Source organism: Bradyrhizobium sp. Kon56 (genome assembly GCF_055807635.1).
In genome coordinates, this window is record NZ_JBVVOU010000011.1 from 167,958 (window position 1) to 224,738 (window position 56,781).

Here is a 56,781-nt window from a genome sequence, read left to right on the forward strand (position 1 = left end):
GGTAGCAGCCGAACATGGTCAGGCCGAGGTCGAGCCAGTAGCCGAAGCGACCGGGGACCACATGCGCGAACGAGGCCGCGACCAGGCCGGCAACAAGCACGGCGAGCCAGCGCGCGGTCACCTTCGAGGTGCCGTTGCCGCGCTGGACCACCGAGATCCAGCCCATGCAGAAGCCGAGCAGCAGCGAGCCGATCAGCCAGCCCAGATGGAACGAGACGAGATAGGGCATCGTCACCTCACCAGAAATTCGATGCGGCGGTTCTGCGCCTTGGCGTCTTCGCTGTCATTGCCGGCGACTGGCTGCGTGCTGCCGTAGCCGACCGCGGTGAACCGGTTGGCAGGCAGGCCGGCCTTGACCAGATAGTCGATCACCGCCTGCGCGCGCTTCTCCGAGAGTGCCTGGTTGAAGGAATCCTCGCCGTCGGCATCGGTATGCCCGGCGACCTCGATATTGGTGGTGGGGCATCGCAATGCCGTCTCGATCAGATGATCGAGAATGCCGGCGGAATCCGGATCGATCTCGGCGCGCTTCGCCCCGAAGCGAATCTTGGCCTTGGCCAAGAGCTCGGAGAACAATTGCTGGCACACGGTGCCGTCGACCGGCCCGGCCGCGGGCTTCACCGTGATCTCCGGCTTGTACTGCCAGTTTTTCGGAAAATCCTTGCCGAGGCCTGCGCGGATGTCGTTGGCGGCACCTTCATAGAGCGCATCGCCCGACAGCTTCACCTCGCGGTCGGACACGACGAGAGTGCCGGTCGACAGTCGCGACAGCGCGCCGAGCGCTGCGACCACGGCGGGGCTGAACGAGCCGGGCGCGCCGACGCTGGCCTTGAGATTGTCGACGACCTTTTCGTTGAAGAATTTCCGCGACGCACTGGTGGCGATGGCCGCGTGGACATTGTTGTCGGGAACATAGCCGGTCAGCGTCACCGTCGCGGCCACCGGATCCTTGTAAGCCTGGAACACGTAAGGCGGCGCCTTGACGTCGTTGGCGGCGATCGAAAAGCCCTCGGGCAGGTTTTTAAGTGCCGCTGCGACCGCTTCGCGGCCGCCGAGATCGCGCGCCATCCCCGACAGAGTGACTTTGGTGTCTGTGATCGTGATCTTGCCGTCCTTGAGCTTGCCGATCTGGTCGAGCAGCAGCATCGCAGCCGCCTCGAACCGCGGCGGTGCGCCGCGGGCCAAACCCATCTGATCGGCCACCTCGGTGCCGCCGACCTCCTTGCGGGCCGCCTCGGTCAGGCGGCCCTTCATCGACGGCAGGGGCGCAGAGCCTGACAGCGTCACCCGCACCACGTCGCGCTCGGCGTTCCAGACGAAGGGCTTTGCCTCGGGCACGAGGCGGGTCCGGTCGTCGACCAGGCGCACGCCGGGGACGGTCTCGACCGCCACAACGGCGTCGCGGCGCCCCTCCTCAGAAAACGCGTCCGCAGCCAGGCTGACGTCGCGGCCATCCACCGCGATCCGGGTCTTGTCCAGAACGGTATCCTTTAGCGCCGCCGAGCTGCGGGCGGAAAGGTCCGCCTCGACCGGCAAAGTGTTATTCCAGGCCGCAAATCCCCACATGACGGCCAGGGGGATCAGCCCCGGCCACCATTTGCTGGCCCACCTGAAAAGCTTGTGCATTCGACGACCCGAACTCTGGAACCGGAGACAAAACAAACCCTTGGCAGGCTGTCAAACCGGAAATGACGCCCTTCCGAAGGCCGGGCCTGGACAATTGGAATAACTTTTTCTTCAAGGGTTCTTCCGTAAGTTGAAAGCGGAATGCCAAAGTCCGCCAGCGGGTCATGAAACAACTCCGTAACAACGTCATCCGCGCCGGGCTGGAAGCACTCTATTTCAGCGGCGCCCACCACCTGTTGCGTCCGCTTTTGTCGGGCGTCGGCGCCATATTCATGCTGCATCACGTGCGGCCGGCCCGCGGCGCGGCGTTCCAGCCGAACCGGCATCTCGAAGTCACCCCCGAATTCCTGCGTGCCACACTGCGCCACCTGCGCGCGCGCGAGATCGACATCGTCAGCATGGACGAGCTGCATGAGCGGCTGGTGCGGCGCCGGTTCGACCGCCGCTTCGCCGCCTTCACGCTCGACGATGGCTATCGCGACAATCTCGATTTTGCGCTGCCAGTTCTGCGCGAATTTGACGCGCCCTTGGCGGTCTACGTCGCCAGCGATTTCGCGGAGGGGACGGGCCGGCTGTGGTGGGAGGCGCTGGAGGCCGTAATCGCCAAGACCGAGCAGATCGAGGTGACGATCGGCAATGCCGCGCTGCGGCTCGATGCGACGACGCCAGCCGCCAAGCAGGTGGCGTTCGATCGCCTGCACGACTGGTTGCGCGCACTGCCCGGCGAGCACGATCTCAAGCGCGAGATCGAGGCGCTCTGCACGAAGTACGGCGTCGACATGGCCGCGCTGTGCCGCAGCCTCTGCCTGTCCTGGGACGAGGTGAAGACATTTGCCGCCGATCCCCTGGTCACGATCGGCGCGCATTCCGTCAGCCATTGCAATCTCGCCAAGCAAAGCGAAGCGATCGCCACGCAGGAGATGGCCGTGAGCCGCGCGCGGATCGAGCAGGCGCTCGGCCGCAACGTTCAACATCTGGCCTATCCCTATGGCGATCGCGAGGCGGCGGGCGAGCGTGAATTCGTGCTCGCTGCATCCGCCGGCTTCAAGACCGCGGTGACGACGCGACCCGGCATGCTGTTCGCCGAAAACGCCGGCCGCATGACGGCGCTGCCACGGGTCTCGCTCAATGGCAATTACCAGGACACGCGGATTCTGCCGGTGCTGACCTCGGGCGCCGCGACCGCGATGTGGAACGGCTTCCGCAGGATCGCGGCGGCTTAAATCTCTCCGTCTTGGCTGCCCGAACTCAGACGTCGTCATGGCGAAAGCCAGGACGACGATGCGGCGCTGTCCTTGACTCCCCTCCCTACCCCGCTCAAAACGTCGCCAAACACCAGGGGAGGCACCATGTTCAACGATCTGTTCTCGCTCAAAGGCCGCGTCGCGCTGGTGACCGGTGGTTCGCGCGGCATCGGCAAGATGATCGCGGCGGGATTTCTCAGCGCGGGAGCCGCGAAGGTCTACATCACCGCGCGCAAGGCAGGACCTTGCGAGGCCACCGCGAGAGAGCTGTCAGGCCGATATGACGGTGAGTGCATCGCGCTGCCGATCGACATCTCGACCGTCGACGGCTGCGACAGGCTCGCTGGCGAAATCATCAAGCTGGAGCCGAAGCTCAACATCCTCGTCAACAATGCAGGGGCTGCCTGGGGCGCGGAGTTCGACGAATTCCCCGAAAGCGGCTGGGACAAGGTGATGGACCTCAACGTCAAGTCGCTGTTCTTCCTGACCAAGGCGCTGGCCAAGCCGCTGCGCGCGGCGGCTTCGCATGAGCGGCCCGCCAAGGTCATCAACATCGCCTCGGTTGACGGCATTTTCGTCAATCCCGGCGAGACCTACTCCTATGCCGCGAGCAAGGCCGCGGTGATCCATTTGACGCGGCGCATGGCGACGAAACTGATCAAGGACAACGTCAACGTCACCGCAATCGCGCCCGGCGCGTTCAAGTCCGACATGAACCGGGCTGCGCGCGACCATTCGGACGAGGTCGCCAAGCGCATTCCGGCGCGGCGGATCGGAACCGACGAGGACATGGCCGGCGTGGCGATCTATCTCGCCTCGCGCGCGGGTGACTACGTGGTCGGCAACACCATCGCGGTGGATGGCGGCGTGGTGTACGCGAACGCGGGGCTAGAGATCGCGGGGTAGGCGGGGGCGCGTCAGCACGACGCCCTCACCTCACACTCCGGTGTCGTCCCGGCCTTCGCCGGGACGACAGGTGAGTATGTAGCGCGGCCGTCGCGCCTCGCTGGCGGCCCTTACGACTCGATCCTCACATATTCGAAATCGCCGGGCTTGTTGTCGATGCCGACTTTCGGCGGTGAGATCCAGGAGGCGAACTGGCCGGTCTCGGTGACGGGCTGCATCAGCGAGGTGATGAAGTCGCCGTCCGCGGTCGAGGGCAGCCATTCGTCCTTGCGCTTCGCCCAGGTGGCATCGTCGATCAAAATGCCGTCGGGCGTCGCGTGGATGCCCTTGAACTCGCCGATATGGCGGTGGAAGGCGACGTTGGGCAGCTTGAGCTGAAACTGGTAGCCCGCGGTCGAGATCACCTTGTTCCAGCGCAGCATGCCCTTGACGCAATCCTGGCTGTAATCGTCGCGCAGGCGCATGTTGAGCGCGGTCAGCGCCGGCTCGTCGACGAGCTTGATCTCACCGTCGATGAACTTCAGCACCGGATAGGTGGCGTTCTTGAGCTGATGATCGTCGTCGATCTGGGTCTCGTGATAGCGACCCTTGATGCCGGTGTTGAAGGCGTTCGCCGCGTTGGTCGAGACTTCCGAGCCAAACAGATCGAGCGACAGCGTATAGTGCAGGTTCAGCTTCTTCTGAATGGTCGGCAGGTCGATCACGCCGAGCGCGCGGACCTTCGCGATGTCGGTGGGATCGGTGATGCCGGCTTCGCGCATCGCATCGCAGGTGCGCTGCACGACGCGGGTGATGCCGGTCTCGCCGACGAACATATGGTGCGCTTCTTCCGTCAGCATGAAGCGGCAGGTGCGCGACAGGGGATCGAAGCCTGATTGCGCCAGCGAGTGCAGCTGCATCTTGCCGTCGCGGTCGGTGAAATAGGTGAACATGAAGAAGGACAGCCAGTCCGGCGTCGCTTCGTTGAAGGCGCCCAGCATGCGCGGCGAGTCGGCGTCGCCCGAGCGGCGGCGCAACAAATCGTCGGCCTCTTCACGTCCGTCGCGACCAAAGTACTTTTGCAGCAGGTACACCATCGCCCAGAGGTGACGGCCTTCCTCGACATTGACCTGGAACAGATTGCGCATGTCGTACAGCGAGGGCGCGGTCTTGCCGAGATGGCGCTGCTGCTCGACGGAGGCGGGCTCGGTGTCGCCCTGGATCACGATCAGACGGCGCAGCATGGCGCGATACTCGCCCGGGACTTCCTGCCAGGCCGGCTCGCCAAAATGCTCGCCGAACGGCACGACGCGGTTCTCTTCCTGGGGAGCAAGGAGAATGCCCCAGCGATACTCGGGCATCCGCACATAGTCGAACTTGGCCCAGCCGCGCGGATCGACCGAATAGGCGGTGCGCAAGTACACCAGCGATTCCTGGAAGCCTTCCGGCCCCATGTCTTTCCACCAGTCCATGTAGCCGGGATGCCAGCCTTCCAGCGCCTTGAGCACCTGGCGGTCTTCGGCCAAATTGACGTTGTTCGGAATCTTGGTCGAGTAGTCGACGTTCATGATGTTCACGTTCATGGCCGTGCTCCTTGGATTTCTTTCGTCATGCCCGGCCTTGTGCCGGGCACCCACGTTCTTGCTTGCTCAGCCAAGGACGTGGATGGCCGGGACATTCTGTACGAAGACGCGCTTCGCGCTTTTGCCCGGCCATGACGCAGCAAATGTCGTCACACCCGCGTCATATCGAATTTCGGCTTCTGGCCGCTGCCGTAGCGGCGCAGCGCGCCTTCCTCGCCGACCGCGTTGGGGCGCTGGAAGATCCAGTTCTGCCACGCGGTGAGGCGCGAAAAGATTTTCGATTCCATCGTCTCGGGGCCGACGAAGCGCAGGTTGGCTTCCATGCCGGTGAGGCTGTCGGGCGAAAAGCTGGCGCGCTCCTCCAGGAACACGCGAACCTCGTCGTCCCAGTCGATGTCGTCGAGTGCGAAGGTGACGAGACCGAGCTCTTCGGCCTGCTCGGCGTCCAGCGTGGTGCCCATCGTGGCTTCCGCGCGTTCCACATCGGACGGATCGGCCTGGAAGCGCGACTGAAGCCGCGTCAGGCCATGGCTCATCGGATACGGGCCAAAATTCATCGCTGACAGTTCGATCGACGGCGGCGGGCGGTTGTCGCCCTGGCGCGTGCCGATCAGCATGTAGGAACGGTCGGCGGCGAAGACGAGCTCGGCGAGCGTGCCGGCGAAGCAGGAGCCGGGCTCGACCAGCGTCACCAGCGTGCGCGAGGTGACGTCGATGCGCTTCAAGACACGCTTCCAGTAGTGCCTGATTTCGTTGACCAGCCAGTGCGCCTTGTTGGCTTCGAGGAAGGCGTCGCAGGCGAGCACATGGGCGCGGTCGCCGTGGCTCTTGAACACCAGCATCGCGATCTCGAGCTCGTTGATACGCAGATGCAGGATGGCGTCGTCGAGTTCGCGCGCGACCTGGAGCGGCCAGAACGCGACACCCTGCGCCATCATCCCGTCGATATCGGCGGGCGGCGCGGCTTCAGGCGCCTTGATCGAGATCGTGGCGATGCGGGCGGCGCGGTCGATGTCGACGGTGACAAAGCCGTAGCGGATGCTCGTCTCATCGATGATGCGCTTGAGCGGCGTCAGCGCGATGCCCTTGCCGCTGCCCTTGCGCTTCGAGGCCTGGGCGAATTCCCTGGCGCGCTCGGCAACCTTGCCTTCGAGCTTGCTGTTCGGCGCGATCTCGTCGACCAGGCGCCATTGCACGGCGCGCTTGCCCTTCACGCCTTCTTCGATGGTGCAGAAGAAATCGGCGTGATCGCGGCGCACCTTGCGCTTGTCGACCACACGCGTGAGGCCGCCGGTGCCCGGCAGCACCGCGAGCAGCGGCACTTCGGGCAAGGCGACGGCGGACGCGCCGTCATCGGCAAGCATGATGTAGTCGGTGGCGAGCGCGAGCTCATAGCCGCCGCCGGCGGCCGAGCCGTTCACGACGGTGATAAAGCGCTGGCCGGAATTCTCCGACGAGTCTTCCATGCCGTTGCGGGTCTCGTTGGTGAACTTGCAGAAATTGACCTTGTGGGCATGCGTCGAGCCGGCGAGCATGCGGATGTTGGCGCCGGCGCAGAACACGCGGTTCTTGGCCGAGCGCATCACCACGACCTTCACCTCGGGGTGCTCGAAGCGCAGGCGCTGGACCGCGTCGGCAAGCTCGATGTCGACGCCGAGATCGTAGGAATTGAGCTTGAGCAGATAGCCCTCGAACAGGCCGCCATTCTCGTCGACGTCCATGGTCAGGGTGGCGACGTCACCGTCAACCGCGAGCTTCCAGTGCCGGTAGCGGGACGGCTCGGTCTGGAAATCGATGAATGTCGCGCCGCCTGCGAGGCGCCGATCTTCCTCGGCCATGGGCCACCCTTGAGTTCGTCTTGGTTTACCGTTAGATGCACAATAATGCATATTGCTGCGCGCGTCTAGACTTTAACGGCCCATACATGCATTTTGTTGCATGCCCTCTCCTAGGGCCGCTGCTGCAAATTGCTCAATCGCGTGAAGCGTCGATCCCGGAGCTTCGCGATGCGGAGAATGCGCCGCGCCTGACATGACTTTCAAATCGACCGGGCAATAGCATTCGTGCTGCGCGATCTCGGCCTGACGCAGCGTCCCGTATTGGTCGTCCACGCCTTGAAGGATCAGGACGGGAACGCGGATATAAGCGAGATATTCCGAGATATCCCAGTCGCGGAATTTGGGATCGAGCCAGGCGGCGTTCCAGCCGTAGAAGGCGTTGTCGACGTCCGTGTGCCAGCGCGCGAGCTTTGCCTTCAGGTCGGTGGTCTCAAATGCCGTCTTGATGTCCGCAATCGACTTCACCGAGATGTCCTCGACAATGAAATGCGGCGCGATCAGTACGAGGCCGTTCAGGCGATGATCCTGATGCGCGCCGGCATAGATCGTCGCGATCGACGCGCCGTCGGAATGGCCGAGCAGCAGGCCACGCCTGAAGCCGATCGCGTCGAGGATCTTCGGCAGCACGTCGAGTGCCTCGCGCTGCATGTAGTCGAGCGGCCGCGGCAGCGCGACCTTGCTCGACTGGCCGTAGCCCGCGCGCGAATAGACGAAGATGCCGGCGGAGGTCGCCTCTCGCAGCTTCTCGGGGAAGTCACCCCAGAGCCCGACCGAGCCGAGGCCTTCATGCAGCATGACGATGGTCGGTGCATCGGCGGATTGCGGCGCCAGCCATTTGTATTCGAGGCTGGCGTCGCCGATGCTGAGAAAGCCGGTGGGGGCGAGGTCGGTCATGCTCTGTCGCTCTTCTCTCTCCGTCGTCAAGCCCGGCCATGACGACCTGTTGTCAATTCGCCCCGTCCCGCAGCTTGAACCGCTGGATCTTCCCCGTCGCCGTCTTGGGCAAGGAATCAACCACGTCGATCCAGCGCGGATATTTCCACGGGCCGATCTTCTGCTTGACGTGATCCTTGAGCATCTCCTGCAGGCCCGCCGTCGTCGCGCCGGGGCGCAGCACGACGAAGGCCTTGGGCTTCAGCAGACCTTCCGGATCGGCTTCGGGCACGACGGCAGCTTCCAGCACGGCGGGATGCGTGATCAGCGCGCTCTCGACCTCGAAGGGCGAGACCCAGATGCCAGAGACCTTGAACATGTCGTCGGCGCGGCCGCAGAAGGTATAGCGGCCCTCGGAATCCCTGACATATTTGTCGCCGGTGCGGGTCCACGGCCCCTCGAACGTGCGGCGGCTCTTGTGGCGCTGGTTCCAGTACCCCTCGCCGGCGGAGGGCGCATCGACCAGGAGCTCGCCGACCTCGCCGTCGGCGACATCCTGTCCGGCCTCGTTGACAAGCCGCACCGCATAGCCGGGCACCGGTTTGCCGGAGGAGCCGTATTTGATGTCGCCGGGCGCGTTCGACAGGAAGATGTGCAACAGCTCGGTCGAGCCGACGCCGTCGAGAATATCGACGCCGAAGCGCGCCCTCCAGCTGTTGCCGACGGACTCCGGGAGCGCCTCGCCGGCCGAGGTGCAGATGCGAAGCGACTTGCCGCCGCGCTCGCTCTTCATCGCTTCGTCGTTGAGCATCGCCGCGAACAGGGTCGGCACGCCGTAGAAGATCGAGGGATTGTAGCGGTTCATCAGGTCGAACATGCGTGCGGGCGTCGGCCGTTCGCTGTTGAGCACCACGCTGGCGCCGACCGACATCGGAAAGGTCAACGCATTGCCGAGGCCATATGCGAAGAACAGCTTTGCCGCGGAAAGACAAACGTCGTTCTCGCGAATGCCGAGCACCTGCTTCGCATAAGTGTCCGCGGTCGCCTGCATGTTCGAATGGATGTGCCGCACGCCCTTGGGCATGCCGGTCGAACCTGAGGAATACAGCCAGAATGCCGGCTCGTCGGAATGGGTGGCGGCGGTGGTGAACTGATCGCTCTCGTCCGCAATCTCCTCGGCGAGCTGCTTGTGGCCGTTCTGTTTGGCGCCGGAGACCACGACATGCTCCAGATCCGGCATGCGGCCGACGACGTCCTTGATGACGGGATAGAGCGCTTCCGAGACGAACAGCACGCGCGCGCGGCAATCGGCGAGGATGTAGGCGTATTGATCTGATGTCAGCAGCGTGTTGAGCGGCACCGGCACGATGCCGGCGCGGATCGCGCCCAGAAACACGATCGGGAAGTCGACCGTATCCAGCATGATCATGGCCACGCGCTCTTCGCGGCGGACCCCGAGCCGGCGCAGCATGTTGGCGGCGCGCCGCGTTTCGCGCTGGAGCTCGCCATAGGTGAGCCGTGAGACGGTGTCATCGAAGGCGAGCTTGTTGCCGCGTCCCTCCTCGACGTTCCGGTCGAGCAGCCAGGTCACCGCGTTATAGGATCCCTCGCTCACGGACTTCTCCCCTGAATTTAGAATTATAATTCATAGAAAGACACCGCCTCGGCTTGCTGTCAATGCCAGCAGGCACTATGTTTCATTAATACGCGCCGCAGGACCTCTTTAAAAGAAGACATCCGCTCAAGCAGGCCCATGATCCGCAGTCCATGACCGACAGTCCCGACGCCGAATCCCGATTTCTCGAACAGCTCGGCCAGCGCGTGCGCACCATGCGCGCGCTGCGCGGCATGTCGCGCAAGGTGCTCGCTAAGGTATCAGGAATATCGGAGCGCTACATCGCGCAGCTCGAAAGCGGCAAGGGCAACGTCTCCATCGTGCTGCTGCGCCGCGTCTCCGACGCGATGGGCGCGCATCTCGAAGACCTGCTTCCCTCGGCCGATCCGACCCCGGACTGGCAGATGTTTCGCGATCTCCTGCGCAAGGCGACGCCGGCGCAGGTCGCACAAGCAAAAGATCTGCTCGCAGGCGGCAGCGCCTCCGCGCCGCGGCGCGCGCCGTTCTGCGGCATCGCGCTAATCGGCCTGCGCGGCGCCGGCAAATCGACGCTTGGGCGGATGCTGGCGAAGAAGGTCGGCTGGAGCTTTGTCGAGCTCAACAAGGAGATCGAGCAGCAGAACGGGCTGTCGGTCGCCGAGATCATCGCGCTCTACGGCCAGGAAGGCTTTCGCCGCATGGAGCAGGCGGCGCTGCAGCAGCTGCTCGCGCGCCACGAGCTGATGGTGCTGGCGACCGGCGGCGGCATCGTCTCCGAACCTCTGACCTTCGACCAGATCCTGTCGTCGTTCTACACGATCTGGCTGAAGGCCGAGCCCGAGGAGCACATGGCCCGCGTCCGCCGCCAGGGCGATTTGCGCCCGATGGCCGACGACCGCTCCGCGATGGCGGAGCTGCGCAACATCCTCTTGAGCCGCGAGCCGCTATATGCGCGCGCGACGGCGGTGGTGGACACGGCGGGACTGTCCGTCGATGCCGCCGCGGCGCGCCTGGTTGATGCGGTGCGGCCGGTGCTGCAGAACGAAGCGCGCAGCTTCGGGCTGCGCAGCGTGGCGCTGTAGGTCCGAACTCCCATGACCGAGAGCGACGTCGCAATCGCCATGTTCGAGCGGATCGGCGGCAGCGCCACGATCGATCGACTGGTCGATCGCTTCTACGACCGGATGGATACGCTGCCGGAGGCGAAGATCATCCGCGCGATGCATGCGGACGACCTCGGCCTGATCAGGGATGTGCTGAAGCGCTATCTCACCGAATGGACCGGCGGCCCGAAACTCTATTCGGTCGAGAAGGGCCACCCGCGGCTGCGCCAGCGCCACATCGGCTTTGCCATCGGCGATGCCGAGCGCGACGCGTGGATGCTCTGCATGCGCGGTGCGCTGGAGGAGACGGTTGTGGACGCCGCAGCGCGGCAGGACCTCGACAAGGCGTTGTCCGGCCTCGCCGACTGGATGCGCAACCGCTAGTGATTTTTGCACGGGCGCGTAGCCCGGATGAGCGAAGCGACATCCGGGTCTTCACGATGACTTTCCCGGGTATCGCTTCGCTCACCCGGGCTACAAGAGTTGCGACCGCACCGCCTCCGCGCCCTCACGCAACAGCGGCAAAAATCGCTCGATCAATTCCTGCGCCGGCACGCGATCGACGTGCGCGCCCATGTTAATGGCGGCGACGATCACGCCGTCGTAGCGGCGGACGGGGACCGAGATCGAGCGGAAATGCGGCTCGGCCTCGCGGTCCACCAGCGAATAGCCCTGCGCGCGATCGGCGACGGTGCGCGCGAGCAGCACCTTGGGATCGGTTACCGTCTGCGGCGTCAGCGCTTCGCGCTTCGTCGCCGTCAGGCGCGCAGCAAGCTCGGCATCGTCGAGTTGACCGAGCATGGCGCGGCCGACCGAAGTGCAGAAGGCCGGAAGCCGGTAGCCGATTTCCAATCCGCCCGAGAACATCCGCGCCGGACTGCTGCGCGCGATGAACACGACCTCATCGCCGTCGAGCACCGCGAGCGAGGAGATTTCGTTGGCCGCTGTCGCGACGCGGTCGAGCACCGGTTGCAGGACCGTGACGAGTTGGCTCGACCGCAGATACGACGCGGCGAGTGTCAGCACATGTGGCGTCAGCGAGAACAGCTTCCCGTCGCCACTGACGAAGCCGCCGCGCTGGAGCGTGAACAGCATGCGCCGCGCGGTGGCGCGGGGAAGCTCAGCGGCACGGGCGAGATCGCTCAGCGTCATCGGGCCGGCCGTGATGCCGAAGCATTGCAGCAGGCGCAGCCCGCGATCGAGGCTCTCGACGAAATCCGTCGCGCGTTCGTCGCTCTCGCTTCGCTTCAGCTTGGGCATGGTGTCGGGTCATTCCTGCAAAATAGTGCTTGCTGCCGCGTCAAGGCCTGTCATAATTCGCCCATTAGTTCAATAGGCGAACAATCGACTCCATAAAGGATGCACTCGCCATGATGAGCCAGGAGCAGAACGACCTGATCACCCGCACCGGTGCGAAGGACCCCTGCGGGAAGCTGATGCGAAGCTACTGGCAGCCGGCGGCGTTGGTGGACGAGCTCGACGGCGATCGACCGATCCGTCCCGTCAGATTGCTCGGCGAAAGCCTGGTGCTGTTCCGCGACGAGACGGGGCGTTACGGCCTGATCGATCGCCACTGTGCGCATCGCGGCGCCGATCTCGCCTTCGGACGGCTCGAGCATGGCGGCCTGCGCTGCGCCTTCCATGGCTGGCTGTTCGACGCCACCGGGCAATGCATCGAGACGCCGGCGGAGCCGAAGGACTCAAAGCTCTGCCAGAACATCCGTCAGCGCTCTTACCCTGTGGTGGAGAAGAGCGGCATCCTCTGGGCTTATCTCGGCGAGGGCGAGCCGCCGGCATTTCCCGAGCTCGACTGCTTCGTCGCGCCCGGCACGCACACCTTCGCGTTCAAAGGCCATATGGCCTGCAACTGGCTCCAGGCGCTCGAAGTCGGCATCGACCCCGCGCACGCCTCCTATCTGCATCGCTTCTTCGAGGACGAGGACACCTCGACGGCCTACGGCAAGCAGTTCCGCGGCACATCGGCAGGCAGCGACTTGCCGATGACGAAGATTTTGCGCGAATACGACCGCCCGATCATCAATGTCGAGCACACCGAATACGGCCTGCGGCTGATCGCACTGCGCGAGATCGACGAGGAGCGCACCCATGTGCGCGTCACCAACCAGCTCTTTCCGCACGGCTTCGTCATCCCCATGAGCACGGAGATGACGATCACACAGTGGCACGTGCCGGTCGACGACGAGAACTGCTACTGGTACGCGATCTTCACCAGTTATTCGAACCCCGTGGACAAGCAGAAGATGCGCGACCAGCGGCTCGAGCTCTATGAGCTGCCGGATTACAAATCGCGCAAGAACGGGACGAACGATTACGGCTTCGATCCGCACGAGCAGCAGACGGCGACCTATACCGGCATGGGCACCGACATCAACGTGCACGACCAGTGGGCGGTGGAATCGATGGGCGCGATCCAGGACCGCACCCGGGAGCACCTCGGCACGAGCGACAAGGCGATCGTGCAGTACCGGCGCCTGCTGCGGCAGGAGATCGAGAAGGTCGCAGGCGGCGAGAAGCCGATGCTGCATCTCGACGAGGCCACCGCACGTTCGATCCAGGGTCCGGCGACCATGGACGGCATCGGGCCGACCCGAGGCTGGGAGATCTACTGGATGGAGGTCGACGTCAAGCGCCGCCGCAGCGCGCCGTGGACGGCGCCGGTGCCGAAGGAGATCGCGGACAACGTGCATCGCCTGACGGCGGCGGAGTGATAATGCAGTTCGCCGCTAGCGAGGCGAGACGGCGGCTCCACATTCTCCGCTGTCATGCTCCGCGAAAGCGGGGCATCCAGTACGCCGCGGCCTCTCGTGGACACACGGACGTCTCTGGAATACTGGATCGTCCGCCTTCGCGGACGATGACAGTGTGCGCTATACTCTCGCCGAGCAAGAAGGAACTGCCAAAGTGACTTTCGTCGCGCGTCATGCGCTGTGGTCGGATGAGCAGAAGGACGCCGCATTGCGCGTGCGGCGCATCGTCGACGAGAAGAATCTCGAGGTCATCCGCCTCGCCTTCCCGGACCAGCACGGCATTTTGCGCGGCAAGACCATCGTCGCCTCCGAGGCGATCGCCTCGCTGGAGAGCGGCTGCTCCATCACCACCACTATGCTCGCCAAGGACACCTCGCACCGCACGGTGTTTCCGGTGTTCACGTCAGGCGGCGGCTTCGGCATGAAGGAGATGGAGGGCGCGGCCGACGTGCTGATGGTCGCCGATCCCACGACGTTTCGCGTTTTGCCATGGGCGCCAACCACGGGTTGGGTTCTCTGCGACCTCTATTTCAACGACGGCCGTCCCGTGCCGTTCGCGACGCGCGGGCTCTATCGCAAAGTGCTCGACGAGCTCGCAAGTCGCGGCCATGATTTCGTGGCGGGCCTCGAGGTCGAATTCCACATCTTCAAGCTCGACGATCCGCATATGCGCCCGGAGGATGCCGGCCAGCCCGGCACACCGCCTTCGGTGAGCCTGCTCAGCCACGGCTATCAATACCTCACCGAGCAGCGCTTCGACCAGATGGAGCCGGTGCTGGAGATCTTGCGGCGTGACATCGTCGCGCTCGGTCTGCCCTTGCGCTCGGTCGAGGTGGAGTTCGGGCCGAGCCAGTGCGAATTCACCTTCGCCCCGAAGAAGGGCATTGAGCCCGCGGACAACATGGTGCTGTTTCGCTCTGCCGTGAAGCAGATCGCACACCGCCACGGCTATCACGCCACGTTCATGTGCCGGCCGAAGCTGCCGAACCTGTTCGCGAGCGGCTGGCATCTGCACCAATCGGTGGTCTCGCGCGCGACCGGCGAGAACCAGTTCATGGCCAAAGACGGCGGCGAGCCGCTCAGCGCGTTCGCCCGCGCCTGGCTTGCGGGCCTGCTCGACCACGCCCGCGCGTCGACCGTGTTCACCACCCCGACCATCAATGGCTACAAGCGCTACCGCTCCTATTCGCTGGCGCCGGACCGCGCGATCTGGGGCCGCGACAATCGCGGCGTGATGATCCGCGTGCTCGGCGCCGCCGGCGACGCCGCCACGCGCCTGGAAAACCGCATCGGCGAGCCCGCCGCCAATCCTTATCTCTACATGGCCTCGCAGATCCTCTCCGGCCTCGACGGGGTCGACCGCAAGCTCGATCCCGGCCCGTCTGCCGACACGCCTTACGAAACCAAGGCGCCGCTGTTGCCGAAATCGCTGCGCGACGCGGTCAGCGCGCTGAAGGACTATCCGTTCTTCCGCGAAAAGCTCGGGCCTGAGTTCGTCGATTATTACACCCACATCAAGAATGCCGAGATCGACCGCTTTCTGTCCGAGGTGACCGACTGGGAGCACCGCGAATATTTCGAGGTGTTTTGAGCCAGACACGCCCTCACCTCCCCGTGAGGCGACTTCGTCCGCTCAGTTCCGACGACATTTCACCGCTCCCGATGAAGCTATTTTCCAAGGCCCGCGAAAACCGCCGGAAAAATGGGCGGTGTAGATTTGCTCCGTGATCAACAAAGGAGTTCGGTCATGTGGGGTCATCTGTTCAGTTTGATCTATCGCCTGTCCTGCCGCGCCACTCTGATTGAGATCGGGGCGGGTCGCTCGTCGCGATAGAGGCCCAGCGGATTTAGGTAAGAGCGATTGACTAGCGAACGGAGGGTGTCATGCGAAAGCTGATCCTGATCGCGGCAATGTCGCTGCTGGCAAGCCAAGCCTATGCCGGCGGACCACGGAGCTTTAGCCTTGCGGCGACAAATGCGAGCCAGCAGACCGCCGAGCCGGGAACGACAGCAGCCACGCCGCCACAAGCTCCGGCGGCAGCACCCACGAATGTCCAGACGGCGACCACGGCCCCAGCTTCAACGTCTCCGGCAGCGACTGCGACGACAACCGCGATCGCTCCGGCCGCAACTCAGTCCAGTGCCGCGCCGATTGCCAGCACAAGAGAAACGACCAAGCCGAAACGTCGCCAGCCATCCACCGAGGCCCGCGTGATTCGCGAACTGCATCGGCACGGGATTTACTGGTGATTGCCAATGTCGTCCTGGCGAAAGCCAGGACCCATTACCCCAGGGAAAAGTTGTCGCACGCGGCTGCTAACCGCCAATCTTCGCCAAACTGAATGCGGTGGCTATGGGTCCTGGCTTTCGCCAGGACGATAACGTATGAGCGGCGCCCAGCATCGCGCCCTCACCCTCAAATCCCTAGATATTTGTGCTGCAGATCCGGCTCGGCCAACAGCTCGTCCGAGGTGCCGCTCCATACCGTCTTGCCGCGCTCGATGATGGTGTGGCGGTCGCAGATGCGGGCGAGGTGGTCGACGTTCTTGTCGACGACCAGGATCGACTGTCCCCGGCTCTTGAGCAGCGACAGGCAGCTCCAGATCTCTTCGCGGATCAGAGGCGCCAGGCCTTCGGTCGCTTCATCCAGGATGAGCAGCTTCGGGTTGGTCATCAGCGCGCGGCCGATGGCGAGCATCTGCTGCTCGCCGCCGGAGAGCTGGTTGCCCATATTGGAAGCGCGCTCGGCCAGGCGAGGAAACATCACGTAGATCGCCGCCAGCGTCCAGGGATTGCTGCTGCCGAAACGATCGGCCGCTGCCGCGACAAGGTTTTCGCGCACGGTGAGGTTCGGGAAGATCTGCCGCCCCTCGGGGACGAGGCCGACACCGAGTTGCGCGATCCTGTAGGACGGCTGCGTCCGCACTTCCGAGCCCGCAAAGCGGATGCTGCCGGCGCGCGCCGGCGTCAGGCCCATGATGGATCGGATGGTCGTGGTTTTGCCCATGCCGTTGCGACCCATCAGCGAGACCATCTCGCCTGATTTGACCGACAGGGACAAGCCGAACAGCACCTGGGACAGGCCGTAGCAGGTCTCGATGCCGTCGACCTCGAGCAGCGTGTCATCCATGGTGCGTCACCACATGGGCCTCGCCGAGATAGGCGCGCTTGACGTCCTCGTTCGCCCGAATCGCGGCCGGATCGCCGGAGGCGATGACGCGGCCATAGACCAGCACGGAGATGCGGTCGGCGAGCGCAAACACCGCCGGCATGTCGTGTTCGACCAGGACGATCGAGACCTCCTTGCGCAGCTCCTGGAGCAGCTGCACCATGCGCTGGGATTCGGTGACGCCGAGTCCCGCCATCGGCTCGTCGAGCAGCAAAAGTTTCGGCTTGCTTGCCAGCGCAACCGCCAGCTCGATCTGGCGACGCTCGCCATGGCTGAGCCTGGACACCAGGACATCGGCACGATGGACGAGACCGACGCGATCGAGCGCGGCATGCGCGGCATCGCGCAGGCCCTTCTCCTTGCGTGCATCGGCGAAGAAGCGGAACGAGGTGCCGGCATGCGCTTGCGCCGCGAGCGCGACATTGTCGGCGGCGGTGAAATCGAGCAGCAGCGAGGTGATCTGGAAAGAACGTGCCAGGCCCAGCGCGCAGCGGCGATAGGCCGGCAGATAGGTGATGTCGCGCCCCGCCAGCGAGACGCTGCCGGAATGCGGCTCCAGATGCCCTGTGAGCTGGCTGATCAGCGTGGTCTTGCCGGCGCCGTTCGGGCCGATGATGGCGTGCAGCTCGCCTGCCGCAACGTCGAGCGAGACGTTGTCCGTCGCAATGATGCCGCCGAAGCGGCGCACCAGCCTGTCGACGCGGAGCAGCGGCTCAGCCACGATTGAGCCTCCCGAGCAGGCCCATGATGCCGCCGCGGCCGAACAGCACGATCAGCAGCAGCAGCGGACCCATGATCAGCGCCCAGTATTCGGTGAGCTGCGACAAGAACTCTTCCAGCAACAAATACACCACCGCGCCGATGACCGGACCGAACAGCGTGCCCATGCCCCCGAGGATCACCATCACCATGAGGTCGCCGGAACGGGTCCAGTACATCGCGGCCGGGCTGACGAAATCGGTGTTGTTGGCGAGCAGCGCGCCGGCGAGGCCGCACATCATGCCCGAGATGACGAAGCAGACCAGCTGGTAGCGTTTCGAGGGAAAGCCGATCGCCTGCATGCGCTGCTCGTTGGAGCGCAGGCCCTGCAGGACGAGGCCAAAGCGCGAATTGACGATGCGCCAGATCAGGAAGACCACGCCGAACAGGCAGGCGAGGCAGAGATAATAGAATTGCGTGCGGTTCGACAGATTAATCAGCCCGGAGAAGTCGCTGCGCTTGTAGACGGTGAGGCCGTCATCGCCGCCATAACGCGCCAGCCCCGAGGCGACGTAATAGGCCATCTGCGCGAACGCCAGCGTGATCATGATGAAATAGACGCCGCGGGTGCGCAAAGACAGCGCGCCGATCACCAACGCATAAAGCGCGGAGGCCGCAAGCGCGACCGGAAACTGGATGAAGCCCGAGCCCACGCCTTCCTGCGCCAGCATGCCGACCGCATAGCCGCCAATACCGAGATAGGCGGCGTGGCCAAAACTCATCATGCCGCCAAAACCCATGATGAGGTTGAGGCTCGCGGCCGCCAGGGCCAGGATGACGATGCGGGTGAGCAGCGTCAGGATGAAGATGTTGCCGGATGCTTGCGAATAGAGCGGCAGCAGCACGAGGCCCGCCAGCAGCAGGACCGTGACGACCTTGCTCACAGTGAAAGCCTTCATCGGCGGTTGGCCGGAAACAGCCCCTCCGGACGCACCACCAGCACGATCGCCATCAGCAGGTAGATCAGCATGGACGACAACGCGGGCGCGGCGGTGGAGGCCGCGGCGCCGCTCAGCACCTGCCTCAACAAATTGGGCAGGAAGGCGCGGCCGAGGGTGTCGATCATGCCGACGAAGATCGCGGCCAGGAACGCGCCCCGGATCGAGCCGATGCCGCCGATCACGATGATGACGAAGGCGAGGATCAGGATGTTCTCGCCCATGCCGATCTGCACGGTGAGGATCGGCGCCTGCATCAACCCGGCAAGACCGGCGAGCGCGGCACCGAGGCCGAACACCAGGGTGTAGAGCAGCTTGATGTTGATGCCGAGCGCACCGATCATCTCGCGATTGGAGGCGCCGGCCCGGATCAGCATGCCGATGCGGGTGCGCATCACGCCGAGATAGAGCAGCAGCGCAACCAGCAGCGCCACGACGATGATGGCGAGGCGATAAGCGGGATAGTGAATGCCCGGCAGGATCGGCACCGGCACGGTGAGCCAGGCCGGCAGCGGCAGCGCAAGGCCGGCCGGCCCCCAGATCAGCCGCACGGCCTCGTTGAAGAACAGGATCAGGCCGAAGGTCGCGAGCACGTGGTCAAGATGGTCTCGTCCGTAGAGATGCCGCAGCGCGGTCATCTCGAGCACGATGCCGAGCACGAGCGTCGCGCCGAGCGCCAATAGCGCACCGAGCAGGAAGCTGCCGGTCCAGGCTGCGAAGGTCGCGGCGAAATAGGCGCCCATCATGTACAGCGAGCCGTGCGCGAGGTTGACGAGATCCATGATCCCGAACACCAGCGTCAGGCCGGCGGCGAGCAGGAACAGCAGCAGGCCAAACTGCAATCCGTTCAAGAACTGTTCGACGACGAGCAGCATCAAAACTCTTTCAGGCGCACGCAGGTTCGCGCCGATGTTCGAACACGGTCGCCATCAGTGAAAGAGCTCCCCCTGCCTGGACAAGGCGGAAAAATGGGTAATGGCAGTATCGTTCCGAGGCAAGAGCGATTCGACACCCAACATGCACTTTGTTGCATGCCGATGCATCCGATCGGTCCTGGCCCTGCAATCGGTCTTGCAAGAAGACTGCCGCGCAGGATGGGTCAACCTGCCGCACCCAAACGGATCACCTCCCTCCGTTGCGGGAGAGAGGGTGTGAATTCGTCGCAACGTGTGGATGGAGACGCCTAGTGCGACGTCATCTGCCGGCGAAGGTCATCCGGCTCGGCAAGCACGCTGTTGGCCGTCGAGGCCTCCAGCGCCGCCATCCGGAACAGATAGGCGAGCGTCGCCAATCCGGTGTCTTCCGCCATCTGCGCGAGTTCGAGCGCCATGTCGGACATGTAGCCCAGATTTTCGTCCTTGATCTGCGCCATGATCTGGCTGTCCCGCATCATGTTCGACATCTCAGGCGCTCTTTCGTTGCGCGGCAGCGAGGCCGCAGAGGTTGGCAAGGGCGATGCAATTGATACGCGGACCGTCCTGTTGGACGATGGAAGGCACGCCGATGCGATCATGCAGGGCATCGAGCGTCTCGCGGAGAATGTCGATGGTCGCCGCCATGGTCCATGCGTTCTCCACCAGTGCCGGCAGACCGAGCGGGGTCACGACGAAGCCGGCCTCATGAAAGCGCGGCAACCACCAGGTTTCCATGATCGCGCTGACCTGCGCGATCCCCTGACCGAGGCAGAACTCCTGCACGGCCGCCATCAGTTGCAGGTTGAGCGCGCCGTCGCGGCGATCGCGCACGACGAAGTAGCGCGACCATTCCCAGACCAGAGGATCCACCGGGTAGCCGCGCACCGCTGCCAGATGGGGAAAGACCTCGCTCATCATCGAAGGCTTGGTGGTCGGGTAGAGCCGGTGACCGCCGATGACGCGGCGTCCCTCCAGCGCAAGCAGATAAACGGTGTCCTCGTCGTCATAGGAATCGATTTCGCGGCAATCCGGCCTGCGCAGCGTCTCCCAGCGCCGCTCTTCGACGAAGATGTCGTGCCGCAGCCGGAAATGCTGATCGAGCACATCTTCGTAAAGGTGGCGATTTACTGCAGAAATGGCGTGAATCATGAAAACCCCCATTCATCCTCAATGGAGGGCACCCTCTGCGAAAAGAGGATGGTTCGGTATTGGGAAATTTCCCAGTACGTCGCTTAGGGATTGATGATCTTGTTGCGAATCGCCAGTGCTACCGCATGCGTACGGTTGACGGCTCCGAGCTTGCGCCCGGCGGTTGCAAGATGCTCTTCGGCGGTGCGCTGCGTGATGTGCAGGATCTCGCCGATTTCCCAGGCCGATTTGCCCTGCGAGGCCCAGGCGATCACCTCGCGCTCGCGCGGGGTGAGGCGTGCCGAGGGATACGGCGCTGGATCGAGCAGACGGCGAATGTGGTCGAAGCCATACATCGCCATCAGGTGCAGTGCCGGCTTGCTGCGGGGATTGAGGTCGAGATGGACGCCCCCGAGCGACACCGCGGCCTCGTAGCCGGTGAGTCCGTGGATCGGCACAATGAAGCCGCGCGTCATGCGAAAATCGGTGGCGCGGTTCATCACCTCGGCCGCGTTCGGCTCGAGCTCCGCATCATAGGGTGCTTCCGACCATTCGAACGGGTTGACTGACTGGCGGCACAACCGCACCACCGGGTCGAAACGGTCGTAGTTATTTTCGGTGTAGAGACCAAACCAGCCCGCGGGCCAGCGCTTGGCGAGCACCATCTGTGCAAACTGTTGGTCGGGATTGGGCAACCCCGTCACGATGATGGTTTCAAAACCGAAGCGACCAAAGGCCGATTCGAGCGCATTCATGGCGTCGGGCACCTTGCGATAGGCCCCAAGCCCCTCGATGAAGTCGAGCGCTTCCCGGCCATAATCCACGGCGGACATCGGTGCGTTTCCTGACCCTCGCTGTGCGATATAGCACGTCTTGGGGCACTGCCTCAATTCACGGATTCCGTAGTTTCCCGGTATCCCATTGACCCCGAAGGCTTAATCTACTTGTGGAAGAAGGGACGTCAAGATACACCTACAATGTCTGAAGCGGGGAAACCACGATGGAAGACGAGGACATCGCCCTCAACAGCGTGCTCGGCCTGGAACTCAACCGCGTATTTTTCGCCGTCCGCGAAACGGCAAACAAGCAGAAGATCATCGAGTTCGCACGCGGGGTGCTGCAAAGCGAGCGCAGCAAGCCGGCAGAGAGCGCCACGCCGGACGGACCGGCGAGCTAGCACGCAATTGCTGTGAGCGCACGAACGGTCCGTTCGGCGCCATGCCTTCCTCTGATCTGAACCGAACAACCGAACGCGAATGTTTCCTTCCTTCTCCCCTTGTGGGAGAAGTGGCATAGGCGGCCTTCGGCCGCCGTTCTTAAAACAAAACGCCGACGCTTCGCATCGGCTATGGCGCCGGATGAGGGGTTGTTTCCACGCGTTCAAATGCGCGAGGCTCGTGCGGGGAGAGAACCCCTCACCCGCCTCGCGCTATCGCGGCGATCCGCCCTCTCCCACAAGGGAAGAGGGAAAGGCAGCGCCGACCACGATTACCTTCGGATGCCCAGGACATGATGACGCTGCGCCAGGTTGAAGTGATCCGTGCCGTGATGGTGACGGGCACGATCGGCGGCGCGGCGAAGCTGCTGAACGTTTCGGCGCCGGGCATCAGCCGCCTGGTGAAATATACCGAGCGCTCGCTCGGCATCCGCTTCTTCCAGCGCCAGAACGGCCGCTATTTCCCGACGCCGGAAGCCGAGAACATCTTCGAGCAGATCAACGGCGTCTACAAGAAGGTCGACGACCTCTCCGAGATCATCTCCAAGATCGGGCGCGGCGGATTGTCGGAATTGCGCATCGGCTCGGTGCCGAGCATTTCGCAAGTCATGGTGCCGCGCGCGATCGAGCGGGTCCGGCGGCGCTATCCGGATTTGGGCATCGACATCAACATCCTCAAGCTCGAGGAAGCCATCGACTATCTCATGCTCGGCCGCGGCGAGTGCGTGGCGATGAGCTATCGCCTGGAGCATTCCGGGCTCGACTTCATGCCGCTCGCCTCGGGCGAGCTCTATTGCATCGTGCCGCCGGGCCACGAGCTCGCCGGCCGCAAGCAGGTCTCCGCCGCCGAGATCACGCGCTATCCGCTGATCGGCATCGATCCCAATGATCCCTACGGGCGGATCATGGCCGAGATCTTCGCGCGCCACCGCCTCGAGTACAACATCACCATCCGCGCCCGCTTCGGCACCACGGTCTGCGCGCTGGTGAAGGCGGGGCTCGGCATCGCCATCATCGACCAGTTCACGGTGGCCCATGGGGGCTATCCCGGCATCGAGCTGATCAAGATCACCGAGCCGACGCGATTCGACACCTATATCGCGGTGAAGCGCGGCGCGCCGCTGTCGCTTCATGTCGAGTATTTCATCGAGTCCCTGCGCGCGGAGATGCGCGCGGTCGAGCCGTCGCGGGGCAAAGGCAGGGCCGCGCCGCCACGGGCGCGGAAGAGATAACATTATGTTAGGTTTGCAGCACAAAAGGGTAATTGTGTTAGGCCGAGGAAAGGCTATCGTTCCTGGGGGAAGCCCCTTGGAATTGGGCGGATCTCCCCGCTAAAGGCCGGGATCAAACGCTCCCAACGAGACGATAGCGAACCATGTCAAAGCGCGGACCCGCCGCACCCAAAAAGCTCCTGACCGGCCTGATCGGCGCACCCATCGCGCATTCTGCCTCCCCTGCCATGCATGAGCGCGCCGCGGAGGGGCTTGGGCTGCGCGGCCATTACCAGCTCATCGAGGTCGCCGGCGCCGACGCGGGCGGGCTCCGCATGATGCTCGAGGGCGTGCGGCGGCTCGGCTTTGCCGGCGTCAACGTCACTTTTCCCTACAAGGAGGCGGTGGTCCCGCTGCTCGATGAACTGGCACCGGGTGCCGCCGCCATGGGGGCGGTCAACACCGTCGTCGTCAGGAACGGCCGGCTGATCGGCCACAACACCGACACGACGGGCTTTGCGCGCGCCGTCGCGCCGCTGCTGGCGGCCTCTGGAAACGCAGTCGCCGTGATCGGCACCGGCGGCGTCGGCAAGGCGATCGCGTTTGCCCTGGCGAGCCTTGACGTGACCGACATCCGTATCTTCGACAGCGAGCCGGCACGCGCCGAAAAACTCGCCGCGCTGCTCGACAAACAGGGTGGCGCCAGGGTCGCCGCAAGCGTCGAGGCCGCGCTCGACGGCGCAACGGGCCTCGTCAACGGCACGCCGGTCGGCATGCTGCCGAACCGGGAAACGCCGGTCGCGCCGACGCTGCTACGTCAAAACCTGTGGGTCGCCGACGCCGTCTATTCGCCGCTGATCACGCCGCTGCTGGCGGCTGCCCAAGCCAAGGGCGCGCGGATCATGACCGGACGGGAGCTTGCGATCTACCAGGCCGCCGACGCTTTCGAACTGTTCACTGGCCTTGCCCCATCCACCGAGATCATGGGAGAGGCATTCGACGAGGTGATGGCGGCACGAAGCTCGGCCTATCACGCAGCGTAACCGAAACGGCCGGACACAAGGCCGCGGACACCATCACGAAACAGGAGGAGAAACCATGAAATCGACTTTGCTGGCGGGCGCCCTGCTTGCCTTCGCGACTGCAACCAGCGTGCACGCCCAGGCGATCAAGCTCGCCGACGTCGCCGAGCTTTCCGGGGGCGGCGCCACCGTCGGCACCAACTGGAAGAACGGCATCGACCTCGCGATCGAGGAGATCAACGCCAAGGGCGGCGTGCTCGGCCGCAAGCTCGAAGTCACTCATGCGGATTCGCAATCCAACCCGGGCGTCGCGCGCGCGCAGGTGCAGAAGGCGCTCGACGCCGAGCCCTATGTGCTGCTCGGACCCGGCTATTCCGGCTCGGTGAAGGTGACCGCGCCGCTGGCGGCCGAAGCCGGCATCGCGCAGATCATGGGTGGCGAAGCCGCCGAGCTGACGCAAGGCGGAAACAAATTCCTGTTCCGCACCTCGTTCGGCCAGCAATCCTCGATGCCGAAGGTCGCCAAATACATTCACGACGACATGAAGGCGAAGTCGGTCGCCGTGGTCTGGGTCAACAATGACTTTGGCCGCGGCGGCCGCGATGTCGTCGTCAAGGAGCTCGACCGTCTCGGCTCCAAGGTCGTCGCCGATCTCTCCACCGAGGCGGGCCAGGCCGATTTCGCCGCCGACGTCGGCAAGATCAAGGCCGCCAATCCCGACGCCGTATTCGTCTATTTGAACGAGGAAGAGAGCGCACGCATCCTCAAGGAGCTGAAGCGCCAGGGCGTCACCGCACCGCTGATGGGCGAGACCACGCTGATCGGCCAGAAGGTGATCGAGCTTGCGGGCGATGCCGCCAACGGCGCGCGCGGCCATGTCGGTCTCACCACCGACGCGCCGGTCGACCTGATCAAGGCGTTTCGCGACAAGTTCGCGAAGAAGTACAATTACGTGCCCGACCATAACGGGCTGAAAGGCTATCTCGCGGTCTACATGGTGAAGGCCACCACCGACAAGATGGGCAAGGTCGATTCCAAGGCGTTCGCCGACACCCTGCATGGCCTGACCATCAAGGCCGCCGACGAGCCGGGCATCTTGATGGACGTCACCTTCAGCGAGACCGGCGACATCGACCGCCAGAGCTTTCTGGTCGAGGTGGTCGAAGGCAAGCAAGTCGTGAAGCAGGTGCTGCCGAAGGTGAAGTGAGGTCTTGCCCTTCTGCCTCGCCCCGCCCTTCGCGGGGAGAGGGAGAAGGACGAGCGAGGAGAGCGGGGAGACAGAGCGCGAGCGCCGAGAGGGGAAAATGTCCAATCTGTTCGATCTTCTGGTCGCTGGACTTGCCACCGGCGCGATCTATGCGCTGGTCGCGGTCGGCTTCACGCTGCTGTGGCAGACCTCGCAGACCATCAATTTCGCACAAGGCGAGTTCGTGATGCTGCCGGCGTTCCTGATGCTGGCGGCGATGCATGCCGGCGCGCCGTTCTGGCTCGCGATCATCCTCGGCATCCTGCTTTCGATGCTCCTGCTCGGCCTCGCCTTCAAGATGCTGCTGGTGGATCCGATGTTGCGCCATGGCGTGCTGCCGCTCGCGATCGCGACCATGGCGCTCGCGATCGGTCTCAAGGAGGCCGTAAAGCAGTTCTTCAGCGCCGAAGCCTCACCCTTCCCCTCGATCGTGCCGACCGGCGACGTCTCCATCCTTGGCCATGCCGTCTCGCTGCAAAGCATCGGGGTCCTCGTCCTCGCCATCCTTGCCGTCTTCGGCTTGACTGCGCTTCTCAACCGCACCTCGCTCGGCCACCAGATGCAGGCGGCGGCGCAGAACCCGACGGTGGCGCGCATCATCGGCGTCCCGGTCGAGCGCATGATTCTCCTGACTTTCCTGATCAACGCGTTCCTGGTCGCTCTCGCCTCGCTGTTGATCACGCCGATCTACCTCGCGAAATTCACGTCGGGCGAGGTACTGGGCCAGGCCGCCTTCATCGCCGCGATCGTCGGCGGGTTCAACCAGGTGCGCGGCGCGATCGCAGGCGGCCTCCTGATCGGCGTGCTCGACAATCTCGCGGCCGCCTATGTTTCAACGCAGTACCGCGCCGCCGTGCCTATGATCTTCCTGATCGCCGTCATCCTGTTCCGACCGCAGGGCTTGCTCGGCCGTGCCGAGGAGCGCACCGTATGAGCGGCTTCGCCAAACCTCTCAAGATCGCGTTCGGCCTCATCGTGGTCGCTGCGCTGATCGTTGTCCCCATGAACTTCAACCGCTATGGCCTGTTCATCCTGAGCCAGTGGGCGGTGATGGCCATCGCCGCAATGGGCCTCAACCTCACACTCGGTTATGCCGGCCAGGTCTCGCTGGCGCAGGGCGCCTTCGTCGGCATCGGCGCTTACGCCGCGGCGATCATGACCACGCATGGCTGGCCGCTGCCGGCGGCGATCGTCGTCGCGATCGGCTTGAGCTTCGCGGTCGGCTGGGTGCTCGGCTATCCCGCGCTGCGGGTGCAGCATCACTACCTCGCCTTCGTCACGCTCGCCTTCTCCACGCTGGCCTTCCTGGTATTTCGCAACGAGAGCTGGCTCACCGGCGGCATCTACGGCATCTCCAATATTCCGCGTCCGCACATTTTCGGCATCGCGACCAACAAGCCGCTGCCGTTCTACTATGTCTGTCTCGGCTCGCTCGCTATCGTGTCGCTCGCGGTGTGGTGGCTGATCCGCTCGCCGTGGGGCCGCGCCTTCATGGCGCTGCGCGAAAACCCGCTGCGGGCGCAGTCGCTGGGCGTCGACACGCGGCGCTATACGCTGATGGCGTTCGCGATCGGCTCGGCGCTCGGCGGCGTCGCGGGCGCGCTCTATGCCCCGCTGACGCAATATATCGATCCCGTGCCGTTCAACCTGTCGCTCTCGCTCGACCTCCTGATGATGGTGATCGTCGGCGGCGCCGGATTCTTCCTGGGTCCGTTCCTCGGCGCGATGATCGCGGTGCTGTTGCCGGAGTGGCTGCGCTTCACCGAGGGCTATTATCTGATGCTCTACGCGATCGCGGTGATGGGGCTGCTGATCTGGTCGCCGACCGGCATTTTGGGAATCGTCGACCGCTATCTCGCCGAACGCCGCACCAAGGCGGCCTCCGCCCAGCGCGCCGTCGCAAAGTCCCGGCTGGAGACAGCGCAATGAGCGCGGTCCTCGAAGTCACCGACATCAAGAAGAATTTTGGCGGCATCAGCGCCGTCGGCGGCGTCTCTTTCGACGTCCGCGAGGGCGAGATCCTCGGCCTGATCGGCCCGAACGGCTGCGGCAAGTCGACCCTGTTCAACTGCATTCTCGGCCAGCTCACGCCGAGCGGCGGCGAGGTCAAGCTCGACGGCAAGGTCGTCACGGGCTTGCGACCCGCCGAGCTCAACAAGCTCGGGGTCAGCCGCACCTTCCAGCTCCTGCAGGTGTTCCCCAAACTCTCGGTGCGCGAGAACCTGATCCTCGCGGGACAGGAGCACCAGGGCAGCATGGCCTCGCGCCTGGTCGGCCGCTCCGATGCCGGACTGACGGAGGCCGCCGACCAGATGATCGGCTTTTTCAAGCTCGATCATCTCGCCGACGAGCCCGCCGGCGGGCTCTCCTATGGCCAGCAAAAGCTGCTCGACGCCGCCATGGCCTTCATGGGCGGACCGCGGCTGGTGCTGCTCGACGAGCCCGCCGGCGGCGTCAACCCGTCGATGTTGACGGACCTGAAGGAGCGGCTGGTCGCGATCAACCGCGAGAAGAACGCCACCTTCGTCGTGATCGAGCACAACATGGAATTCGTGATGTCGCTGTGCTCGCGCGTGATGGTGATGGCGGAGGGCAAGGTGCTGGCGATGGGACGACCGGACGAGGTGCGAGAGAACCCCGCCGTGATCGAAGCCTATCTCGGACATTGAGGAACCAGCCATGAGCGATCCGATCCTCTCGGTTCACAATCTCGTCGGCGGCTACGGCAAGATGACGATCCTGAACGGCACCACCTTCGCCGTGCCGCAGGCCACCATCACCACCATCATCGGCCCGAACGGCGCCGGCAAGTCCACCGTGTTCAAGGCGATCTTCGGCCTGCTCAAGCTGCGTGAGGGCAAGATCAACTTCGCCGGCCGCGACGTCACCCATTTGAGCCAGCGCGCGCTGCTCAATGCCGGCATCTGCTACGTGCCGCAGGGCCGCAACATCTTTCCCGAGCTGTCGGTGCGCCACAATATCGAGCTCGGCGGCGTTTCGGCGGGCAAGGGCATCGACCTGCAGAGCCGGATCGAGGCCGCGCTCGACCTGTTCCCGGCGCTGCGGCGGAAATCGACGCAGCAGGCCTCCACGCTATCCGGCGGCGAGCAGAAACAGCTCGAAATCGCCCGCTCGCTGCTGCTCGAACCGAAGCTCGTTCTGATCGACGAGCCCTCAATCGGCCTGTCGCCACTGATGGTGCAGCAGACTTTCGACATCCTGAAGAGCTTGCGCGACCGCGGTGTCACCATTCTGATGATCGAGCAGAACGCCCGCTCGGCGCTGGAGATTTCCGACATCGGGATCGTGCTCGAGCTCGGCCAGACCCGCATGGTCGACAAGGCGGCGCGCATCTTGAACGACCCGCGGATCGGCCAGCTCTTCCTCGGCGGCGCCATGGAGGAGAGCGCAGCATGAGCGCGCCAAGGCGCATCGCCGTTGCCGGCGCCGGCCTGATCGGCCGCCGCCATATCGAATTGATCAACGCTTCACCAGACTGCGTGCTGGCGGGCATCGCCGACCCCTCGCCTGCCGCAAAAGAGTTCGCGCAGACGCGCACCACACCCTGGCATTCGGATCACCGCACGTTGCTGGCGCAGGAAAAGCCTGATGGCCTGATCATCGCCTCACCGAACGCGCTGCACTTCCAGATGGTGCTCGACTGTGCCCAAGCCGGCGTGCCCGCGCTGATCGAGAAGCCGGTGACCGATACGGTCGCGGCCGCGCAGCGCCTGTGCGCGGCGATCAGGCGGACCGGCGTGCCGATGCTGGTCGGCCATCACCGCCGGCACAATCCGATCATCAAGGCCGCACGCGAGACGGTGGCGACCGGCAAACTCGGCCAACTCACGGCTGTGCTCGGACTGTGGCTCCTGAAGAAGCCCGACGATTACTTTGATGTGGCGTGGCGGCGCGAGCATGGGGGCGGCCCGCTGCTCATCAACCTGATCCACGACATCGACAATCTCCGATTCATCTGCGGCGAGATCACCGAGGTGCAGGCGTTGACGTCGAACAAGGTTCGCGGTTTCGCCGTCGAGGACACCGCCGCGTTGCTGCTGCGCTTCGCCAACGGCGCACTGGGAACGGCGACCGTGTCGGACGCAACGCCGGCGCCATGGAGCTGGGAGCTGACCTCGGGCGAGAACACTGCGTACCCGAAGCGGGATCAGCCCTGTTACATCCTCTCCGGCACCGCGGGCTCGCTGTCCGTGCCGAATATGGAGCTTTGGTCCTACGCGCGAGAGCCCGGCTGGCATGCGCCGCTGTCGCGCGAGACCATCACGCCGCCGGCATTCGATCCATTGGCCGAGCAGCTCCGGCATTTCCTGGCCGTGATCGCGGGCCATGAACAACCACTGATCGCGGTCGAAGACGCAATGGGCACACTTGCGGTCGTCGAAGCCGTCAGCGAAGCGGCACGCACGGGCCAGAAGATATCGCCGGGCCAAATCATGGAGCAGGCAGCATGACCAAACGCTCGATCGCAACGGTCTCACTCTCCGGCGCTCTCGACGAAAAGCTCCGCGCCATCGCATCCGCCGGATTCGACGCGGTCGAGATTTTCGAGAACGATCTGCTGTCGTTCGGCGCAGGTCCGCGCGACATCGCAAAGCTCTGCGGGGACCTCAATCTCGAGATCTGTGCGTTTCAGCCGTTCCGCGATTTCGAAGGCATGCCGGAGCCGCAGCGTTCGCGAAACTTTGCCCGCGCCGAACGCAAGTTCGACCTGATGCAGGAGCTCGGCACCGATCTGCTGCTGATCTGCTCCAACGTGTCGCCGGCCGCGCTCGGCGGCATCGACCGCGCCGCGGATGATTTTCGCGAGCTTGGCGAGCGCGCGGCCAAACGGTCTTTGCGCGTCGGCTACGAGGCATTGGCCTGGGGACGCCACGTCAACGATTACCGCGATGCCTGGGAGATCGTGCGGCGCGCCGATCACCCCGCGATCGGTGTCATCCTCGACAGCTTTCACGCACTGGCCCCCGGCTTTCCGGTCCGCGCGATGGCCTCGATCCCCGGCGACAAGATCTTCCTGGTCCAGCTTGCAGATGCGCCGAAGCTCGAGCTCGACATCTTGTCGTGGAGCCGGCACTTCCGCTCCTTCCCCGGCCAGGGCGATCTGCCGGTCGGCGAGTTCATGGCCGCGATCGCGGCGACCGGCTATGCCGGGCCGCTGTCGCTGGAGATCTTCAACGACCAATTCCGTGCCGGCTCGGCCGTGCAGACCGCGGTCGACGGCCTGCGTTCGCTGATCCTGCTGGAGGACCAGCTTGCACCGGATTGGCCAAAGCTCATCGGCGAACCCTTGGCGCCCAAGCCCAAAAGTCGCGGCACGGGATTCATCGAGTTTGCCGTCAACGAGACCAAGGCCGGCGAACTCGCCCGCCTGCTCGCGCAGCTCGGTTTCCGCAAGACCGGCAAGCATCGCAGCAAGGCGGTGGAGCGCTGGTCGCAAGGCAAGGTCGAGCTCGTCGTCAACTCCGAGACCGACGGCTTTGCGCATTCGCACTACGTGACGCATGGCCCCGGCGTCTGCGCCATCGCGCTCGATGTCGACAATGCCGGCCTCGTTATGCAGCGCGCCGAAACACTGAAAGCGCGCACCTTCTATCAGCCGGTCGGGCCGGGCGAGCTCGAGATTCCCGCGATCCACGGCGTCGGCGGCAGCCTGCTTTACTTCCTGGACCAGGCCGGCAAGAACTGGGACACGGATTTCGAACAGGTACCGAGCGACGCTCGCGCGGACGCCCTGCTGGCCGTCGATCACATCGCGCAGTCGATGCCCTATGACGAGATGCTGTCGTGGCTGCTGTTCTACACCGGCATCCTCGACCTCAAGCGGCTGCCGCAGATGGAGATCGCCGATCCCAGGGGCCTCGTGCAAAGCCAGGCCGTCATCAACGGCGACCAGAGCCTGCGCTTCGTGCTCAACGGCTCATCCGCCAACCGCACGCTGCCGGCCCGCTTCATCTCGGAGTTTTTCGGCTCGGGCGTGCAGCACGTCGCATTTACGTGCCGGGATATCTTTGCGGCAGTCGCGGAGATGCGCAAGCGCGGCGCGGATTTCCTGGATATCCCGGACAATTACTACGACGACGTCGAAGCCAGATACGACCTCGCACCCGAGCTGATGAGGCAGCTGCGCGCCAACCACATTCTCTACGACCGCGAGGGCGACGGAGAGTTTTTCCAGGTCTACACCCACATCTTCGACGAGCGGTTTTTCTTCGAGATCGTGGAGCGGCGGGATTATCAGGGCTTCGGCGCGGCCAATGCCGGGATCAGGCTTGCCGCGCAAGCGCGTGAGGTGCGGCCCGCGAGCATGCCGCGCGTGTAGCTTACTTTCCCTCTCTCCTTGTGGGAGAGGGTGGCTTGCGCAAAGCGGCGAGACGGGTGAGGGGTTCTCTCCGCGAGACCTTACTTTTGAATACGCGGAAACAAACCCCTCATCCGGCGCTTCGCGCCACCTTCTCCCACAAGGGGAGAAGGGGCATCGTGCTTGTGGCTACTTCATCGCGCATTTGTCGTGGAAGCGATCCTGGTCGTTCTCGACGATGGTCGCGACCGTCTTCAGCGAGAGCTGGCCTTCGCCGTCCTTGACCACGTCCTGGAGGTAGAAGTTCTGCACCGGGATGTGGTTCTTGCCGTACTTGAACGGGCCGCGCAGCGACTTGAAGTTGGCCTTCTCCATCTCGGCCTTCATCGCGTCCTTCTTGCTGGTGTCGCCCTTCACCGCGACCACGGCGCTGTTGATGAGCTGGGCCGCGTCGTAGGCTTGCGCGCCGTAATAGGTCGGACGCAGCCCGGGGTACTTCTTGCGATAGTCGGCGACGAAGCGCTTGTTCTGCTCGTTGGGCAGATCATTCACCCATTCCTGCGCACCGGGCACCCCGAGCGCGTTCTCCTTTTGCAGCGGCAGCGACAGCTCGTCGACGGTGAAAGCCGTGTAGAGCGGCATCGTGCTCTTCAGCCCGGCCTGCGCATATTGGTTGAGGAACTGCACGCCGGCTGCACCGGGATAGAACACGAAGATCGACTCGGCACCCGAGGCCCGCGCCTTGGAGAGCTCGGCGGAGAAGTCGAGCTGGCTCGGCCAGACCGTGTATTCCTCGCCCTTGACCTCGCCCTTGAACGTGCTCTTCACGCCCGCCAGCATGTCCTTGCCGGCGGCGTAGTTCGGGCCGATCAGGAACACGCTCTTGACGCCCTTCTGGTTCATGTAGAGACCCATGGCGGCCGGCGTCTGGTCGTTCTGCCACGAGGTCGAGAACACGTAAGGTGAGCAGAGCTCGCCCGCGAGCTGCGACGGACCGGCATTGGCCGAGATCAGGAAGGTCTGCGAATCCACCGCGGTCTTGAGCGAGGCCAAGAGCACGTTCGACCAGATGTAGCCGACGATGAAGTCGACCTTGTCGGACTGCACCAGCTTCTCGGTCTTCTGCTTGCCGACGTCGGGCTTCTGCCCGTCGTCCTCGTAAATCACCTCGACCGGCTTGCCGTCCATCTTGCGGCCGATGTGATCCAGCGCGAGCTCGAACGAGTTGCGCATGTCGTTGCCGATCACGGCGGGCGGGCCGCTGAAGGTCGAAACGAAGCCGATCTTGATGGTGTCGCCGGCGGATGCCGGGCCTGCCAGCACCAGCGCCGCTGCGCCCGCCAGCCAGAATGCCGTCCTCATAACCACTCCCCTCCATATTATTATGCCCGGAAGCAGGGTGATTGCCGCCCCGGGGTCATCTCTATTGAACGCAAAATCTGTCGCGCCGCCAATGGTTCAGCGCCCGCCCTGCACCATATTTCGCCCCGAACGGCGATAGCAAGAAATATAATTCTACTTACTTCGGCTAAGGTTGCGGCGCTTTCTCGCGGGCGCGATACACCCGGCCTATGCCTCGATTGACGACGGCTATTGGACCGCGGCGCCTGATCAGCGTTTAGATGAGGATAGAGCCGCGAGATTCGGAAGGGCGCATCATGACCACGACACCGCACCGCGTCGTCATCGTCGGAGCCGGTTTCGGCGGGCTGGAGGCGACCCACCGGCTCGCCGGCAGCCCGGTCGAGATCACGCTGATCGACCGCCGCAACCATCATTTGTTCCAGCCGCTGCTCTATCAGGTCGCCACCGCCTCGCTCGCCACCAGCGAGATCGCCTGGCCGGTCCGGCACCTGATGCGCGACCGGCGCGATGTTACGACGCTGTTTGCGACGGTCAGCGGCGTCGATGCCGACAGGCGCTGCGTGCTGATCGACGACGGCAGCGAGGTGCCTTACGACACGCTGGTGCTCGCCACCGGCGCGCGTCACGCCTATTTCGGCCACGACGAATGGGAGCAATGGGCGCCGGGTCTTAAAACACTGGAGGACGCGACCACGCTGCGCCGTCATATCCTGGTGGCGTTCGAGCGCGCCGAGCGTGAGACCGATCCGGCCAAACGCGCGGCACGATTGACTTTCGTCATCGTCGGCGCCGGCCCCACCGGCGTCGAACTCGCCGGCACCATCGCCGAGATGGCGCACCACACCTTGCCAGCCGACTTCCGCAACATCGACACCAACAAGGCGCGCGTGGTGCTGATCGAGGCGGGTCCGCGGGTGCTGGCAGGCTTTCCAGATGATCTCTCGGCCTATGCCCAGGCCTCGCTGGAGAAGATCGGCGTCGAGGTCGTGCTCGGCCAAGCCGTCACTGAGATCAACCGCGAGGGCGTGGTGTTCGGCGGCAAGCTGCTCGAAGCCAAGACACGAATCTGGGCCGCCGGCGTGCGCGCCTCGCCCGCGGCGGAATGGCTGGGCGCACCGGCCGATCGCGCCGGGCGCGTCCAAGTGGAGGCCGATCTTACGATCCCCGGTCATCCCGAGATCTTTGCAATTGGCGACACCGTTTTGATCAACGCCTGGGACGGCAAGCCTGTGCCCGGCATCGCGCCGGCCGCCAAGCAGCAGGGCCGTCACGTGGCCGAGACCATCAAGGCCCGGCTGCGCCAGGAGCCGACAGGCCCGTTCCGCTACAAGCACTCCGGCAGCCTCGCGCAGATCGGCAAGCGGCTCGCGGTGATCGACTTCGGCCGCATCAAGCTGCGCGGCACCATCGCGTGGTGGATCTGGGGCATCGCCCATATCTACTTCCTGATCGGCTTGCGCCATCGCCTCAGCGTCGCCCTGAGCTGGCTCTGGATCTACGCCCGCGACCAGCGCGCTGCGCGGCTGATCACGCAGGGATCGAGCAAGGTGGTGTAGGGCTTCTTCTTCCTCTCCTCGTTCTTACGGCGAGAGGGTTGGGGTGAGGGGCCTCTCCGCGAACGAGATATTGGTGAGACCTGTACCCCCTCACCCGGATCGCAAGAGCGATCCGACCTCTCCCCGCGAGCGGGGAGAGGTTAAGTGAGGCGCGATCGCCGCCCCTACTTCACCAGCTCGCACCCACCTTCCGCGAGCGGTCGAAACGCCTGCTCCGCAGAGATCGTCGAAACCAGCTTGTAATAGTCATACGGATATTTCGACTCCTCCGGCTTCTTCACCTCGAACAGATACATCGGATGCACGACGCGGCCGTCCTGGCGGATCGTGGTGTCGCCGAACAGCTTGTCCTTGCCCTTGAACTTTTTCATCTCGGGCACGGCATCCTTGGCATTGTCGCTGCCCGTGACGGCGACCGCGTTGAGATAAGCGAGCGTGGAGGCATAGACCCCGGCCTGGTTGCCGCTCGGCATCTTGCCGTTCATGCCGGGCCGCGCCGCGAAGCGCTTGGCGAAGGCGCGGGTGTCGTCGTTCATGTCCCAGTAGAAGGCCTCCATGAGCTGGAGCCCTTGCGCGACCTTGATGCCCATGCCGTGGACGTCGTTGATGAAGAGCAGGAAGGCGACGAGTTTTTGTCCGCCCTGCTGTATCCCGAACTCGGCCGCCTGCTTCACCGCGTTGATGGTGTCGCCGCCGGCATTGGCGAGCCCGATCACTTGGGCCTTCGAGCCCTGCGCCTGCAACAGGAAGGACGCGAAGTCGGACGTGCCGAGCGGATGCTTGGAGGAGCCCAACATCTTGCCGCCATGCGCCTCGATGTATTTCTGGGCTTCCGCCTCGATGCCCTTGCCGAGTGCGTAGTCAACCGTGAGGAAATACCAGTCCTTGCCGCCGCGCGACATCATCGCGGCCGCCGTGGTGTTGCCGGTCGCCCAGGCGTCGTTGACCCATTGGATGGTGTTGGGCGAGCAGGCCTTGCCGGTGAGATCGGAGCTCGCGGTGGACGACGCGAGGAACGTCATGCGGCTATCGCGCAGCAGCGTGTTGATGGAGAGGCCAACGGCCGAGTTCGGCACGTCGACGATGGCGTCGACGCCCTCGACATCGAGCCATTTGCGCGCGATTGCATTGCCGACGTCGGCCTTGTTCTGGTGATCGGCATAGACGATCTCGACCTTGATGCCCTTGCCGCCGCCGTTGAAATCCTCAGCGGCCATGCGCGCGGCCTCGACCGAGCCCATGCCGTTGGTGTCCTGGAAAATGCCGGAGATGTCGTTGAGCACGCCGACGCGCACGACATTGTCCGAGATCTCGGCATTTGCCGCGCCGCCAATCAGGCTCGCGGCCAGCGCAAGCGTCCACTTCAAGTTCTTCATTGTTCCCTCCCCTGTCGTATTTGTTGTTTGCGATGACGACAGCGTCAGGCTGGCGTGATGCTCACAGGCAGGCTGTCGAGCCCGCGCAGCGTGTTGTTGAAGCGGCGCTGCGGCTCGCCCATGATCTCGATCTTTGCGATCCGGCGGGCCAGCGCCGCGAGCATTGTCTCGCCTTCGAGCCGCGCGACCAGCTGGCCGACGCACATGTGAATACCTGAGCCATAGCCAACATGGCCGGACGTGCGGCGGGTGATGTCGTAGCTGTCGGGCTTGTCCCAGCGCCGCGGATCGCGATTGGCAGCCGCCAGGAACATCAACACCTTCTCGCCCTCACCGATGGTCGCGCCTGACAGTTCGACTTCGCGCGTGGTCGTGCGGAAGAAGGTCTGCACCGGGCTTTCAAAACGAACGGCCTCCTCGAAAGCGTTGCGCGCCAGCGTAAAATCGTTGCGCAGGCGCTGCCACTGCTCAGGGAAGCGCGCGAGACAGTAGACCGCTGCACCGATGCCGTTGACGGTGGTGTCGAGGCCCGCTGACAGAAGCGAACGCACCAACAGCGGCGCTTCGGTCGCGGTGATGGCACCCTCGCCGACATGGGCGTGGATGCAGGCGCCGATGCCGCCGGGCGTGAGGCTGTCCCGCTGGCACTGCTCGGTGACGTAGGCCTGGTGAGGCGCCGAGCGCGCGATCGCCTCGTTGCGCAACTGGTTCGGCGGGCCGAAGGCGTTGAACACCAGGCTCGCATAGGGAATGAGATTCTCGCGTCCCTCAGGCTTAAGCCCGAGCGCATCTGGGAAGATCGACAGCGGATAGGCCTCGGCAAGGTCCGTGATGGCATCGAAGTTGCGTTTCTCCAGCAGCGCGTCCACACGCTCTTCCGCTGCCGCGGCAAAGCGGTCGCGCAGCCCCTTCATCACCGTCGGCGACAGCACCTTTGAGAGCACGGCGCGGGTGCGGGTGTGCTCGGGAGGATCGGCCTCAAGGATCAGGCTGGGCGGCCGCCACGGCGTCTCCTTCGCGAAATCGGCGAGGCCGACGCCGCGGCTGGAGCAGAACGTTGCGGGATCGTTCAGCACGGCATGAACTTCGGCATAGCGCGCCACGCCATAGACGTTCCACTTGTCGAGATAGACGACAGGTCCCGCCTCCCGCAGCAGCTCATGCGTGGGATAGGGATCGGCGAAAAAATCCATCGCGAACGGATCGACGTCGAGATGCGGGACGGCCGACGAACCGTTAATTTCCTGGGAGCTGGAAGTGCTCATGGAAGTCCTCCCTCATTTTGATCTTGTGAAAGGGCCGCGCTTACCTTTAGGTCTCCAGACACGCCGCGAGACAGAATCCCAACATGCCGCCGCCTTCGACCAGAGCCCGCCAGAAACCTGCGCCCGCCGAGACGGGACCGACGCTCGATCTCGACCGCTACGTCCCCGCGTTCATCACCTTCATCGCCAACAAGCTCTCGAACAGCGCCACCGCGTTCTATCAGCGAGAGTTCGGCGTCAACGTCACGGAATGGCGGATCATGTCGCTGCTCGCGATCGAGCCCGGCATTCCCGCCTCGCGCATCTGCCACGTCATCGGTTTCGACAAGGGCCCGGTGAGTCGGACGCTGGCCGGCCTGGAAAAGCGGGGGTTGATCTCGATCCGTACCGATCCCAATGACGGGCGCACCCATTCGATCTCGCTGACGGCGAAGGGCCGCGCCATCCATGACAAGGTGATCGTCGCTGCATTCGAGCGCGAACGGCGCCTGTTGTCCTGCCTGGACAAGGACGAGCGCGAGGTGCTGATCGACCTGTTGCGCCGCCTGCATGAAAATCTCGGCGCGGTGACCGGCAGCACCGAGACCTGACGGGCCACACAGCGGGCGCTGAGCCCTGTCATTTCCAGGCATGCGCCAACATTCGCCGGCGGCACCCTCTCTGCCGAGCATAGCTTCCTCCGATCCGACGCGGCGGTTCCTCCCGCCGTCATCCGTGTCTGGAACGGTTCGCATAAATTAGTTGCTTGGGCAACAAAAGAATCGTGCAGCATAATGCGGCAAGGCGGCTGGCGTAGTTGGGTTTGCCGAGCTCTCTTGTCCCGGACGCGCTGCAGCGTGAAACGCTGCTGCGCAGAGCCGGGATCCATAGATGCCAATCACGAAGAATGGCCCCGGCTCTGCAGCGCATCACTGCGTGCTGCGCTGCGTCCGGGGCACAGGCCCAAGCGCTACACCCCGATCCACTCGCCCGGCGCATCGTCATCCAACCGCGCCACCGCATCGGCACGGCGCGTCAGCACCGCGCGCTGGTTGATGTAGCCCTTGTCGGTGATCTCGCCGCCGTCGACCGACGGCGGCTCGGCGAGCAGCAGGGCACGCGTGGCATGGCCGGAGGAGTTGGCGCCGTGTTGCTTCAGTTTCGCCAGCCCCCGCGCGATCGCGGCTCTGATCTTCTCATGCGCGAGCACGTCGTTCACGCCTGCGGTCTCGGGCAGGCCGGCATGCGCGCGGCACGCAGCGATGTTCGGAAACACCAGGAAGCGCACCTCGTCGCCGCCATGGCCGGTGACGACGATGTCCTGCGCGAGCGGCGCCAGCGCGGCGATGCCGGCGAGGCGCAGTGTGCCGACACTGACCCAGGTGCCGGAATTGAGCTTGAAATCCTCCGCGACGCGGCCGTCAAAGAATAGGCCGCGTTCGGGCCGGTTCGCGTCGGCGAACTTCACGGCATCACCGATGAGATAAAAGCCCTCGTCGTCAAAAGCCTGCCTGGTCAGCTCCGGCGCCTTCCAATAGCCCGGCGTGACGTTGGGGCCGCGCACGCGCACCTCCAGCTTGTCGCCGGAGGTAACGAGCTTCAGTTCGGTGCCGGGAATGGGCACGCCGATATTGCCCGAGCGCTCCGCGAGGAAATGGCAGTCGGTGGCCAGCGGCGACGTCTCGGTCGAGCCCCAGGCCGAGACCATCGGCATCGCGCGGCCAACAGTCTTGACGGAGAGTTCTTCCAGCGCATCCCAGAGATTCTGCGGCAGCGCCGCACCGGCGTAGAACGCGAATTTCACCTCGCTGAAGAAGCGGCGACACAGCTCCTCGTCGCCGCGCAGCGCCGCGATCAACATTTCGAAGCCGCGCGGCACGTTGAAATAGACCGTCGGCATCACGCTTCTGAGATTGGCGAGCGACATCGCAAACAGACCGGGCGCCGGCTTGCCGCCGTCGATATAGAGCGAGCCGCCATTGCGCAGCACGAGATTGAAATTGTGGTTCGCGCCAAACGTGTGGCTCCAGGGCAGCCAGTCGAGAATGACCAGATCGTCGCGCGCCTGTTCGAGAAAAGTCCAGGTCTGCGCCTTGGCCTGCTGGCTGGACGTCAGCATGCGCTGGGTGTTGATCACGGCTTTCGGCGTGCCGGTCGAGCCCGAAGTGAACAGGAGTTTTGCGATCGTATCGGGCGTCACCGCGGCGAAGGCCTTTGCGACGTCGGGGCTCTCGGGCGTTGCCGCGATAGTGCGAAAGGCCAGCGCATCGGCATCGTCGGCATTGCCGCTGATAATCTGCGCGCTATGCAGCGGCTTGATCGCGGCCAGCGCCGCCGCAAACGGCCTCGTCGCGGAGACATAGATCGCGGCGGGCTCAAGCAACGCGATCATGCTCTTGAGCTTGTCGAAGTCCTTTGACATCAGGGAATAGGCCGGCGAGATCGCCGCCGAGGGCACGCCGACATGCTGCGCCGCCAGTGCCAGCAGCGCATGATCGATGCTGTTGTCGGAGAGGATCGCGAGCGGGCGCTCCGCGCCGAGACCGTGCGCCAGAATCCAGGACGCCGCCGCGCGCGCCTGGCGCAGCGCCTGCGCATAGGTAACGGTGCTCCATGGCGCTTCGGCACTGCTGCGCTCGGCGAGGAAAATCGCGTCGGGCCTCTGCCGCGCCCATTGCTCCAGCCAGTCGCCGACGCAGCGCGCGCCATCGCGCAGAGGCTCGGGCGAGCGCAGCACGATGCTGCCGTCGGCGCGATGCTCGGCAACGGTTCTGGGTGTCGCAAACAGGCTCGAAGCATCACCGGGTGGGGCGGCTGTCATGGTTTCCTCCTCGCCCGGAAGCCGGGACCGGTCGCAGCCTCGTCGCGGCCCGCGTTGGCCAGCATGTTGGCCACGACAATTGTTGGGGCGCAAGCTGGGGCCAGGTGGGACGGGCCCGCCGCCGTTCAAAGGGCTGGTCGCCGCGCATCCGCGGCATGGATTGCTGGCTGCACCTGATCTAGCTGCCTATTATTTGCGCAAATGCTCGTAACAGGGCGCTGACACGAAGGTCCGCCGGAGCTCGAAATATCCCACAAGCCACTGATCTCTCGGTAATATCCGCAGCACTTGTCCTGCCCGGATTCTGTACACAATGGCACATCGCTTGCTTCGATCGGGGTGAAGAGACGTAGCCGGAGATTTGTCGCCATGAAGGCTGAAATGGGGGCTGAGCAGCCTGAAACGGTCGCCGCGATCGTGGCCGCGCATCGCGCGGGCACGCTCACACCGGCGCAGACGGTCGCGCGCACCTATCAGCGCATCCGCGACCACAACGACCCCGCCGTCTTCATCAGCCTGCGCGACGAAAAGGACGCGATCACGGAGGCCGAGAAGCTCGCCACCAAGGACGCCGCCAGCCTGCCGCTCTATGGCGTGCCGGTCGTGGTGAAGGACAATATCGACGCGCTGGGATTTCCGACCACCGCGGCGTGCCCGGCCTTCTCGTATACCCCGACACATGATTCGACCGCGGTGCAGCGGCTGCGCGCCGCCGGCGCGATCATCATCGGCAAGACCAATCTCGACCAGTTCGCGACCGGCCTTGTCGGCGTGCGCTCGCCCCACGGCATCCCCAGAAACGCGATCCGCGAGGACCTCATTCCCGGCGGCTCGAGCTCGGGATCGGCCACCGCCGTCGGCGCCGGGCTGGTGCCACTGTCGCTCGGCACCGACACCGCCGGCTCAGGCCGCGTGCCGGCGATGCTCAACAACATCGTCGGTCTCAAGCCGAGCCTCGGCATGATTTCGACCGCTGGCCTGGTGCCGGCCTGCCGGACGCTCGACTGCATCTCGGTATTCGCTTTGACGGTCGACGACGCCGCGCTGGCGCTCTCCGTGATGGCAGGTCCCGATCAGGCAGATCCGTTCTCGCGCGACCGGCCGCTTGGCGCGATCACCCCGCTCCCGGCAAACCTGCGCCTGGGCGTGCCACGCAGCGGACAGCTGATCTTCTTCGGCGACAAGAAGGCGGAAGCGGCTTACGCCGAGGCGCTGAAGCGCTGGACCGCGCTTGGGGCAACGCTCGTCGAATTCGACCTCGAGCCGTTCTATGAGACGGCCCGACTGCTCTACGAGGGACCGTGGGTGGCCGAGCGCTATCTCGTGATCCGCGACCTGCTCGCCTCGGCACCGGAGGCGATCCATCCCGTGACGCGCGAGATCACCGCGGCCGGTGCGCGGTTGACGGCGACGGACACCTTCTCCGCGCTCTATCGTCTGCAGGGCCTGCGCAAGATCGCCGAACGCACCTTCACCAATATCGACGCGCTGGTGCTGCCGACGGCGCCGACGGCCTATACGACCGCGCAGGTGCGGGCCAATCCGGTCGAGCTCAACAGCCGGCTCGGCACCTATACCAATTTTGTCAATCTGCTCGATCTCTGTGGTCTCGCGCTGCCGGCGGCGATGCGCGCCGACGGCATCCCGTTCGGCATCACAATTCTTGCACCCACCGGGCACGATGCGCTGCTCGCCAGCATCGGCCGCGTGTTCCATGCCGATACCAAACTGACGCTTGGCGCAAAGGGCGTCGTGCAAGCCTCGCTGGCGCCGCTTGCCGCAAGCGGCGTCGACGAGATTCCCATCGCCGTGGTCGGCGCGCATCTGTCCGGCATGGCGCTGAACGGCGAACTGAAAGCGCTGAACGGCCAGCTGATCGAGGCAACCAGGACCGCGGCGGACTACAAGCTCTACGCATTGAAGACCACGCCGCCAAAGCCGGGCATGCTGCGCGTCGAGGCCGGCAAGGGCGCGTCGATCGAGCTGGAAATCTGGTCGCTGTCGTCGTCCGCCTTCGGCAAGTTCGTCAACGCGATTCCCGCGCCGATGGCGATCGGCACGGTGCGGCTGGCCGATGGCCGCAGCGTGAAGGGATTTCTCGTCGAGCCCGAGGTGCTGGGCGAGGCTCGCGACATCACCGCGTATGGCGGCTGGCGGAAGTATATGGCGGAAGCTACGACAGCGTAGGTCTCGTAGGTGGGCAAAGCGAAACGTGCCCACCATCACCGTCAGCTTGGGGAGATGGTGGGCACGGCGCTTTGCGCCTTTGCCGTGCCCGCGCCCCTAAACCGACACCGCGTAGATCTCGTACTCCCCGCGCACCAGCTCGATATGCGCGCGCATCGCGGCGGCGGCGCCCTGCTTGTCGCCGCGCATGATGGCGACGACAACGCGGTCGTGCTCGGCTTGCGACTTGGCGAGACGGCCGAGATTGCGGAACTGGGCGCGGCGAAACGGCTGTACGCGCACGCGCGTCGCCAGCGTGATCTCGGCGATGTAGCCGTTCTGCGATCCCGCATAGATCGCGTTGTGGAAGCGCTCGTTGACCTCGTGGAAGCGCTCGGGATTGCCGGCGTAGCTCAACACCCGCAGTTCTTCGTGGATGGCTTCCAGGCCGTGACGCTCAGTGGCGGACATGCGCTCGGCGGCAAGACCCGCACACAGCGCCTCAAGCTCCGCCATGGCCTCGAACATGCCCGTCAGCCGTTCGAACGAGGGCTGCGCCACCACCGCGCCGCGATGAGCGCGCGCTTCGACGAGGCCGCTTGCCACGAGCTGACGCAGGGCTTCCCGCACCGGCGTGCGCGAAACGCTGAAGCGGCGCGCGATGTCGGTCTCGTCAAGCGGCGCACCGGGTGGCAGAGCTCCGCGCACGATCTCGTCGGCGAGCTGCAGGCGCAGCTCCTCGGCGCGCGTGACCTTGTGCGCTGACGGCGCCCCCCGGTCGACACGCGGCACCGCCGGTTCGGCCGGCAGCGCTCCGGGCGGAAGATCGTCAAGCGTCATACGGTCAGGTCTCTTTCGACTCGTCGATGATGCTGACATGGGCGGCGACGACGCGCCAGCCCTCCGGGAATTTTACCCAGGTCTGCATCTGCCGGCCGACCTTGCCCGGCATCGTGTCGCGATAGAACAGGGTGGAGGCAACCGCGGTGTCGCGGCCATAGCTGGTGATCACGGTTTTCGCGGTGCGGCGATTGAGGCCGACCGCCGAGCGGCCGGCGCGAAAGCCGGAGATTGCTTCATAGCCGTAGAGGTTCTCGCCGATGCCATAGCGCAGCGTGCGGGGATCGTTGCGGAAGAGCTCGCCGAGCACGGCGACGTCGTTGGTGATCAGGGCCTGCTCATAGCGCTCGAACGCAGCTTTGACGTCTGCGATCACCTCGGGGAGATCGATCTCCATCTCAAAATCCTCTTGGGCTGGGCGCGGCGGCGACGCCCATCTTCTCCAACGCGTACGCGACGCGCAGCGCGATGTCCTCGCGCCATGGCGCGGCGATGATCTGCACGCCGATCGGCAACGGTTCGAGCGGCACCGGCACGGCGACGACGGGGAGGCCGATGAATGAGATCGGCTGGGTGTGGATGCCGATATTGGCGCGCACCGGCATCTCGACGCCGCCAAGATTGAAATTGACCTGGCCGAGCTTCGGCGCGGTGCATGGCGTCGCCGGTGCGATCAGCACGTCGACGGATTTGAAAATCTCGGCGAGTTGCGCGCGATACCAGCGGCGGAATTTTTGCGCGCGGTCGACCAGCGGCGCCGGCACCATGGCGCCCGCAATCAGCCGGTCGCGCACGGCGGGATCGAAATCGTTCGGCCGCTTGCGCAGCCGATCGAGATGCAGCGAGGCGCCCTCGGTGGTGGTGATGACATAGGCCGCCGCGCGGGCGCGCGCAGCTTCGGGCACGTCCACCACGCGCGTTGCGCCCAGCGCCTTGGCGACGCGGCTGACGGCTTCGACAGCTTCCGGAAACAAATTGGTCTGGAAGTACCCGCCGGCGATCGCGATGCGCAGGTCGGACACCGGATTGGCAAGCAGCGGTGTCGTCGGCTCCAGACCACGTGTGGTGGTGCAGGCGGCATCGTCGGCATCCGGTCCCTGCATGGCGTCATAGGCCAGCGCGAGATCGGTGGCGGAGCGCGCGAACGGGCCGAGATGATCGAGGCTCGCGACGAACGGGAAAGAGCGCGCACGCGAGAGCCGGCCATAGGTCGGCTTCAGGCCGAAGATGCCGCAGAACGAGGACGGCACGCGGATCGAACCGTTGGTGTCGGAACCGAGCGCGATCGGCACCAGCGCGCCACCAACGGCGCTGCCCGAGCCGCCGGAGGAGCCGCCGCTCATCCGCGTCGTATCGTGCGGATTGCGCGAGGGACCGTCATGGACGTTCTCGCCGGTGAAGTCATAGGCGTATTCACCCATGTTGAGCGCACCGACCAGCACGGCGCCGGCCGCTTCCATGCGCTCGATCAGCGTGGCATCGCGCGTGGCGGGTGCGCGATCGCGGTTGATCTTCGAGCCTGCGCGCGTGGCGAGGCCTGCGACGTCGAACAAGTTCTTCACCGCGAACGGCACGCCGGCCAATGGGCCGACGGACTTGCCGGCGGCGATATCGGCATCGATTGCGCGCGCTTTGGCGCGGGCGCGATCGGCGGTGATGTCGGTAAACGCATTGAGGATGGTGTCGTGCTGCTTGATGCGCGCAAGCGCGGCTTCGGTCGCATCGAGCGCGGACATCTTGCGGCCCGCAACCGCGCTCGCGATCTCGGAGGCCGTCATCTCTGGCTTGGTCGTCATGGCGGCGTCAGACCGTGAACACGGGCGCCGGCTCGGTCTCGTCCGGCAGCGCGAATTCGTCGACGAGGCGGCCGAGCCGCAGCGAGACCTCGAGATTGGCGCGGATGGACGCCCTCCATGCTTCCTCGACGGGCAACGCCAACGCTTTGGTGACAGCGTCGATATAATCGTCCAACGGTTCGGCCATCACGCTCCCAAACAAGCTCTCAGTGTGCGCTCTGTGTCTGCAGCGGCGGATGCGGGATCGCCGTCAGCAGCTCCTTGGTGTAGTCGTCCTGCGGATCGCTCAAGACCCGCTCGGAAGATCCTTCCTCGACGATTCGACCCGACCGCATGACAATGACACGATCGCACAACAAGCGCACTACGTTCAAATCATGCGAGACGAACAGATAACTCATACCTAGTCGGGCCTTGAGGTCCTGGAGCAGATTGAGGACCACGGCCTGGACCGAAACGTCGAGCGCGGCGGTCGGCTCGTCCAGGATCACGAGTTTCGGGTGCAGGGCGATGGCGCGGGCGATGCCGACGCGGGCTTTCTGGCCGCCCGACAATTGGTGCGGGAAGCGATCCAGCAGATTGTGCGGCAGGCCCACCATGGTGGCGAGCTCCTCGCAGCGGGCGCGGAGCGCGTCGCGCCCCCTGACTTCGCCGAGCTGCATGATGGGATCGGCGATGGCACGCACGGCGGTGAAGCGCGGGTTGAGGCTGTCGGTCGGATCCTGGAACACCATCTGGATGCGGCTGCGCTGCGGCAGCCGGGCAAAGCCGGCGGGCGCGATGCCGCCGATGTCCTCGCCGTCGAACTGGATCAGCCCCGAGGTCTGATCCAGCAGCCGCATCACCATCATCGACGTGGTCGATTTGCCGCAGCCGGACTCGCCGACCAGGCCGACGCTCTCGCCGTGACCGATCGAGAAGCTGATGCCGTCGACGGCGCGGAACACGTCCGGCTCGACCGGCGGCTTGCGGCCGAACAATTTGCCGAGCGTGGCGGTGGCGCCCTGGCGGGGATATTCCTTGACCAGCTTGTCGATGAGGAGAAGGGGCTGCCCGCTCTTCCTGGCCTCGTCCTGCGAAGCCTGATGGATGGCCCGGTCAGGCCCGGCCACGACGGCTGAGCCTTCCTCCTCCGCCAACAGATCCCGCAGGCTCACGCCGAGCCGCGGCGTCGCGCGCATCAGCTTCTTGGTGTAGGGGTGCTGCGGGTTGGCGAAGATGTCGGCGGCCTTGGCGGTCTCGACCACCCTGCCCTTTTCCATCACCACAACGCGGTCGCAATAGGCAGCGGCGAGGCCGAGATCGTGCGTGATCAGGATGGTGGACATTGCCTTGCGCTTGGTCAATTCCACGATCAGATCCATCACCGCCTTCTGCGTGGTGACGTCCAATCCGGTCGTCGGCTCGTCCGCGATCAGTAGCTGCGGATTGCAGGCGAGCGCGAGCGCGATGACGACACGCTGGCACATGCCGCCTGACAATTCGAACGGATAGGCGTGATAGCGCTCGCGCGGGCGGGCGATCTTGACCTGCTCCAGCGCCTCGATCGCCTTCTCGCCGCGGTCCGAAACCATGGCCTGCTGGACATGGGTGCGCAGCACGTCCTCGATCTGGTCGCCGACCTTCCGGATCGGGTTGAGCGCGGCGCGCGGATTCTGGAAGATCATCGAGACTTCGCGACCGCGCAGATCGCGCATCTGGTCTTCGGTCGCGGCCTTGACGTCGATGCCCGAGAACATCACCGAGCCTTCGGCGATCCGCCCCGCACGGTCGAGAATGCGCATCACCGCATACGACGTCACCGATTTGCCGGAGCCGGACTCGCCGACGATCGCAAGCGTCTCGCCCTTGGCGACGGAAATGTTGACGTGCTGCACCGCCTTGACGATGCCGCGGCGGGTGGTGAATTCGACGGCAAGGTCCTGGACGTCGAGCAGCGGCGGGGCGGTCATGGGCACCTCCCAACTAAAAATGGCGAAAACAACCCCATGCACAGTAGAATGAGGTTGATTTCATTGGGGAATTTCGAGCGAAAAAGTACGCCTAACCCAGCCATCACGTCCTCCGCTGGGGGTCGACGATGTCGCGCAGGCCGTCGCCGAGGAGGTTGAAGCAGAACACGGCGATCATCAAAGCGAGGCCCGGGAATAGCGCGATCCACCATTCGCCTGACACCATGAAGCCGGCGCCTTCGGCGACCATGATGCCCCATTCGGCCGTCGGCGGACGGACGCCGAGGCCGATGAACGAGAGACCGGCGGCATTGAGGATGGCGTAGCCCATGGTCAGCGACATCTGCACGATCATGATCGGCATGATGTTCGGCAGGATATGCACGAGCAGAATGCGGAATTCGCCGTTACCGGACAGACGCGCGGCCTGCACGAAGCCGGCGTTACGGCGGACATTGGCTTCGGCGCGCGCAACGCGGGCGTAGAGCGGGAAGTTCACGATGGCGGTGGCCAGGATGATGTTCTGCACGGTGTTCCCCAGCGCGGCGACGATGCCCATGGCCAGCACGAACAGCGGGAACGCCATGATGGTGTCGGCGACGCGGCCGACCATGCGATCGGTCCAGCCGCCGAAATAGCCGGCCGCGATGCCGGCGAGCCCGCCCATCAGGAACACCAGGGCGACGGAGGCGACCGCGATGAACGTATCGAGCCGCGTCGCCACCACGACCCGGCTGAAGATGTCACGGCCCAATTGATCGGTGCCGAACCAGTGCGCGGCCGACGGTGGCTTCAGCGACGCCACGGTGTCGGACGCCAGCGGGTCATACGGCACCACATAGGGGCCGAAGATCGCGGCAAGGAGGATCACGATCAGCAGCGCGAATGCAAAGCCGGTGACCTTGTTCTCGCCGAGCACGTAGCGGGTCTGGTCGAGGAGCGCGACGAGACCCGACGTGCGCGCGGGGCCGACGGGTTCAACAGCAGGCGCAACGGTGCTCATGATTAGCCCTCCAACCGCACGCGCGGGTCGATCACGCCATAGAGAATGTCGATCACGAGATTGAGCAGCACGTACATCACCGCCATGGTCAGCACGAACCCCTGCACCGGCGCGAAGTCCGACGAGATCAGCGCTTCGACGGCGTAAGAGCCGATGCCTGGCCAGGCGAACACTTTCTCCACCAGCACGTTGGCGCCGAGCAGGAACGAGAACACCATGCTCAGCGTGGTGATGACGGGGAGCATCGCGTTGCGGAAGGCGTAGGTGACGATGACGGTCGCCGGCGACAGGCCGCTGGCACGCGCGGTGCGCACGAATTCGGAGGACAGCACCGCCAGCATCGAGGCGCGCGTCATGCGCGCGATCGGCGCCAGCGAGAAGATCGCAAGCGTCGTCGCCGGCAGGATGAGCTGGCTGCATGCCGAACGGAACGCCTCGAAGTCGCGCGCGATCAGGGTGTCGATCAGATAGAAGCCGGTCACTGTCGGCGGCGCGCTGTAGAACACATCGAGCCGGCCGAGCGGCGCGGGCGACCAGCCGAGCCGGAAATAGAACACATAGACCAGCACCAGACCTGTGAAGAACACCGGCAGCGAGACGCCGGCCGTCGTCGTCACACGGCAGAGATGGTCGACCCATGAGCCCGGCCGCGTCGCCGCCAGCACGCCGAGCGGAATCGCGATCACGACCGAGACGATGAGGCCGAGCAGCGTCAGCTCGGCGGAGGCCGGCAGGCGGTTGCGGATCTCGGCTGCGACCGGCTGGCCGGTCGTGAGCGAGTTGCCGAAATCGCCATGGGCGAGATCGTTGGTGTAGCGAAAGAACTGCTCGATCAGCGGCTTGTCGAGGCCGAGTTTTTTCCGGATCTGCTCGACGGCTTCTTTCGTTGCGGCGGGGCCGGCGAAATACGCCGCGGGATCACCGGGCAATGCGCGGGTCAGCAGGAAGGTGACGATGACGACCCCGATCAGCGAAGGAATCGCGAACATCAGGCGCTTGCCGATCATGGTCAGCATGGGGTTGCGCTCCTGCTGCTCTGCGTTTGTGGGCGGGTTCGCGCCACGTGCTCCGCTGCGCCCCCTCTCCCACGCAACCGGGGTCTACCCCGGTTGCGCATTGGTGATTGGCGCAAGTCGGGCAGGCCCGACTTGCGATGGGAGAGGGGCAGGGTGAGGGGGAGCCCCAAGCGAGATCGGAGTTCGTGGCTACCCCTCACCCTGCCCCTCTCCCACAAGGGGAGATGGAATGATTGAGCGGTGGCCGCCTCACTCAGAAAGAGAGTCGATGACGCGACCATCTCGCCCGCCATCCCCTTACCCCTTCGCCATCGCGCGATAATCCAGCCTCCGGTGGAACCAGTATTGGTAGCCGCTGATGTTCTTCTGCATCGCGACGTTGACGAACGGCTGGTACAGCGGGATGCGCGGGATGTCGCTGTAGGCGAGGTCGACGAAGCCCTTCACGTCGGTGTCGTAGGTCGCGGTGTCGCCGGTCGCGGCGGCCGCGCGTGCGCCGTCGATCAGCTTGTCCATCTCCGCCGACTTGTAGCTCATGGTGTTGAAGACGGAATTATTGCCGTGATAGCACCAGTAGAAGAAGTATTCGGGGTAATCGAGCCAGCCCGAGAATACGTTGGTGAAGAGCGGCATTTCCTTCTTGTTCAATTCGGTGCGCCAGTTGGCGCCGGGCACCTTGTTGATGGTGGTCTTGATGCCGATCTGGGCCAGGCTCTCCTGCACCAGCACGCAGAGCGGCTCGTTGACGCCGGCGAAGTTGAGGTCGAACGAGATCGTGGTCTCGAAGCCGTTCGGGTAGCCGGCCTCGGCCAGCAGCGCCTTCGCCTTGTCCATGTCGGTGTTGTATTTGTGCGGCTGCGGCCAGGCGACTTCGGTTGGCTTGTCCTTGGGCGCGCCGAACATCGGGTTAGCCAGCCCGAACATCACCGCGTCCATGATCTTCTGATAGGGAATCGCGCAGGCGACCGCCTGACGTACCTTGGGATTGTCGAACGGCGGCTTGGTCACGTTCATGCCGATATACTGGATGCCGTTGGAGAACGGCAGCGACACCACGTTGAGCTTGCCGCTCGCCTTCATCTCCTGGAAATCCTTGAACGGCAGCTCATAGGAGATGTCGGCGTCGCCGCGCTCCAGCAGCGCGCGGCGATTGCCGGCCTGCGGCACCATGCGCCAGATCACGCGCTTGATCTTCGGCAGCGGGCCGCCGACCCAATCGTCGTTGCGCTCCATCACCACTTCGGTGCCGGCGGTCCACTTCGTCACCTTGTAGGCGCCGGAGCCCGCGGTCTGCTGCTTGGTGAATTCGAGTCCCCAGGGATCCTTCTCGCTGGCGTTCTTCTTCACCAGCTCGGAATTGATGATGCAGGGCACGATCACCGCGAGATCGGGGATCGTCAGCTTGTCCTTCTTCAGGAAGTCGACACGTACCGTGTAGTCGTCGATCACGACGAACTGCTCGGGTTTCGTGAGCGAGCCCGCGCTCATCTGGAAGGTGGGGAATCCGCCGACGCTGACGGCTCGGTCGAGCGACCACTTCACGTCCTTGGCGGTCACAGGCGCGCCGTCGTGGAATTTGGCGTTCTTCTTCAGCTTGAAGGTGACCGACATGTCGTCGATCTTGAAGTCCTCGGCGAGTTCGCCCTTGAACTTGTCGCGGTCGTAATAGGGCACGCCGCCGGGGCCGGTCTTCATCTCGTGGCTGAGCAGGCGGTCGTAGCAATTCCAGGACACCTCATAGCCGGGCACGTTGGTGCCGACGCCGTGGATATCGAGATTGTTGGGGCCGCCTTCCGAGACGATCAGCAGCGTCTCCGAGCGCGCATCGGCCTTGGCCGACGAGATCACGGACGGCATGGCCGGAAGCGCCGCGCCTGCGGCCAATCCGGAAACGGACTTGAGGAAATCGCGGCGCTTCATGGAATGGCTCCAACACAAAAGTTTTCTGGTTGGAACTGGATTCGCAAGGTTCGTGCCAAGGCTTAAGCAAGGATTAAACCAGCATAAGCCTATGAAATGTTTATAGGAAAAGGCTGCTATCCGGGCCGTCGATCAGAAGCCAAGCCGTCGGACATTGCATACAAACAGGTATATTTGCCTAAAAAATAGGCTTTCGACAATACCAGCCTATTGCGTGAGCGCGTCTCGCCCCTAGGTGGCGCGGCTATCGATCGCGGCCCGTCACCCCGGCCAGATCAGCTCCTGAAGTTCGACCAGATCATCCGCCTGCTCCTGCCAGCCCTCGATGCAGATGTGGCTGTTGAGGTCGCTGGCGCGATGCAGCAGCATCAGGGCCATCAGCCGTCGCTTGAGCGCGAAGTCGAGCTTCGCATAGCCAAAGCCTTCGAGCAGGTTGCGCACCCTGCCCGGCCGGCCCGCTGCCATGAAGGCGCTAGGGCCGAGCAGATCGTAGTCCCGCCATCCCGCCAGCACGTCGCCGAAGTCGAACAGGCCGGCGAGCGACCATTGATCGTCGTGGCGGGCGAGCAGGAAGTTCTCCGGAATGTATTCGCCGATCAGGATCACCGGCGACGCATCCATCGGAATGAGCGCGGCCGCATCACGCAGGAGATCGTCGAGGCTGGCGAGGAATTTCGGCGCCAGGCCGAGACGCGTGTGCCGCGCCTTGCAGCCCTGCATCTGGGCCCGCATGAAGTCGTCCCAGCGCGGCTGGATCTGCGCGAGTGAGCCGAGCGGCGCGCGCTGCACGGCGGCGATGGTCTCGCCGATCTGTCGCAGCACGCGCTCCTTCTGCGCTTCCGGCAACGACGGCCAGACCTCCGAGCCGAGCGTGCCGGCAAGGCGTGTGATGATCAGATAAGGCCAGCCGTCGCGATCGCCTTCCGCGACGATCTCGGGAATTGGCAAATCAATGCGACCGGCAAGTTGGGCCAGCGAGCCGTGCTCGGAGACGAACTGCGCGCGGAGCAGCGGCGGGAAGATTTTCAGGATCAGGCGATCGCCGAGCCCGACCACGAGATTGGTGCCGGTCGCAAAGACGTGCGGCGCGCTGGCATCGAGATCGTGGCTGCGGGCGATGTCGAGCGCGATCGGCAGCCATCGCGGAGGGTCGGCGCGAAAGGCGCGAAAGCTTGCCGCGTCGGCGCAGTGAGGGAGTTTCATCGACATCGTAACCTAACGGCTGTTGAGCTCGTCATGCCCGGGCTTGTCCCGGGCATCCACGTTCTTCGTGCTCGGGCCAAGGCGTGGATGGCCGGGACAAGCCCGGCCATGACGCTGTGGAATGGCCTTGCGCCTTAACGCCGAGCTACCATCCCTCCCCCTACCTATCCGGGCTGGCGCGCTCGAACTGGCGCAGGATCTTGTTGCCGCGTTCGACCGCAGCATCGAGCGCGGCTTGCGCGCTCTTGCGGCCGGCAAAGGCCTGCTCCAGCTCGTCCTCGATCGCGCCGCGGATCAGCACGAAGGAGCCGAGCCGGATGCCCTTTGAATTCTCCGTCGGCGGATGCAGCGTGATCTCTTCGAACGACATCGCCGAGCCCGGATTGCGCTCGTAAAAACCTTGCGCGCGCGTCAGCTCGAAGGCGGCGCGGGTGACAGGCAGATAGCCGGTGTTCTGGTGCCAGGCGGCCTGCACGCCAGGCTGCGACAGATAGGCGAAGAATCGTGCCACGCCTTTGTATTCCTCGCGCGGACGGTCGCGCAGCACCCACAGCGTGGCGCCACCGATGATCGAATTCTGCGGCGCACCCTTCACGTCGGGCCAATACGGCATCATGCCGTAGCCAATCTCGAACTTCGAATTCGCCTTGATGTCGGCGCGCGTCGCCGAGGAGCCGATGAAGATGCCGCATTCGCCGTTTTGGAAGCGCGGCTCGGCCGACTGGCCGCGGCCGCTATAGTCGAACACTTTCGTTTTCTGCCACTCGCTGAGCTCGGAGACGTGACGCACGAGAGACGGATTGTTGATGGTCAGCTCGGCATCCAACGCGGCAAAGCCGTTCGCCCGCGTTGCCAGCGGCAGATTGTGGAAGGCTGAAAAATTCTCGACATGGATCCAGGACGGCCAGGAGGTGGTGAAGCCGCACACCGCGCCGCGATCGCGCAGGCGTTTTGCAGCAGCGCCAAGCTCCGGCCAGGTCTTCGGCGGCGCCTCCGGATCGAGCCCTGCGTCGCGGAACATGGTCTTGTTGTAATAAAGAATCGGCGTCGACGAATTGAAAGGGAAGGACAAGAGATTGCCGGCCGCATCGGTGTAGTAGCCGGAGACCGCGGGAAGGTAGTCATTGAGCGAGAACGGCTCCTTCATGTCCCGCATCAGGCTGAACACGGGATAGATCGCGCCCTTGGCCGCGGTCATGGTGGCGGTGGCGACCTCGTTGACCTGGACGATCGCGGGCTGGCTGCGCGAGCGGAAGGCGAAGATCGCGGCCGTCACCGTCTCGGTGTAACTGCCCTTGTAAGTTGGCACCACGCGATAATCCGGCTGCGAGGCGTTGAAGTCGGAGGCGAGCTTTTCCAGTTGGCGGCCGAGTTCGCCGGACATGGCGTGCCACCACGCGATGTCGGTCGCGGCCCGCACCGGCGCGGCCAATGAGAGGGCCGCAAAAACGGCGACGACCTGCGAAAGGCGCGATGCTGAAGTCACGATGGCTCTTTCCATGCCGCACCGACGAAAGCGGCTGCCCCTGCTTAAGGCGCGGCATTTGCGGTTTCAACCGGGAATGAGCCCCGGCCGCGCCGCACAATCACGTCGAGGCGCCCGGCGGGATGGCCTTCCCACGACCATCTGCTAGATTGCATTGAACCTTTTCCTCCCGCCATAGACTCCACCACTGAGGGGTTGAGTGTGCCAGTGTTGAACCGTGCCGAACGCACGCGGACCGGGGTGGTTTTCGTCGCGCTTTTGATCGCCCTCTGCGCGACGGGAGCTGCTGCGCGTGAGTTCCGCGCCGCCGACACCCAGACCGAGGATTATCCGACCGTGCAGGCGCTGCGCTACATGGGCGCCCTGATGGCCGAGCGCAGCGGCGGTCGGCACGAGGTCAAGGTCTTCCACTCCCGCCAACTCGGCGAGGAGAAGGAGACCATCGAGCAGACCCGGGTCGGTGCGATCGATCTCAACCGGACCAATGTGGCGCTGATCGGCAATTTCGTTCCGGCGATGAACGTGCTGGCGATGCCGTTCCTGTTCCGGTCCATCGAGCACATGCAGAAGGTGCTGGACGGGCCGATCGGCAGCGAGATCCTCGGCAGCTTCGAGCCCTACGGCTTCGTTGGCCTCGCCTTCTACGATTCCGGCGCGCGATCGATCTACAACGGCGCCCGCCCGGTCAGAAACGTCGCGGACCTCAAGGGATTGCGGATCCGGGTGCAGCAGTCGGAGTTGATGAGCCAGATGATCCGCGCGCTCGGCGCGGAGCCGGTCGAGATGCCCTATGGGCAGGTGCTTGCCGGGCTTGCCAACCACCTGATCGACGGCGCCGAGAACAACTGGCCATCCTACGTGACGACGGACCATTACAAACATGCCGGCTATCTCGCCCTCACCGAGCACACGATGAGCCCCGAAGTGCTGGTGATCTCGCTGAAGGCCTGGAAAAGCCTGTCGGCCGACGAGCAAACCATCTTCAGGGAAGCCGCACAGCGCTCCAGCCGCTTCATGCGCGAGAAATGGCGCGACCTGGAGGAGCAGTCGCAGCGCAAGGCGGAAGCAGCGGGCGTCACCATCGTCAGGGATATCGACCGCAAGCCGTTCGAAGACGCGATGGTCGCGATCTACGCCAAGGCCGGGCAGGATCCGGCCGCGGCCGCGCTGATCGAACGCATTCGCAAGGTGGAGTGAGGCCTCTTGCCCGGGCTTGGACACAGCGAGCATGCAGACAGGTCGCCCGGCCCGATGGGGCGGCTGCGCGCGCGGCTGGTCGGCGTGCTCCGGGCGGTGCCGATCCGTTGGCGCATCCTGTCGATCGCGGCGCTGAACTCCGCCGTGGTCATCGTGCTGGTCGGGCTGATCTGGAACGGCTCGCAGGTGCTCGGCTCGGCCTGGGACGACGTGCGCCAGGTGCGCGAATCCGACCGGATTCTGGCGCTGCTCGAAAGCGAGACCGGGCGGCTGCACAATCTGATCCACCGCTACATCAACCAGCCGAGCCCCGACCTGTTCGCCGAGATCCTGCTGCTGCGCGAGGCGGTGCTGGGGACGCTGACCAATCGCGCCGCCAAGGACCCGATGCTGTCGGGCTCGGTCGAGGAGCTGGAGCGCACCACCGACCGCTTCCTCAACGGCTTCGGCGAGCTGCGCGGCGTGCAGGCCACCATCGCGAAGACCTACGAGGATCAGGTGCAGGCACCGGCCAGGGACATGGCCGGCCTTTACTCCATCATCGAAGGCGCCACCGGCCATCGCGATGCGCTGATCTGGCCTTCGCTGGGCAAGTCGCGAGAGGCCTTCACCGCGATGCTGGTCGCGGCCAATTCCTACTATCTGTCGCTGTCATCGGGTGCGGCCGACGACGCCCGCCGCAACACCGAGACGATCGAGAAGACCATCCCCGTGATGATCGATCTCGCCGACAACGACCTCCAGCGCATGGCGCTGCGGCGGCTCGCGGCCCGGACCGCCGCGCTGCGGGAAGGCTTTGCAAAGCTCTCCGAGCAGCTCACGAACCGTACCGAGCTGCTGCGCAACACCATCGACGCCAACCAGGCCGAGGCGATCGGCGCCATCGACGATCTCTCAACCAAGATGCGCCAGCGCGAGCAGAAGGCGCAGGAGACGTTCGACCGCACGCTGGCGGACATTTCCCGTCGCGTTCTCTCCATCGCCGTGATCTTCCTCGGCATCATCCTCACCGCCGGCGTGCTGATCGCGCTGTCGATCCGGCTGCCGCTGCAGCAGATCATGGCGGCGATGCGCGCGATCACGCTCGGCGACCTCGGCCGCGAGGTGCAGGGCACGCGCGCGCGCGACGAGGTCGGGGCCATGGCGCGCGCGGTGGAAGTGTTCCGCGAGAACGCCATCGCGAAGCGCCAGACCGAGGACGAGCTGCGCGCGTCCAAGGAGAAGGCCGAAAGCGCGCTGCTCGAGCTCAACGCCGCGCAGCAGAATCTGATCGATGCCGAGAGGCTCGCAGCCCTCGGCGGCCTCGTCGCCGGCGTCGCGCACGAGGTCAACAACCCGATCGGCATCAGCCTCACCGTTGCGTCGAGCTTTGCCCGGCGCACCGAGATCTTCGAGGCCCAGCTCAAGGGTGACGGCGGCCTGCGCCGCTCGCAGCTGGAAGAATTCGTGCAGTCCTCGCGCGACGCTTCGCAGCAGCTCGTCGCCAACCTCCAGCGCGCCGGCGAGCTGATCCAGTCGTTCAAGCAGGTTGCGGTCGACCGCTCCCATGCCGAGCGGCGGCAGTTCTCACTCAGCGAAGCCACCGAGCAGATCATCGCGAGCCTGCGGCCGGTGCTGAAGCGGTCGCCGATCACGCTCCATGTCGACATGCCCGAGGGACTGCTGCTCGACGGCTATCCCGGCTCCTACGGCCAGATCCTGACCAACCTGTTCCTCAATGCCGCCAACCACGCCTTTGCCGACGGCCGCGCCGGCACGATCACGATCTCGGCGCGGCCCCGCGGGGCCGACGACGTCGAGATCATCTTCACCGATGACGGGGCCGGCATGACCTCCGACGTGCAGCGCCAGGCCTTTGACCCATTCTTTACCACCAGGCGCAATGAAGGTGGCACGGGACTCGGCCTCCATATCGTCTATAACCTCGTCACCCAGCAGCTCGGCGGTCGCATGATGCTGGAATCCAAGCTGGGACAAGGCACTACTTTTCGCATTATCATGCCCCGGGTCGCCAAGGGCGGCGGGCAAAGCACAGAGACTGACGGGACTTCTCAATGGCCGAACAGGACGATGTCCTCCACCTGATCGACGACACCGGTACCGCATCGGAGGATGTTGACGCCCGGAAATGGAAGATCGCCGTCATCGACGACGATCCGGCCGTGCATGACGGTACGCGTTTTGCGCTCTCGGACTATTCCCTCAACGGCCAGGGCCTGGAGATCCTCTCCGCCCATTCCGCGGCCGAAGGTCGCAAGCTGATGGCCGCGCACAACGACATCGCCGCCGTGCTGCTCGACGTCATCATGGAGACGGACGTCGCCGGCCTCGAGCTGGTCGAGTATATCCGCAACGAGCTCAAGAACGAGACCGTGCGCATCATCCTGCGCACCGGACAGCCCGG

The 56,781-nt window shown here is 64.7% G+C and carries 50 protein-coding genes and 1 pseudogene (2 of these 51 running past the window's edge); 23 read left to right on the top strand and 28 right to left on the bottom strand.

Annotation, left to right across the window (positions count from 1 at the left end; genetic code table 11):
• Both AC0L3B_RS19765 and AC0L3B_RS19770 read right to left on the bottom strand, forming a co-directional pair.
• Positions 1–229, bottom strand: partial view of a hypothetical protein gene (locus AC0L3B_RS19765; RefSeq protein WP_085384937.1) — the 5' portion only. It extends 68 nt beyond the left edge of the window; the window shows 229 of its 297 coding nt (coding positions 1–229); the start codon lies at positions 227–229; the stop codon falls past the left edge of the window.
• Between the two features lie 2 nt (positions 230–231).
• Positions 232–1,626: an OmpA family protein gene (locus AC0L3B_RS19770; RefSeq protein WP_473380927.1), complete on the bottom strand. Its 1,395-nt coding sequence runs from the start codon at positions 1,624–1,626 to the stop codon at positions 232–234.
• A 164-nt stretch (positions 1,627–1,790) separates the two neighbouring features.
• Here AC0L3B_RS19770 and AC0L3B_RS19775 point away from each other — a divergent pair, with 164 nt between their 5' ends.
• Both AC0L3B_RS19775 and AC0L3B_RS19780 read left to right on the top strand, forming a co-directional pair.
• Positions 1,791–2,849 (top strand): polysaccharide deacetylase family protein, encoded by a 1,059-nt coding sequence (locus tag AC0L3B_RS19775; protein ID WP_085349676.1) that lies wholly within the window; start codon positions 1,791–1,793, stop codon positions 2,847–2,849.
• Between the two features lie 126 nt (positions 2,850–2,975).
• A complete protein-coding gene (locus AC0L3B_RS19780; RefSeq protein WP_377828489.1) occupies positions 2,976–3,776 on the top strand; it encodes an SDR family oxidoreductase in 801 nt (266 codons plus the stop codon).
• 110 nt (positions 3,777–3,886) lie between these two features.
• Here the strand turns inward: AC0L3B_RS19780 and boxB are convergent, their stop codons facing one another.
• The 4 genes from boxB to AC0L3B_RS19800 form a co-directional block, all read right to left on the bottom strand.
• The gene (gene boxB, locus AC0L3B_RS19785; protein ID WP_085349674.1) at positions 3,887–5,338 is read right to left on the bottom strand and encodes a benzoyl-CoA 2,3-epoxidase subunit BoxB; all 1,452 of its coding nucleotides are present in this window, start codon (positions 5,336–5,338) and stop codon (positions 3,887–3,889) included.
• Between the two features lie 149 nt (positions 5,339–5,487).
• A complete protein-coding gene (gene boxC / locus AC0L3B_RS19790; RefSeq protein WP_473380928.1) occupies positions 5,488–7,176 on the bottom strand; it encodes a 2,3-epoxybenzoyl-CoA dihydrolase in 1,689 nt (562 codons plus the stop codon).
• Positions 7,177–7,248: 72 nt separating this feature from the next.
• Positions 7,249–8,070, bottom strand: a complete 822-nt coding sequence (locus AC0L3B_RS19795; protein ID WP_473380929.1) for an alpha/beta fold hydrolase — start codon at positions 8,068–8,070, stop codon at positions 7,249–7,251.
• Positions 8,071–8,122: 52 nt separating this feature from the next.
• Positions 8,123–9,664 (bottom strand): benzoate-CoA ligase family protein, encoded by a 1,542-nt coding sequence (locus AC0L3B_RS19800; RefSeq protein WP_085349671.1) that lies wholly within the window; start codon positions 9,662–9,664, stop codon positions 8,123–8,125.
• A gap of 140 nt (positions 9,665–9,804) precedes the next feature.
• Between AC0L3B_RS19800 and AC0L3B_RS19805 the strand changes: the two are divergent.
• Both AC0L3B_RS19805 and AC0L3B_RS19810 read left to right on the top strand, forming a co-directional pair.
• A pseudogene (locus AC0L3B_RS19805) lies at positions 9,805–10,725 on the top strand (helix-turn-helix transcriptional regulator); the annotation flags it as partial.
• Between the two features lie 12 nt (positions 10,726–10,737).
• A complete protein-coding gene (locus AC0L3B_RS19810; RefSeq protein ID WP_018456047.1) occupies positions 10,738–11,130 on the top strand; it encodes a group II truncated hemoglobin in 393 nt (130 codons plus the stop codon).
• Positions 11,131–11,220: 90 nt separating this feature from the next.
• Here AC0L3B_RS19810 and AC0L3B_RS19815 read toward each other — a convergent pair whose 3' ends face one another.
• Positions 11,221–12,006, bottom strand: coding sequence for an IclR family transcriptional regulator domain-containing protein (locus tag AC0L3B_RS19815; RefSeq protein ID WP_085349669.1), 786 nt, complete (start codon positions 12,004–12,006; stop codon positions 11,221–11,223).
• 110 nt (positions 12,007–12,116) lie between these two features.
• Between AC0L3B_RS19815 and AC0L3B_RS19820 the strand changes: the two genes are divergently transcribed.
• The 3 genes from AC0L3B_RS19820 to AC0L3B_RS19830 all read left to right on the top strand — a co-directional run bounded on the left by AC0L3B_RS19820 (position 12,117) and on the right by AC0L3B_RS19830 (position 15,764).
• Positions 12,117–13,475, top strand: coding sequence for an aromatic ring-hydroxylating dioxygenase subunit alpha (locus tag AC0L3B_RS19820; protein WP_204513152.1), 1,359 nt, complete (start codon positions 12,117–12,119; stop codon positions 13,473–13,475).
• 193 nt (positions 13,476–13,668) lie between these two features.
• Positions 13,669–15,105: a glutamine synthetase family protein gene (locus AC0L3B_RS19825; RefSeq protein WP_473380930.1), complete on the top strand. Its 1,437-nt coding sequence runs from the start codon at positions 13,669–13,671 to the stop codon at positions 15,103–15,105.
• A gap of 293 nt (positions 15,106–15,398) precedes the next feature.
• Positions 15,399–15,764, top strand: coding sequence for a hypothetical protein (locus tag AC0L3B_RS19830; protein WP_473380931.1), 366 nt, complete (start codon positions 15,399–15,401; stop codon positions 15,762–15,764).
• A 166-nt stretch (positions 15,765–15,930) separates the two neighbouring features.
• Here the strand turns inward: AC0L3B_RS19830 and AC0L3B_RS19835 are convergent, their stop codons facing one another.
• The 7 genes from AC0L3B_RS19835 to AC0L3B_RS19865 all read right to left on the bottom strand — a co-directional run bounded on the left by AC0L3B_RS19835 (position 15,931) and on the right by AC0L3B_RS19865 (position 21,255).
• A complete protein-coding gene (locus AC0L3B_RS19835; RefSeq protein WP_018456043.1) occupies positions 15,931–16,644 on the bottom strand; it encodes an ABC transporter ATP-binding protein in 714 nt (237 codons plus the stop codon).
• The gene (locus AC0L3B_RS19840; protein WP_018456042.1) at positions 16,637–17,404 is read right to left on the bottom strand and encodes an ABC transporter ATP-binding protein; all 768 of its coding nucleotides are present in this window, start codon (positions 17,402–17,404) and stop codon (positions 16,637–16,639) included. Before AC0L3B_RS19840 ends, AC0L3B_RS19835 begins: the two co-directional genes overlap by 8 nt.
• Positions 17,397–18,341 carry a branched-chain amino acid ABC transporter permease gene (locus tag AC0L3B_RS19845; protein WP_247370456.1) on the bottom strand — a complete coding sequence of 315 codons (945 nt, stop codon included), beginning with the start codon at positions 18,339–18,341 and terminating at the stop codon, positions 17,397–17,399. The genes AC0L3B_RS19840 and AC0L3B_RS19845 overlap by 8 nt, the downstream gene beginning before the upstream one ends.
• Complete coding sequence (locus tag AC0L3B_RS19850) at positions 18,338–19,255, bottom strand: branched-chain amino acid ABC transporter permease (RefSeq protein WP_007615745.1); 918 nt, start codon at positions 19,253–19,255, stop codon at positions 18,338–18,340. Before AC0L3B_RS19850 ends, AC0L3B_RS19845 begins: the two co-directional genes overlap by 4 nt.
• 308 nt (positions 19,256–19,563) lie before the next feature.
• Complete coding sequence (locus AC0L3B_RS19855) at positions 19,564–19,782, bottom strand: hypothetical protein (RefSeq protein WP_026233073.1); 219 nt, start codon at positions 19,780–19,782, stop codon at positions 19,564–19,566.
• 1 nt (position 19,783) lies between these two features.
• Positions 19,784–20,443, bottom strand: a complete 660-nt coding sequence (locus tag AC0L3B_RS19860; protein WP_018456038.1) for an acyl-homoserine-lactone synthase — start codon at positions 20,441–20,443, stop codon at positions 19,784–19,786.
• A gap of 83 nt (positions 20,444–20,526) precedes the next feature.
• A complete protein-coding gene (locus AC0L3B_RS19865; protein WP_018456037.1) occupies positions 20,527–21,255 on the bottom strand; it encodes a helix-turn-helix transcriptional regulator in 729 nt (242 codons plus the stop codon).
• A gap of 167 nt (positions 21,256–21,422) precedes the next feature.
• On the opposite strand from AC0L3B_RS19865, the gene AC0L3B_RS19870 reads away from it, so the two are divergent.
• The 10 genes from AC0L3B_RS19870 (at position 21,423) to AC0L3B_RS19915 (ending at position 31,457) form a co-directional block, all read left to right on the top strand.
• Entirely contained in the window at positions 21,423–21,599 is a 177-nt protein-coding gene (locus AC0L3B_RS19870; RefSeq protein WP_018456036.1) for a hypothetical protein, read from the top strand.
• Between the two features lie 332 nt (positions 21,600–21,931).
• Positions 21,932–22,870 carry a LysR family transcriptional regulator gene (locus AC0L3B_RS19875; protein WP_018456035.1) on the top strand — a complete coding sequence of 313 codons (939 nt, stop codon included), beginning with the start codon at positions 21,932–21,934 and terminating at the stop codon, positions 22,868–22,870.
• Positions 22,871–23,013: 143 nt separating this feature from the next.
• A complete protein-coding gene (locus tag AC0L3B_RS19880) occupies positions 23,014–23,892 on the top strand; it encodes a shikimate dehydrogenase (protein ID WP_018456034.1) in 879 nt (292 codons plus the stop codon).
• Between the two features lie 55 nt (positions 23,893–23,947).
• Complete coding sequence (locus tag AC0L3B_RS19885; RefSeq protein WP_018456033.1) at positions 23,948–25,078, top strand: ABC transporter substrate-binding protein; 1,131 nt, start codon at positions 23,948–23,950, stop codon at positions 25,076–25,078.
• A 97-nt stretch (positions 25,079–25,175) separates the two neighbouring features.
• Positions 25,176–26,051 carry a branched-chain amino acid ABC transporter permease gene (locus tag AC0L3B_RS19890; protein ID WP_018456032.1) on the top strand — a complete coding sequence of 292 codons (876 nt, stop codon included), beginning with the start codon at positions 25,176–25,178 and terminating at the stop codon, positions 26,049–26,051.
• A complete protein-coding gene (locus AC0L3B_RS19895; RefSeq protein ID WP_473380932.1) occupies positions 26,048–27,046 on the top strand; it encodes a branched-chain amino acid ABC transporter permease in 999 nt (332 codons plus the stop codon). Before AC0L3B_RS19890 ends, AC0L3B_RS19895 begins: the two co-directional genes overlap by 4 nt.
• Positions 27,043–27,786 (top strand): ABC transporter ATP-binding protein, encoded by a 744-nt coding sequence (locus tag AC0L3B_RS19900; RefSeq protein WP_473380933.1) that lies wholly within the window; start codon positions 27,043–27,045, stop codon positions 27,784–27,786. The genes AC0L3B_RS19895 and AC0L3B_RS19900 overlap by 4 nt, the downstream gene beginning before the upstream one ends.
• Positions 27,787–27,796: 10 nt before the next feature.
• Positions 27,797–28,534 (top strand): ABC transporter ATP-binding protein, encoded by a 738-nt coding sequence (locus AC0L3B_RS19905; RefSeq protein ID WP_473380934.1) that lies wholly within the window; start codon positions 27,797–27,799, stop codon positions 28,532–28,534.
• Positions 28,531–29,589 (top strand): Gfo/Idh/MocA family protein, encoded by a 1,059-nt coding sequence (locus tag AC0L3B_RS19910; RefSeq protein ID WP_473380935.1) that lies wholly within the window; start codon positions 28,531–28,533, stop codon positions 29,587–29,589. The genes AC0L3B_RS19905 and AC0L3B_RS19910 overlap by 4 nt, the downstream gene beginning before the upstream one ends.
• A complete protein-coding gene (locus AC0L3B_RS19915) occupies positions 29,586–31,457 on the top strand; it encodes a bifunctional sugar phosphate isomerase/epimerase/4-hydroxyphenylpyruvate dioxygenase family protein (RefSeq protein ID WP_085349658.1) in 1,872 nt (623 codons plus the stop codon). Before AC0L3B_RS19910 ends, AC0L3B_RS19915 begins: the two co-directional genes overlap by 4 nt.
• 168 nt (positions 31,458–31,625) lie before the next feature.
• On the opposite strand, the gene AC0L3B_RS19920 is transcribed toward AC0L3B_RS19915, so the two are convergent.
• Positions 31,626–32,798 (bottom strand): ABC transporter substrate-binding protein, encoded by a 1,173-nt coding sequence (locus AC0L3B_RS19920; RefSeq protein ID WP_473380936.1) that lies wholly within the window; start codon positions 32,796–32,798, stop codon positions 31,626–31,628.
• Between the two features lie 296 nt (positions 32,799–33,094).
• On the opposite strand from AC0L3B_RS19920, the gene AC0L3B_RS19925 reads away from it, so the two are divergent.
• A complete protein-coding gene (locus AC0L3B_RS19925) occupies positions 33,095–34,357 on the top strand; it encodes an NAD(P)/FAD-dependent oxidoreductase (RefSeq protein WP_018456025.1) in 1,263 nt (420 codons plus the stop codon).
• 164 nt (positions 34,358–34,521) lie between these two features.
• On the opposite strand, the gene AC0L3B_RS19930 is transcribed toward AC0L3B_RS19925, so the two are convergent.
• A complete protein-coding gene (locus AC0L3B_RS19930; protein WP_018456024.1) occupies positions 34,522–35,733 on the bottom strand; it encodes an ABC transporter substrate-binding protein in 1,212 nt (403 codons plus the stop codon).
• Between the two features lie 44 nt (positions 35,734–35,777).
• Positions 35,778–36,998 (bottom strand): cytochrome P450, encoded by a 1,221-nt coding sequence (locus AC0L3B_RS19935; RefSeq protein ID WP_368508879.1) that lies wholly within the window; start codon positions 36,996–36,998, stop codon positions 35,778–35,780.
• Positions 36,999–37,081: 83 nt separating this feature from the next.
• Here AC0L3B_RS19935 and AC0L3B_RS19940 point away from each other — a divergent pair, with 83 nt between their 5' ends.
• The gene (locus AC0L3B_RS19940; protein WP_018456022.1) at positions 37,082–37,588 is read left to right on the top strand and encodes a MarR family winged helix-turn-helix transcriptional regulator; all 507 of its coding nucleotides are present in this window, start codon (positions 37,082–37,084) and stop codon (positions 37,586–37,588) included.
• Between the two features lie 359 nt (positions 37,589–37,947).
• On the opposite strand, the gene AC0L3B_RS19945 is transcribed toward AC0L3B_RS19940, so the two are convergent.
• Positions 37,948–39,798 (bottom strand): feruloyl-CoA synthase, encoded by a 1,851-nt coding sequence (locus tag AC0L3B_RS19945; RefSeq protein ID WP_473380937.1) that lies wholly within the window; start codon positions 39,796–39,798, stop codon positions 37,948–37,950.
• Between the two features lie 381 nt (positions 39,799–40,179).
• Here AC0L3B_RS19945 and atzF point away from each other — a divergent pair, with 381 nt between their 5' ends.
• Positions 40,180–41,985: an allophanate hydrolase gene (gene atzF / locus AC0L3B_RS19950; protein ID WP_085349654.1), complete on the top strand. Its 1,806-nt coding sequence runs from the start codon at positions 40,180–40,182 to the stop codon at positions 41,983–41,985.
• 96 nt (positions 41,986–42,081) lie between these two features.
• Here atzF and AC0L3B_RS19955 read toward each other — a convergent pair whose 3' ends face one another.
• The 10 genes from AC0L3B_RS19955 to ugpB form a co-directional block, all read right to left on the bottom strand.
• Positions 42,082–42,804: a GntR family transcriptional regulator gene (locus AC0L3B_RS19955; protein ID WP_018456019.1), complete on the bottom strand. Its 723-nt coding sequence runs from the start codon at positions 42,802–42,804 to the stop codon at positions 42,082–42,084.
• A gap of 4 nt (positions 42,805–42,808) precedes the next feature.
• Entirely contained in the window at positions 42,809–43,201 is a 393-nt protein-coding gene (gene hpxZ / locus AC0L3B_RS19960; RefSeq protein ID WP_018456018.1) for an oxalurate catabolism protein HpxZ, read from the bottom strand.
• Between the two features lies 1 nt (position 43,202).
• Positions 43,203–44,600, bottom strand: a complete 1,398-nt coding sequence (locus tag AC0L3B_RS19965) for an AtzE family amidohydrolase (protein ID WP_473380938.1) — start codon at positions 44,598–44,600, stop codon at positions 43,203–43,205.
• Positions 44,601–44,607: 7 nt separating this feature from the next.
• Positions 44,608–44,787, bottom strand: coding sequence for a DUF4089 domain-containing protein (locus AC0L3B_RS19970; RefSeq protein ID WP_018456016.1), 180 nt, complete (start codon positions 44,785–44,787; stop codon positions 44,608–44,610).
• Between the two features lie 19 nt (positions 44,788–44,806).
• Positions 44,807–46,552 (bottom strand): dipeptide ABC transporter ATP-binding protein, encoded by a 1,746-nt coding sequence (locus tag AC0L3B_RS19975; protein WP_473380939.1) that lies wholly within the window; start codon positions 46,550–46,552, stop codon positions 44,807–44,809.
• Between the two features lie 103 nt (positions 46,553–46,655).
• On the bottom strand, positions 46,656–47,555 hold the full coding sequence (locus tag AC0L3B_RS19980; protein WP_473380940.1) for an ABC transporter permease: 900 nt from the start codon (positions 47,553–47,555) through the stop codon (positions 46,656–46,658).
• Between the two features lie 2 nt (positions 47,556–47,557).
• Positions 47,558–48,571 carry an ABC transporter permease gene (locus tag AC0L3B_RS19985; protein WP_018456013.1) on the bottom strand — a complete coding sequence of 338 codons (1,014 nt, stop codon included), beginning with the start codon at positions 48,569–48,571 and terminating at the stop codon, positions 47,558–47,560.
• A 297-nt stretch (positions 48,572–48,868) separates the two neighbouring features.
• A complete protein-coding gene (locus AC0L3B_RS19990; RefSeq protein WP_085349651.1) occupies positions 48,869–50,491 on the bottom strand; it encodes an ABC transporter substrate-binding protein in 1,623 nt (540 codons plus the stop codon).
• Between the two features lie 261 nt (positions 50,492–50,752).
• Positions 50,753–51,700 carry an aminoglycoside phosphotransferase family protein gene (locus AC0L3B_RS19995; RefSeq protein WP_377791569.1) on the bottom strand — a complete coding sequence of 316 codons (948 nt, stop codon included), beginning with the start codon at positions 51,698–51,700 and terminating at the stop codon, positions 50,753–50,755.
• Positions 51,701–51,854: 154 nt separating this feature from the next.
• Positions 51,855–53,195: a sn-glycerol-3-phosphate ABC transporter substrate-binding protein UgpB gene (gene ugpB / locus AC0L3B_RS20000; protein ID WP_085349649.1), complete on the bottom strand. Its 1,341-nt coding sequence runs from the start codon at positions 53,193–53,195 to the stop codon at positions 51,855–51,857.
• 186 nt (positions 53,196–53,381) lie between these two features.
• Here ugpB and AC0L3B_RS20005 point away from each other — a divergent pair, with 186 nt between their 5' ends.
• The 3 genes in view from AC0L3B_RS20005 to AC0L3B_RS20015 are tightly spaced (at most 54 nt apart) and all read left to right on the top strand, a layout consistent with a single transcriptional unit that may run on beyond the window.
• The gene (locus AC0L3B_RS20005; RefSeq protein WP_473380941.1) at positions 53,382–54,377 is read left to right on the top strand and encodes a TRAP transporter substrate-binding protein; all 996 of its coding nucleotides are present in this window, start codon (positions 53,382–53,384) and stop codon (positions 54,375–54,377) included.
• A gap of 54 nt (positions 54,378–54,431) precedes the next feature.
• Complete coding sequence (locus AC0L3B_RS20010; RefSeq protein WP_085385497.1) at positions 54,432–56,462, top strand: sensor histidine kinase; 2,031 nt, start codon at positions 54,432–54,434, stop codon at positions 56,460–56,462.
• Positions 56,432–56,781 carry the 5' end (the start) of an ATP-binding response regulator gene (locus tag AC0L3B_RS20015; protein ID WP_018456007.1) on the top strand. The gene runs 1,396 nt beyond the window's last position, so 350 of the gene's 1,746 nt are visible here — the first part of the coding sequence; it begins with the start codon at positions 56,432–56,434; its stop codon lies beyond the right edge, outside the window. The genes AC0L3B_RS20010 and AC0L3B_RS20015 overlap by 31 nt, the downstream gene beginning before the upstream one ends.

What these genes read in the sequence shown, in the direction of transcription:
- AC0L3B_RS19770 (WP_473380927.1), bottom strand. Translation starts at nt 1,626, where the DNA reads ATGCACAAGCTTTTCAGGTGGGCCAGCAAATGGTGGCCGGGGCTGATC.
- AC0L3B_RS19775 (WP_085349676.1), top strand. Translation starts at nt 1,791, where the DNA reads ATGAAACAACTCCGTAACAACGTCATCCGCGCCGGGCTGGAAGCACTC.
- AC0L3B_RS19780 (WP_377828489.1), top strand. Translation starts at nt 2,976, where the DNA reads ATGTTCAACGATCTGTTCTCGCTCAAAGGCCGCGTCGCGCTGGTGACC.
- boxB (WP_085349674.1), bottom strand. Translation starts at nt 5,338, where the DNA reads ATGAACGTGAACATCATGAACGTCGACTACTCGACCAAGATTCCGAAC.
- boxC (WP_473380928.1), bottom strand. Translation starts at nt 7,176, where the DNA reads ATGGCCGAGGAAGATCGGCGCCTCGCAGGCGGCGCGACATTCATCGAT.
- AC0L3B_RS19795 (WP_473380929.1), bottom strand. Translation starts at nt 8,070, where the DNA reads ATGACCGACCTCGCCCCCACCGGCTTTCTCAGCATCGGCGACGCCAGC.
- AC0L3B_RS19810 (WP_018456047.1), top strand. Translation starts at nt 10,738, where the DNA reads ATGACCGAGAGCGACGTCGCAATCGCCATGTTCGAGCGGATCGGCGGC.
- AC0L3B_RS19815 (WP_085349669.1), bottom strand. Translation starts at nt 12,006, where the DNA reads ATGCCCAAGCTGAAGCGAAGCGAGAGCGACGAACGCGCGACGGATTTC.
- AC0L3B_RS19820 (WP_204513152.1), top strand. Translation starts at nt 12,117, where the DNA reads ATGATGAGCCAGGAGCAGAACGACCTGATCACCCGCACCGGTGCGAAG.
- AC0L3B_RS19830 (WP_473380931.1), top strand. Translation starts at nt 15,399, where the DNA reads ATGCGAAAGCTGATCCTGATCGCGGCAATGTCGCTGCTGGCAAGCCAA.
- AC0L3B_RS19835 (WP_018456043.1), bottom strand. Translation starts at nt 16,644, where the DNA reads ATGGATGACACGCTGCTCGAGGTCGACGGCATCGAGACCTGCTACGGC.
- AC0L3B_RS19845 (WP_247370456.1), bottom strand. Translation starts at nt 18,341, where the DNA reads ATGAAGGCTTTCACTGTGAGCAAGGTCGTCACGGTCCTGCTGCTGGCG.
- AC0L3B_RS19850 (WP_007615745.1), bottom strand. Translation starts at nt 19,255, where the DNA reads ATGCTGCTCGTCGTCGAACAGTTCTTGAACGGATTGCAGTTTGGCCTG.
- AC0L3B_RS19855 (WP_026233073.1), bottom strand. Translation starts at nt 19,782, where the DNA reads ATGTCGAACATGATGCGGGACAGCCAGATCATGGCGCAGATCAAGGAC.
- AC0L3B_RS19860 (WP_018456038.1), bottom strand. Translation starts at nt 20,443, where the DNA reads ATGATTCACGCCATTTCTGCAGTAAATCGCCACCTTTACGAAGATGTG.
- AC0L3B_RS19865 (WP_018456037.1), bottom strand. Translation starts at nt 21,255, where the DNA reads ATGTCCGCCGTGGATTATGGCCGGGAAGCGCTCGACTTCATCGAGGGG.
- AC0L3B_RS19870 (WP_018456036.1), top strand. Translation starts at nt 21,423, where the DNA reads ATGGAAGACGAGGACATCGCCCTCAACAGCGTGCTCGGCCTGGAACTC.
- AC0L3B_RS19875 (WP_018456035.1), top strand. Translation starts at nt 21,932, where the DNA reads ATGATGACGCTGCGCCAGGTTGAAGTGATCCGTGCCGTGATGGTGACG.
- AC0L3B_RS19880 (WP_018456034.1), top strand. Translation starts at nt 23,014, where the DNA reads ATGTCAAAGCGCGGACCCGCCGCACCCAAAAAGCTCCTGACCGGCCTG.
- AC0L3B_RS19885 (WP_018456033.1), top strand. Translation starts at nt 23,948, where the DNA reads ATGAAATCGACTTTGCTGGCGGGCGCCCTGCTTGCCTTCGCGACTGCA.
- AC0L3B_RS19890 (WP_018456032.1), top strand. Translation starts at nt 25,176, where the DNA reads ATGTCCAATCTGTTCGATCTTCTGGTCGCTGGACTTGCCACCGGCGCG.
- AC0L3B_RS19895 (WP_473380932.1), top strand. Translation starts at nt 26,048, where the DNA reads ATGAGCGGCTTCGCCAAACCTCTCAAGATCGCGTTCGGCCTCATCGTG.
- AC0L3B_RS19900 (WP_473380933.1), top strand. Translation starts at nt 27,043, where the DNA reads ATGAGCGCGGTCCTCGAAGTCACCGACATCAAGAAGAATTTTGGCGGC.
- AC0L3B_RS19905 (WP_473380934.1), top strand. Translation starts at nt 27,797, where the DNA reads ATGAGCGATCCGATCCTCTCGGTTCACAATCTCGTCGGCGGCTACGGC.
- AC0L3B_RS19910 (WP_473380935.1), top strand. Translation starts at nt 28,531, where the DNA reads ATGAGCGCGCCAAGGCGCATCGCCGTTGCCGGCGCCGGCCTGATCGGC.
- AC0L3B_RS19915 (WP_085349658.1), top strand. Translation starts at nt 29,586, where the DNA reads ATGACCAAACGCTCGATCGCAACGGTCTCACTCTCCGGCGCTCTCGAC.
- AC0L3B_RS19920 (WP_473380936.1), bottom strand. Translation starts at nt 32,798, where the DNA reads ATGAGGACGGCATTCTGGCTGGCGGGCGCAGCGGCGCTGGTGCTGGCA.
- AC0L3B_RS19925 (WP_018456025.1), top strand. Translation starts at nt 33,095, where the DNA reads ATGACCACGACACCGCACCGCGTCGTCATCGTCGGAGCCGGTTTCGGC.
- AC0L3B_RS19930 (WP_018456024.1), bottom strand. Translation starts at nt 35,733, where the DNA reads ATGAAGAACTTGAAGTGGACGCTTGCGCTGGCCGCGAGCCTGATTGGC.
- AC0L3B_RS19935 (WP_368508879.1), bottom strand. Translation starts at nt 36,998, where the DNA reads ATGAGCACTTCCAGCTCCCAGGAAATTAACGGTTCGTCGGCCGTCCCG.
- AC0L3B_RS19940 (WP_018456022.1), top strand. Translation starts at nt 37,082, where the DNA reads ATGCCGCCGCCTTCGACCAGAGCCCGCCAGAAACCTGCGCCCGCCGAG.
- AC0L3B_RS19945 (WP_473380937.1), bottom strand. Translation starts at nt 39,798, where the DNA reads ATGACAGCCGCCCCACCCGGTGATGCTTCGAGCCTGTTTGCGACACCC.
- atzF (WP_085349654.1), top strand. Translation starts at nt 40,180, where the DNA reads ATGGGGGCTGAGCAGCCTGAAACGGTCGCCGCGATCGTGGCCGCGCAT.
- AC0L3B_RS19955 (WP_018456019.1), bottom strand. Translation starts at nt 42,804, where the DNA reads ATGACGCTTGACGATCTTCCGCCCGGAGCGCTGCCGGCCGAACCGGCG.
- hpxZ (WP_018456018.1), bottom strand. Translation starts at nt 43,201, where the DNA reads ATGGAGATCGATCTCCCCGAGGTGATCGCAGACGTCAAAGCTGCGTTC.
- AC0L3B_RS19965 (WP_473380938.1), bottom strand. Translation starts at nt 44,600, where the DNA reads ATGACGACCAAGCCAGAGATGACGGCCTCCGAGATCGCGAGCGCGGTT.
- AC0L3B_RS19970 (WP_018456016.1), bottom strand. Translation starts at nt 44,787, where the DNA reads ATGGCCGAACCGTTGGACGATTATATCGACGCTGTCACCAAAGCGTTG.
- AC0L3B_RS19975 (WP_473380939.1), bottom strand. Translation starts at nt 46,552, where the DNA reads ATGACCGCCCCGCCGCTGCTCGACGTCCAGGACCTTGCCGTCGAATTC.
- AC0L3B_RS19980 (WP_473380940.1), bottom strand. Translation starts at nt 47,555, where the DNA reads ATGAGCACCGTTGCGCCTGCTGTTGAACCCGTCGGCCCCGCGCGCACG.
- AC0L3B_RS19985 (WP_018456013.1), bottom strand. Translation starts at nt 48,571, where the DNA reads ATGCTGACCATGATCGGCAAGCGCCTGATGTTCGCGATTCCTTCGCTG.
- AC0L3B_RS19990 (WP_085349651.1), bottom strand. Translation starts at nt 50,491, where the DNA reads ATGAAGCGCCGCGATTTCCTCAAGTCCGTTTCCGGATTGGCCGCAGGC.
- AC0L3B_RS19995 (WP_377791569.1), bottom strand. Translation starts at nt 51,700, where the DNA reads ATGTCGATGAAACTCCCTCACTGCGCCGACGCGGCAAGCTTTCGCGCC.
- ugpB (WP_085349649.1), bottom strand. Translation starts at nt 53,195, where the DNA reads ATGGAAAGAGCCATCGTGACTTCAGCATCGCGCCTTTCGCAGGTCGTC.
- AC0L3B_RS20010 (WP_085385497.1), top strand. Translation starts at nt 54,432, where the DNA reads ATGGGGCGGCTGCGCGCGCGGCTGGTCGGCGTGCTCCGGGCGGTGCCG.